At 36.0% G+C, this 54,040-nt stretch carries 52 protein-coding genes and 1 pseudogene; 24 read left to right on the top strand and 29 right to left on the bottom strand.

All coding sequences use genetic code 11. The annotated features are described in order from the left end of the window. Positions 1-275 precede the first annotated feature (275 nt). The 3 genes from FJR05_RS02430 to FJR05_RS02420 all read right to left on the bottom strand — a co-directional run bounded on the left by FJR05_RS02430 (position 276) and on the right by FJR05_RS02420 (position 4,018). Positions 276-851, bottom strand: coding sequence for a L,D-transpeptidase (locus FJR05_RS02430; RefSeq protein WP_168642643.1), 576 nt, complete (start codon positions 849-851; stop codon positions 276-278). Between the two features lie 57 nt (positions 852-908). Beyond that, positions 909-2,312: a serine/threonine-protein kinase gene (locus FJR05_RS02425; RefSeq protein ID WP_168642642.1), complete on the bottom strand. Its 1,404-nt coding sequence runs from the start codon at positions 2,310-2,312 to the stop codon at positions 909-911. A 650-nt stretch (positions 2,313-2,962) separates the two neighbouring features. Then, on the bottom strand, positions 2,963-4,018 hold the full coding sequence (locus FJR05_RS02420) for a J domain-containing protein (RefSeq protein ID WP_168642641.1): 1,056 nt from the start codon (positions 4,016-4,018) through the stop codon (positions 2,963-2,965). Positions 4,019-4,171: 153 nt separating this feature from the next. Here FJR05_RS02420 and FJR05_RS02415 point away from each other — a divergent pair, with 153 nt between their 5' ends. Then, complete coding sequence (locus FJR05_RS02415; protein WP_168642640.1) at positions 4,172-4,957, top strand: class I SAM-dependent methyltransferase; 786 nt, start codon at positions 4,172-4,174, stop codon at positions 4,955-4,957. A gap of 66 nt (positions 4,958-5,023) precedes the next feature. Here the strand turns inward: FJR05_RS02415 and hpnK are convergent, their stop codons facing one another. The 5 genes from hpnK to FJR05_RS02390 all read right to left on the bottom strand — a co-directional run bounded on the left by hpnK (position 5,024) and on the right by FJR05_RS02390 (position 9,307). Further along, entirely contained in the window at positions 5,024-5,875 is an 852-nt protein-coding gene (gene hpnK, locus FJR05_RS02410; protein ID WP_168642639.1) for a hopanoid biosynthesis-associated protein HpnK, read from the bottom strand. Positions 5,876-6,044: 169 nt separating this feature from the next. Continuing rightward, positions 6,045-7,478, bottom strand: a complete 1,434-nt coding sequence (hpnJ, locus tag FJR05_RS02405; RefSeq protein ID WP_168642638.1) for a hopanoid biosynthesis associated radical SAM protein HpnJ — start codon at positions 7,476-7,478, stop codon at positions 6,045-6,047. Positions 7,479-7,601: 123 nt separating this feature from the next. Further along, on the bottom strand, positions 7,602-8,432 hold the full coding sequence (locus tag FJR05_RS02400; protein WP_168642637.1) for a squalene/phytoene synthase family protein: 831 nt from the start codon (positions 8,430-8,432) through the stop codon (positions 7,602-7,604). A 366-nt stretch (positions 8,433-8,798) separates the two neighbouring features. Further along, the gene (locus FJR05_RS02395; RefSeq protein WP_168642636.1) at positions 8,799-9,113 is read right to left on the bottom strand and encodes a hypothetical protein; all 315 of its coding nucleotides are present in this window, start codon (positions 9,111-9,113) and stop codon (positions 8,799-8,801) included. A 5-nt stretch (positions 9,114-9,118) separates the two neighbouring features. Next, on the bottom strand, positions 9,119-9,307 hold the full coding sequence (locus FJR05_RS02390; RefSeq protein WP_168642635.1) for a 2-oxoisovalerate dehydrogenase E1 subunit beta: 189 nt from the start codon (positions 9,305-9,307) through the stop codon (positions 9,119-9,121). 650 nt (positions 9,308-9,957) lie between these two features. Here FJR05_RS02390 and FJR05_RS02385 point away from each other — a divergent pair. Together FJR05_RS02385 and FJR05_RS02380 are read left to right on the top strand one after the other, a co-directional pair. Beyond that, positions 9,958-11,163 (top strand): histidine kinase, encoded by a 1,206-nt coding sequence (locus FJR05_RS02385; protein WP_371416772.1) that lies wholly within the window; start codon positions 9,958-9,960, stop codon positions 11,161-11,163. Between the two features lie 163 nt (positions 11,164-11,326). Continuing rightward, entirely contained in the window at positions 11,327-11,587 is a 261-nt protein-coding gene (locus tag FJR05_RS02380; protein ID WP_168642645.1) for a chlororespiratory reduction protein 7, read from the top strand. A 17-nt stretch (positions 11,588-11,604) separates the two neighbouring features. Here FJR05_RS02380 and FJR05_RS02375 read toward each other — a convergent pair whose 3' ends face one another. After that, entirely contained in the window at positions 11,605-12,507 is a 903-nt protein-coding gene (locus FJR05_RS02375) for a cation diffusion facilitator family transporter (RefSeq protein WP_168642634.1), read from the bottom strand. Positions 12,508-12,897: 390 nt separating this feature from the next. Between FJR05_RS02375 and FJR05_RS02370 the strand changes: the two genes are divergently transcribed. The 5 genes from FJR05_RS02370 to FJR05_RS02350 all read left to right on the top strand — a co-directional run bounded on the left by FJR05_RS02370 (position 12,898) and on the right by FJR05_RS02350 (position 22,130). Then, positions 12,898-13,245 (top strand): hypothetical protein, encoded by a 348-nt coding sequence (locus FJR05_RS02370; protein WP_168642633.1) that lies wholly within the window; start codon positions 12,898-12,900, stop codon positions 13,243-13,245. 297 nt (positions 13,246-13,542) lie between these two features. Next, positions 13,543-16,815 (top strand): helicase-related protein, encoded by a 3,273-nt coding sequence (locus tag FJR05_RS02365; RefSeq protein WP_168642632.1) that lies wholly within the window; start codon positions 13,543-13,545, stop codon positions 16,813-16,815. A gap of 14 nt (positions 16,816-16,829) precedes the next feature. Then, positions 16,830-20,123: an Eco57I restriction-modification methylase domain-containing protein gene (locus FJR05_RS02360; RefSeq protein WP_168642631.1), complete on the top strand. Its 3,294-nt coding sequence runs from the start codon at positions 16,830-16,832 to the stop codon at positions 20,121-20,123. 96 nt (positions 20,124-20,219) lie between these two features. Then, positions 20,220-20,774 (top strand): Uma2 family endonuclease, encoded by a 555-nt coding sequence (locus FJR05_RS02355; protein ID WP_168642630.1) that lies wholly within the window; start codon positions 20,220-20,222, stop codon positions 20,772-20,774. 141 nt (positions 20,775-20,915) lie between these two features. After that, complete coding sequence (locus FJR05_RS02350; RefSeq protein WP_168642629.1) at positions 20,916-22,130, top strand: FIST N-terminal domain-containing protein; 1,215 nt, start codon at positions 20,916-20,918, stop codon at positions 22,128-22,130. Positions 22,131-22,210: 80 nt separating this feature from the next. Here the strand turns inward: FJR05_RS02350 and FJR05_RS02345 are convergent, their stop codons facing one another. Then, positions 22,211-23,314, bottom strand: a complete 1,104-nt coding sequence (locus FJR05_RS02345) for a metallophosphoesterase (RefSeq protein ID WP_168642628.1) — start codon at positions 23,312-23,314, stop codon at positions 22,211-22,213. A 149-nt stretch (positions 23,315-23,463) separates the two neighbouring features. Here FJR05_RS02345 and trmB point away from each other — a divergent pair, with 149 nt between their 5' ends. From trmB to FJR05_RS02330, 3 genes are all read left to right on the top strand, one after another. Continuing rightward, positions 23,464-24,126: a tRNA (guanosine(46)-N7)-methyltransferase TrmB gene (trmB, locus tag FJR05_RS02340; RefSeq protein ID WP_168642627.1), complete on the top strand. Its 663-nt coding sequence runs from the start codon at positions 23,464-23,466 to the stop codon at positions 24,124-24,126. Positions 24,127-24,290: 164 nt separating this feature from the next. Beyond that, the gene (locus tag FJR05_RS02335; protein ID WP_168642626.1) at positions 24,291-24,683 is read left to right on the top strand and encodes a hypothetical protein; all 393 of its coding nucleotides are present in this window, start codon (positions 24,291-24,293) and stop codon (positions 24,681-24,683) included. Further along, on the top strand, positions 24,680-25,141 hold the full coding sequence (locus FJR05_RS02330; protein WP_168642625.1) for a hypothetical protein: 462 nt from the start codon (positions 24,680-24,682) through the stop codon (positions 25,139-25,141). The genes FJR05_RS02335 and FJR05_RS02330 overlap by 4 nt, the downstream gene beginning before the upstream one ends. A gap of 103 nt (positions 25,142-25,244) precedes the next feature. On the opposite strand, the gene FJR05_RS02325 is transcribed toward FJR05_RS02330, so the two are convergent. From FJR05_RS02325 to cofH, 3 genes are all read right to left on the bottom strand, one after another. After that, positions 25,245-25,820, bottom strand: a complete 576-nt coding sequence (locus tag FJR05_RS02325) for a Uma2 family endonuclease (RefSeq protein WP_168642624.1) — start codon at positions 25,818-25,820, stop codon at positions 25,245-25,247. Between the two features lie 67 nt (positions 25,821-25,887). Beyond that, a complete protein-coding gene (psb27, locus tag FJR05_RS02320; protein ID WP_168642623.1) occupies positions 25,888-26,286 on the bottom strand; it encodes a photosystem II protein Psb27 in 399 nt (132 codons plus the stop codon). A 173-nt stretch (positions 26,287-26,459) separates the two neighbouring features. Beyond that, positions 26,460-27,605, bottom strand: coding sequence for a 7,8-didemethyl-8-hydroxy-5-deazariboflavin synthase subunit CofH (gene cofH / locus FJR05_RS02315; protein WP_168642622.1), 1,146 nt, complete (start codon positions 27,603-27,605; stop codon positions 26,460-26,462). A gap of 179 nt (positions 27,606-27,784) precedes the next feature. On the opposite strand from cofH, the gene FJR05_RS02310 reads away from it, so the two are divergent. After that, entirely contained in the window at positions 27,785-29,020 is a 1,236-nt protein-coding gene (locus tag FJR05_RS02310) for a glycosyltransferase family 2 protein (protein WP_168642621.1), read from the top strand. A gap of 325 nt (positions 29,021-29,345) precedes the next feature. Next, positions 29,346-29,771: a DUF4363 domain-containing protein gene (locus FJR05_RS02305; RefSeq protein ID WP_168642620.1), complete on the top strand. Its 426-nt coding sequence runs from the start codon at positions 29,346-29,348 to the stop codon at positions 29,769-29,771. A 219-nt stretch (positions 29,772-29,990) separates the two neighbouring features. Here FJR05_RS02305 and FJR05_RS02300 read toward each other — a convergent pair whose 3' ends face one another. Beyond that, a complete protein-coding gene (locus tag FJR05_RS02300) occupies positions 29,991-30,548 on the bottom strand; it encodes a 3'-5' exonuclease (RefSeq protein WP_168642619.1) in 558 nt (185 codons plus the stop codon). Positions 30,549-30,687: 139 nt separating this feature from the next. After that, the gene (locus FJR05_RS02295; RefSeq protein WP_168642618.1) at positions 30,688-31,128 is read right to left on the bottom strand and encodes a hypothetical protein; all 441 of its coding nucleotides are present in this window, start codon (positions 31,126-31,128) and stop codon (positions 30,688-30,690) included. Between the two features lie 101 nt (positions 31,129-31,229). Here FJR05_RS02295 and petN point away from each other — a divergent pair, with 101 nt between their 5' ends. The 3 genes from petN to FJR05_RS02280 all read left to right on the top strand — a co-directional run bounded on the left by petN (position 31,230) and on the right by FJR05_RS02280 (position 33,702). Then, positions 31,230-31,316, top strand: coding sequence for a cytochrome b6-f complex subunit PetN (gene petN / locus FJR05_RS02290; RefSeq protein ID WP_013189847.1), 87 nt, complete (start codon positions 31,230-31,232; stop codon positions 31,314-31,316). A 7-nt stretch (positions 31,317-31,323) separates the two neighbouring features. Further along, complete coding sequence (locus tag FJR05_RS02285) at positions 31,324-31,485, top strand: hypothetical protein (protein WP_168642617.1); 162 nt, start codon at positions 31,324-31,326, stop codon at positions 31,483-31,485. Positions 31,486-31,686: 201 nt separating this feature from the next. Further along, on the top strand, positions 31,687-33,702 hold the full coding sequence (locus FJR05_RS02280; RefSeq protein ID WP_168642644.1) for a GAF domain-containing protein: 2,016 nt from the start codon (positions 31,687-31,689) through the stop codon (positions 33,700-33,702). Between the two features lie 399 nt (positions 33,703-34,101). Here FJR05_RS02280 and FJR05_RS02275 read toward each other — a convergent pair whose 3' ends face one another. From FJR05_RS02275 to FJR05_RS02265, 3 genes are all read right to left on the bottom strand, one after another. Then, positions 34,102-34,344 (bottom strand): DUF4327 family protein, encoded by a 243-nt coding sequence (locus tag FJR05_RS02275; protein WP_015079328.1) that lies wholly within the window; start codon positions 34,342-34,344, stop codon positions 34,102-34,104. A gap of 505 nt (positions 34,345-34,849) precedes the next feature. Next, entirely contained in the window at positions 34,850-35,248 is a 399-nt protein-coding gene (gene rbfA, locus FJR05_RS02270) for a 30S ribosome-binding factor RbfA (RefSeq protein WP_039201470.1), read from the bottom strand. Positions 35,249-35,381: 133 nt separating this feature from the next. Next, positions 35,382-35,582: a DUF751 family protein gene (locus FJR05_RS02265; protein WP_168642616.1), complete on the bottom strand. Its 201-nt coding sequence runs from the start codon at positions 35,580-35,582 to the stop codon at positions 35,382-35,384. 65 nt (positions 35,583-35,647) lie between these two features. Here FJR05_RS02265 and FJR05_RS02260 point away from each other — a divergent pair, with 65 nt between their 5' ends. Continuing rightward, complete coding sequence (locus FJR05_RS02260; RefSeq protein ID WP_168642615.1) at positions 35,648-36,484, top strand: DNA adenine methylase; 837 nt, start codon at positions 35,648-35,650, stop codon at positions 36,482-36,484. Between the two features lie 268 nt (positions 36,485-36,752). Here FJR05_RS02260 and FJR05_RS02255 read toward each other — a convergent pair whose 3' ends face one another. The 3 genes from FJR05_RS02255 to FJR05_RS02245 form a co-directional block, all read right to left on the bottom strand. Next, on the bottom strand, positions 36,753-37,973 hold the full coding sequence (locus tag FJR05_RS02255) for a HetZ-related protein (RefSeq protein WP_168642614.1): 1,221 nt from the start codon (positions 37,971-37,973) through the stop codon (positions 36,753-36,755). A gap of 407 nt (positions 37,974-38,380) precedes the next feature. After that, positions 38,381-39,040 (bottom strand): L-threonylcarbamoyladenylate synthase, encoded by a 660-nt coding sequence (locus FJR05_RS02250; RefSeq protein ID WP_168642613.1) that lies wholly within the window; start codon positions 39,038-39,040, stop codon positions 38,381-38,383. Next, on the bottom strand, positions 38,989-39,243 hold the full coding sequence (locus tag FJR05_RS02245) for a hypothetical protein (RefSeq protein WP_168642612.1): 255 nt from the start codon (positions 39,241-39,243) through the stop codon (positions 38,989-38,991). The genes FJR05_RS02250 and FJR05_RS02245 overlap by 52 nt, the downstream gene beginning before the upstream one ends. 43 nt (positions 39,244-39,286) lie before the next feature. Here FJR05_RS02245 and larC point away from each other — a divergent pair, with 43 nt between their 5' ends. Then, positions 39,287-40,573, top strand: coding sequence for a nickel pincer cofactor biosynthesis protein LarC (larC, locus tag FJR05_RS02240; protein ID WP_168642611.1), 1,287 nt, complete (start codon positions 39,287-39,289; stop codon positions 40,571-40,573). A 137-nt stretch (positions 40,574-40,710) separates the two neighbouring features. Here larC and FJR05_RS02235 read toward each other — a convergent pair whose 3' ends face one another. Next, complete coding sequence (locus FJR05_RS02235) at positions 40,711-41,316, bottom strand: hypothetical protein (protein WP_168642610.1); 606 nt, start codon at positions 41,314-41,316, stop codon at positions 40,711-40,713. Between the two features lie 291 nt (positions 41,317-41,607). On the opposite strand from FJR05_RS02235, the gene FJR05_RS02230 reads away from it, so the two are divergent. Further along, positions 41,608-42,525 carry a lysylphosphatidylglycerol synthase domain-containing protein gene (locus FJR05_RS02230; protein WP_168642609.1) on the top strand — a complete coding sequence of 306 codons (918 nt, stop codon included), beginning with the start codon at positions 41,608-41,610 and terminating at the stop codon, positions 42,523-42,525. 3 nt (positions 42,526-42,528) lie between these two features. Here the strand turns inward: FJR05_RS02230 and FJR05_RS02225 are convergent, their stop codons facing one another. The 4 genes from FJR05_RS02225 to FJR05_RS02210 all read right to left on the bottom strand — a co-directional run bounded on the left by FJR05_RS02225 (position 42,529) and on the right by FJR05_RS02210 (position 46,220). Further along, entirely contained in the window at positions 42,529-42,750 is a 222-nt protein-coding gene (locus FJR05_RS02225; RefSeq protein WP_168466528.1) for a type II toxin-antitoxin system HicB family antitoxin, read from the bottom strand. A 2-nt stretch (positions 42,751-42,752) separates the two neighbouring features. Then, positions 42,753-43,004, bottom strand: coding sequence for a type II toxin-antitoxin system HicA family toxin (locus FJR05_RS02220; protein WP_168642608.1), 252 nt, complete (start codon positions 43,002-43,004; stop codon positions 42,753-42,755). Positions 43,005-43,242: 238 nt separating this feature from the next. Then, positions 43,243-44,583, bottom strand: coding sequence for a TldD/PmbA family protein (locus FJR05_RS02215; RefSeq protein WP_168642607.1), 1,341 nt, complete (start codon positions 44,581-44,583; stop codon positions 43,243-43,245). Between the two features lie 164 nt (positions 44,584-44,747). Then, entirely contained in the window at positions 44,748-46,220 is a 1,473-nt protein-coding gene (locus FJR05_RS02210; RefSeq protein WP_168642606.1) for a TldD/PmbA family protein, read from the bottom strand. 300 nt (positions 46,221-46,520) lie between these two features. On the opposite strand from FJR05_RS02210, the gene FJR05_RS02205 reads away from it, so the two are divergent. Then, a complete protein-coding gene (locus tag FJR05_RS02205) occupies positions 46,521-47,702 on the top strand; it encodes an AAA family ATPase (RefSeq protein WP_168642605.1) in 1,182 nt (393 codons plus the stop codon). Position 47,703: 1 nt separating this feature from the next. After that, complete coding sequence (locus tag FJR05_RS02200; protein WP_168642604.1) at positions 47,704-48,444, top strand: DUF4276 family protein; 741 nt, start codon at positions 47,704-47,706, stop codon at positions 48,442-48,444. A gap of 185 nt (positions 48,445-48,629) precedes the next feature. On the opposite strand, the gene FJR05_RS02195 is transcribed toward FJR05_RS02200, so the two are convergent. After that, a complete protein-coding gene (locus tag FJR05_RS02195) occupies positions 48,630-48,842 on the bottom strand; it encodes a hypothetical protein (RefSeq protein ID WP_168642603.1) in 213 nt (70 codons plus the stop codon). A 220-nt stretch (positions 48,843-49,062) separates the two neighbouring features. On the opposite strand from FJR05_RS02195, the gene FJR05_RS02190 reads away from it, so the two are divergent. Further along, positions 49,063-51,222 (top strand): Tex family protein, encoded by a 2,160-nt coding sequence (locus FJR05_RS02190; RefSeq protein WP_168642602.1) that lies wholly within the window; start codon positions 49,063-49,065, stop codon positions 51,220-51,222. Positions 51,223-51,447: 225 nt separating this feature from the next. Here the strand turns inward: FJR05_RS02190 and FJR05_RS02185 are convergent, their stop codons facing one another. After that, positions 51,448-52,254 (bottom strand): Rpn family recombination-promoting nuclease/putative transposase, encoded by an 807-nt coding sequence (locus FJR05_RS02185; RefSeq protein WP_168642601.1) that lies wholly within the window; start codon positions 52,252-52,254, stop codon positions 51,448-51,450. A 410-nt stretch (positions 52,255-52,664) separates the two neighbouring features. Here FJR05_RS02185 and FJR05_RS02180 point away from each other — a divergent pair, with 410 nt between their 5' ends. Together FJR05_RS02180 and FJR05_RS02175 are read left to right on the top strand one after the other, a co-directional pair. Then, positions 52,665-53,033, top strand: coding sequence for a phage holin family protein (locus tag FJR05_RS02180; protein WP_168642600.1), 369 nt, complete (start codon positions 52,665-52,667; stop codon positions 53,031-53,033). A gap of 31 nt (positions 53,034-53,064) precedes the next feature. Beyond that, entirely contained in the window at positions 53,065-53,256 is a 192-nt protein-coding gene (locus tag FJR05_RS02175; RefSeq protein WP_027402184.1) for a YqaE/Pmp3 family membrane protein, read from the top strand. A 66-nt stretch (positions 53,257-53,322) separates the two neighbouring features. Here the strand turns inward: FJR05_RS02175 and FJR05_RS02170 are convergent. Further along, positions 53,323-53,982, bottom strand: a pseudogene (locus FJR05_RS02170) (histidine kinase); the annotation flags it as partial. Between the last annotated feature and the right edge of the window lie 58 nt (positions 53,983-54,040).

Raw genomic sequence — 54,040 nt, 5'->3', positions numbered from 1 at the left:
TCCTATCCCTGTTACTTCCTAATTCCTTTTTAGTGGGGGAGTGTGAACAGTTACGTTACTCGTCTTATAAATCCTCCAACATCAAAAAAACCTATGGATTATGATTTACCTAATTGTGAGGATGTTTTTTGGGGTAGATGTTTAGAAATTGATGAAAAATCTTGAGGTTCTTTAAATTTATTTTGAATTGAAGCTACTTAAATAGTGTGCCAACTGTCATAAATTTATAATTACAAATTTATTAACTTCTGGCACATTTTACTAACTTTAGAAATCTAGGGAACTACTTTTACTTTCATACCTATGAAAACTAGATAATATAGTTTCATAACATCTTGATTTTTCATGCGTACACAACCATGAGAAACTGCTTTACCAATTAATTTTTCATCAGGTGTACCATGAAAACCTATTTGTCCTTTTCCATCATTCCAAAAACCTATCCATGCCAAACCCATTGGATTTTTAGGACCTGGGGGAGTTAGCTTTCTTGTGAATGGATTTATCCAAATAGGTTTATATTGTATATTAATAATTTCAAATTCGCCTGTAGGCGTTTCCCATCCTTTCTTACCAATAGCTACAGGATAACTACTTTTTATTTCTTTGTTTTGATAAACGTAAACACGACGGTCACTTAACTTTATTAAAAGGTATGCTTGATTAATAATATTAGATTCATTTTCTAAATTATTTGTTAATTCTTCTGTTTTAGGAATATCTTTTATTTCTTCCTCTTGTGTATTTTTTTGGGTAATCAGGAAAGAACCAATGGCTTTTTTGGGAAGAGATAATGATAAGCCTAAAATGACTAAACAGAATATTTGCAAGTAACTGTTTTTATTCTTCATACACTATTATTTAGTCTATATTCAATTAACTTAGTTTACCCTGTTTATTACTCAAGATTATTCTGAACATTCACCAAAAAATACATCTTTGCATGATGGTAGTTTCTTAGACTTAGTTTTATCTTTGGTGTCATTTATCGGTGATTTATTATTAGACTTTGAGTTGGAATTAGTATTAACTACTTGTTTATCTGTTTTTGTATTTTTTTTATTTCTTGGTTTATCGTCTTCTGAGCAATTTCCAAAATAAACATCATCGCAAGATGGTATTTTTTTTGTTGTATTTATTTTTATCTCTGGCATTTTTTTAACGTTTCTTTTAATGGGTTTTTGTTTATTATCAATACTTTCTTCTGGTATTGGTGTATCTAATGTTTTAGGATTAGGTTTTTCACATTGACTGGGATCTTCTTCACAAGACGATAAAGTTGTTGAATTTGGACTTGCAAATGGTTTTTCTGGAGATTGAGGACTTGGTGCTGGTTTTTGATCAGTTATTATTTCTATATCATTCTTCTTTTTATCAGAATGACAATTATTTAACCCATTACAAATGACAGGAATATAACCGGAAATCATAGTAGCAGCAACTAAAAATACACCTGTACCGATACCTGTTAAGAACTTATTCATAAATCCTGAATCATTATTTAATGAGTTTATAGCGTTTACAACTTCCATCGCAGAACTATAGCGGTTTCCTGGTCTAGTTTCCAGCATTTTATTCAAAATATTAGCTAATGTATTGCTTACAGTTGTATATTTCTGCCATTTCCATCTCAGATAATTACTATCAAATAATAAATCAGGGGTTTTTCCTGTTAATAATTCAATAACTGTCACGGCTAATGAATAAATATCACTACTAGGTAAACATTGACCACCTCCCATTTGTTCTGGTGGTGCATAGCCCATTTTGCCAACGGATGTACCACCTTCTAAATATCCAACGACACCAAAATCAATCAATACTGCTGGTTTTATTGGATCTTTTGGTTGAATTATATTATCAGGTGAAATATCGCGGTGAAATAAATTCTGATTATGAATATATTGCAAAACTGGTAGTAATTCTTTTAGTAACTTAATTACTTCTTGTTCTGAAAATTGTTGCTGTTCTTGCCGTTTTTGTTGTAATAAACTTTCATAAGTATGACCTTCTATATATTCCTGAATAACAAAATGCCGTCCGTTTTCGGCAAATTTTGTTAAAAATTTAGGAATTTGTGGGTGATCTAATTTATATAATGTTTCCGCTTCTCTTTGAAAAAGTTCCCAGCATTTTTGGAACTGGGCAATATTTTGGATACTAGGTGCAAATTCTTTGATTGTACAGAGTTCATTATATCGCTGGGTATCCTTGGCTAGATAGGTACGGCCAAAACCTCCTTCCCCAAGTTGACACTGAACCCGGTAGCGATTATTGACTAAAGTTCCAGAGGATAGCTCTTGTGTTATCATCGCCGATTATTTTTTTATTTATAAGTATATTCTCTAGATATTAACCTACTTGTATTCAAATGAGAAGCGGTATATTTCTTGAATTTATATAAATTTTTATTGATTTTGAAAGATGACCTGTTGAACTACGATTAATATTTATGTGCGTCAGTAACTACTTTGATATTTGCAAACATATAGTAATAAACCACATTCGGCATGAGTAAATATACTTAAAATATTTTTCCCAGCAGGTTATTTTGTCAAAAAAATAATTTCATAAAACAGCTAAAATCCAATCATAATAACCACTTCATGTTTTTATCATCTATGGGAGTATTCAATGAATTTAATCTCAAACCAACTAATTTATTGACATCATTCTCAGTAAGCTTGATTCGAGCTTTAGGTGGATCTGTGATCTGCTTGCAGCAGCGCTTCGCTATCGCCCTAATATAGAATTGCGTGTCATTGTCTGAAAGTTTTGGTATTATTGGGTTATGGATGATTCCCAAAATACCTGCGGAATGTGGAAAATAACAGAGTTTTCTCTGATTTTTTTTTCAAAATGAGAATTGCTGCTAGATTTACGCGTGACTGTGGATACTACCATTACATCCCTATTTATCTCAATTGCTACCAAGTAATTATTAGCATACTTAATTAATTAATTAATTAAAGTCCATAATATCTCCAAATTCTCCCATGATTTTTTCCATTAATTCTTCCATCATATCCTCCTGCATAGAACGGAGGCTTTCTGGTCCTGCGAGAAATTCTTTAATGGTTATTTTCTTATCTTTAAAATCTTTAACAAAATCACGAATCTCTGCAACTATCTTGGTTTGAGATTTCATAGTTTCCACCATCAATTCAATACAATCAACCCCTTGTTTAGCTGCTTTTTTATAATCAGCAACCATTGACCCTTCGGGAGTATTTTTTGCTAACCGGAGTTCTTGTTTCAATTTCTCATATTGATTTTTGAGAATTTGATTTTGTTGTTCTATATTTTTGCATTTGCGACTTAAATCATCTTCGCTGTTATTATCAATAGTTTCTCCAACTTCATATTTCCTTTCAATTTCTAAGAGTCGCGCTAAATCTCCTTCTTGATAAGCTTTATTAATTTCTTTCATGATTTCTGTGTGAGTCATTTGGGTTTCGTTGTCTTTAACCTTATCAGGGTGAAAGATTTCCGCTAACCGCAAAAATGTCTGTCGGACTTTTCTAGATTCATCTGTTCTAGGGACTGTGGCAGATTCAGAATCTCCTTCTGCTTCCCAAAATTGACGACGACGTTGATGATTTTCTTCAGAATCATCATTTTCAAATAGTTCATCTAATTCATTATCATCATCCTCTTCTTCTTCATCAATAGCTTTATAGCTAATAATTCCTCCCATTTGCAAACTTCTGTATAGTGATTGGATATTTCTCTGGGTTTGTTTTCCCATTTTTCTCGTAGTTAAAATTTCGGCAAACAAAGCATGAATTTCTGCATCTAATTCTGCCATTGTTTGCATATTTGGACTAACTCGATGAAATACTTCTGTCGCTAAAGAACGCATTTTTTCCACAAAGTTATTTAATTCTGTCCGCTTTCTCTTAATTTGTTTCAATAAAGATTCATGTTCCTTCTCTAAACCCTGTAACTGGAGATGTAAGTCAGAAAGCGCGAGAGGAGTTACTGTAGCTGAGGATGCTGTTTTTGTTTTGCGTGCCATAGCAGATGCAATTAAGCTCAGGGTTGATAAAAGGACACTAATACTAAATCTTTTAGGTATAACCGTAGATAGCGTTTAGTTCTAACAGACGGGAGTAATTAATATTATATTTTAAAAATACTAATATCAAAATTTGAGATTCAGCAGAACTGTATGATATGGAATCCAGAAGAATATGCCAAGAACTCAGATGCTCAATTGAGATGGGCAAAAGAATTACGAGCCAACTTGGAGTTGCAAGACTATGAATCTGTCTTAGATGTTGGTTGTGGAGATGGGAAAATCACGGCTGATTTTGCAAAGGCTTTACCCAATGGCAAGGTTATGGGAGTAGATAGTTCTCCTGAGATGATTGCTTATGCCCAGCACACCTATTCAGCAACGCAGTATTCTAATCTTTCTTTTGCCTGTGTTGATGCACGTTCCCTCGATTTTGACCATGAATTTGATCTCGTTTTTTCAAACGCGACGCTTCACTGGGTGGATAATCACCAAGCCTTTCTCAACGGTGTTAGTCGAGCTTTACGGAGTGGTGGACGGTTGATTATTTCTTGCGGTGGACAGGGAAATGCTGCGGATATTTTGCAAGTTTTCTCTGAGATTGTTGTTAGTGAACCCTGGAGGGGTTACTTTGATGATTTTCGTAATCCCTACTTTTTCTACGGAGATCAAAATTATGCGCTGTGGTTAGAGAAGGCTGGCTTCCGTGTTAAGCGTCTTGAGTTAGTTCCAAAAGATATGACGCATTTAGGCAAGGATGGGTTAGCAGGTTGGATACGCACAACCTGGATGCCGTTTACGCAGTGCGTATCTGAGTCTAAACGCGATAGTTTCATTGCTGATTTTGTAGAGACATATCTAGAACAAATCCCACTAGATAAAATGGGTTTAGCGCACGTTCGCATGGTTAGGCTAGAAGTTGACGCGCTCAAGCTATAAGTCTACGTCAACGAGTAGTGGAAACACATCTTATCAATAAGGAAAATAGCCTGCTACACATATACCTCATAACACCGAAAATTGCTGTAACTGGTTATAATTACCCAACTTAAACCCCCTCATAGTCAATAATTCCCGCACTCGCTGACTTAACAAAGCCGCTAATTCTACTTCACCACCGCTATTTATCTCAGTATTTACTAAAGCTGGATGAGAATAAATTTCTACCAATTCCGCTTCTATTTGTGGTATTAAATCTAGTAAATATTTTTCGCTCATGTCACCAGTTTGTAACAATCCATAAACTCTGTCGGCAAATTTAATATGATGCGCTTTTAATAAACCTTCTCCATAACGGCGTAATTGTCCAAAAACAATAGACCAAATGATTTTAGTGAATAAGTTACGTTGATCAATTTTGAGGTTTTTGCTTAATTCTTCTGAGGGTAGACGAATAAATTTGATCTTAAATTCTGGGGCTAATTCTGTTAAAATATTCAAAACTACAGGATGTACATGAAGGTGTAAATGTCCATCAACATGAGCCAAATTTAAACCAGAATCACGGAATTTTTCTAATTGAGCGCGGATTTCTAACCGCAATTCTGCACGAGTAGCTTGATTAAATTGATAACTTAATCCAGCTTGGGTGGGGTTATGAGAAAAGTTACCCTGAGAGTCTACTAAATGGGGAATGTGCGAAGGTGGTAAAACTGATTTACCACAAACTAAAACCAGGTGTAAACCAACTGCTAACTGAGGGTGATTTTTTGCGAGAGCGATCGCCTCTTGTGCCGCATCACCACTTACCATTAAACTAGTGCTAGTTAAAATCCCCTCCTCATGGGCTTGAATAATCGCTGCATTCACACCCTGGGAAAACCCGAAATCGTCAGCATTAATAATTAAATAAGACATTGGTATATAGATAATTAGGATTAAAAATTTCAGAATCAGGATAACCAGGATTAAAGGATTAACAGGATTAATTTAAAAATCCTCCGAAGGTAATTAAATTAAATCCTGAACATCCTTAAATCTTGTACTTCGACTGCGCTCAGTAACCGTAAATCCTGATTCAGACAACTTACCTAGCTAAAGCTTGAGTGCGACGTTCATTCAAATAACCAAAGAACTCCTTACCTTCTCGCAAGCGACGAACTAACATTTGTCTATCAGCCAACATTTCCCGCACAATGGGAATAATCGCTTTTGGACGGAAGTAAAATTTGCGATACATTTTTTCTACAGCATCTTCAATTTCCGCACTTGAAAGAGTTGGATATTGCAAAGTTGAAGTTTGAATACCGGAAGTTGCGACTAAAGACTCATTCGCAAACCAACCCTTTTCTCTGGCTTGGTCATATAATTCTGTACCAGGATAAGGTGCAGCAATAGAAACTTGAATTGTATGGGGACTCAATTCACAAGCAAAGCGAATTGTTTCTTCTACAGTTTCTGGAGTTTCTATTGGCAATCCGATAATAAAAGTTCCATGTACAGTAATACCAAGTTTGTGGCAATTCTTCATAAATTCTCGCGCCACTTCTAGCTTAATACCTTTTTTGATATTATTGAGAACTTCTTGATTGCCAGATTCAAAACCTACTAATAACAATCTTAAACCGTTATCTCGTAAAGTTTTGAGAGTATCATAATCCAAGTTTGCACGGGCATTGCAACTCCAAGTTAAATTGAGTCGCTTCATGTGTTTACTAATGGCGATCGCTCGATGCTTGTCAATGGTAAAAGTATCATCATCAAACATATACTCCCGCACCTTGTCCCCAAAGAGAACTTTAGCCTCTTCCATTTCTCTGCCTACAGCATCGGGGCTTTTATGACGGTATAAATGTCCACCAATAGTTTGTGGCCATAAACAAAAAGTACATTTGGCTGGACAACCCCGCCCAGTATAAAAAGAAATGTAAGGATGTTGCAAATAGCCAATAAAATATTTGCTAATATCCAAATCACGAGCATAAACTGGCAACACACTGGGCATAGCATCCCAATCATGAATCAAAGGACGTTCCTCGGTCTGGTGGATATTCCCCAACTTATCCCGGTAACTCAAACCCTTGATTTCATCCCAAGGTTTTCCTTCTGCTAATTCCTTGCAGGTATAATCAAACTCATTGCGGCAAACAAAATCAATTACCGGATTTTCTTGCAAAGTTGCCTCTGGTAAAACCGCAACGTGCGCCCCCACAAAGCCAACCTGTACATTGGGGTTTTGTTGTTTGATAGCTTCAGCACACTTCACATCATTAGCCAAAGATGGTGTACTGGTGTGCATAATTACCAATTCATAATCCTTGGCAATTTTCAATACATCATCTACCGTTTGCCCATGAGGAGGTGCATCAACTAACCTACTGCCAGGAACTAAAGCTGCTGGTTGTGCTAACCAAGTGGGATACCAAAAGGAAGTAATTTCTCGTTTTGCTTGGTATCGCGCCCCCGCACCACCATCAAAACCATCAAAAGAAGGTGGACTCAGAAATAAAGTAGTTTTCATGAATATTTCTCACACACAAATTTTTTATTTTGGTTAGTTGTCAGTTGTCAGTGGTCATTGGTCAGTTGTCAGTTGGGAAATTCTTTCTCCCTCTGCACCTCTGCACCTCTGCACCTCTGCCCCCTAACTAGCCTTAGCGTTTACACCCATCAAGTTTTCAATCAGGGAAACAACATCACTGCGACTGAGTTTTTCCTTGCCACTAGCCAAAGCATCTAAAGTACCATGAGCTAAAGCCAAAGGAATTTGGCAAAATTGCAAAGCCGGTCCATTGGGCAGAGAGTTCGTATAGGCATCTGCTAAGATGAGATTGCGACGGGCATATTCTTGGAGATTGTCATTATCCCAACCTGCTGGGTAAAAATTGACCCCACGAGTTAGATCCTCACCATTGTTACGCAGAATATTTACCGCTTGCAAACCCCTACCAAATCCTATGGCTTGAGTGCGGTTACTTTGAGTTCCATCATACCAGTTCCATAAATCTGAGAGCAACAAGCCCACAGCACCAGCTACCCCAAAGGTATAACGGTCTAGATCCGCTTCTGTTTCTATTTTCCAATTTTTATCTGCCCAATAAGCCATTCTATCAGCCATTGCCGCTGTTGCATCCCAAATTCGCGGAGCAATGCTTTCAGGTGCTAATATTGACCATTCTCTAATCCGTAAACTAACTTCTTGTAAAGAATTTTCGTAACCTTTAAACCCGACAGAGAAAGCATCCAGCGGAAAACCATCTACTCCAGCTTGCAATGTGAGACTAATATTCTGTAACAGGCGTTTTTTAGTCTGATTATCCAAGTTTGGATCGTCTTCTATTTGGTCAATGGCACGCATACACAGGTATGCTGATGCTACTGCTTCTTGTAATCCTGATGGTAAAATACTAATTGGGATATAAAAAGTTCTACTAGTGTCTTTAAGGATTTGCAACGCATCTCCACGTAAATCCATTGTGTTCACTCCTGTCTTGATTTTCACACCACACCTAATTTCGGACTTTTCGATAATACTAGATTTAGTCTTTATTAAATCTTAAAAACCATAAACACCCTAGTATTTAATCTAGAAATACATAGTTAATCGTGTTATATTTAACACAATTTTCAAGCTTATCAGAAAAATGCTCAAAGCCCCCTGGGGTGCGCCCAAATCAAGAGGACACACCTGTGCTACTTCTACGCCATGCAAGCCATTAAATAAGGGGCGCAGCCTAAAGCCAGGATGTATTTTGCACTGATATTCTGTGTATATTGTATAATAGACGGTTGTCGAACACAAACAAAGTTTAGTAACAAGATTAAATCAGTGCTAGTCCTTTCATCCTTGTTCTTGATCATTGTTAAATAATTCTAATAAACCAAATATACCTACAAAAAATGTATAAGCTGCATATTTGATTGATATCTGATTGCGTTCAGGTGCATAATAAGCAGCAATTAAGGCTTCGAGAAAATGAGCCGAGAGCGCAATATGAGCAATGATTAAAGGTGGAGTTAAGATACTTGGTAGTTGACTGTTAGTGATTGATGTTTGGATATTCCATAATTCTAAGCCTATTGCACTGGTGATGAGTGCGATGGATATAATTTTGAAGATGGGGAATAATTTTTCTTTGATATCTTTTAAGTTCATGTTGTTTAGAGAATGTTTTGTAACTGAATAATTTTAGGACGTTTTTCTTTATCAGGAAAATGACAGTGAACAGCGTCACGAATCATTACTCGCAGTGTTTCTATGTCATCAGCTTGAGTAAAAATTGATTGACCTAATGCTGTGGCTGTATAACCACCATCTGGATTATCTTCAACGAGAAATACAATTTCCATTCCATTATGGGGATATGTTCTTGAAGTTGAAATTATTGTATAGCAGGAATGGCGATCGCCTAATTTACTTTATTTTCAAGAATGTCTATAGTCTAAATTTATACATTCCTTGGTGAATGGAATATTGCTTGGTAACGCCAATAGTGGCGGTTATAGGTTTTGAGGAACTGATAGAAAGTTTTCGCTAAGGGTTTGAAGTGGTAAGCTGGGAGTAAAGCAACTCTTTGGCTGTTTGCAAGAATTGATGGACGGCTCAGAGATGATTTAATGCTTCTATTGGGGAAGCGATCGCTAGTTGCATTGGTGTTAGATAATGAGCTATAGGTTGGTATGCACTTGAATGAGTTACAGAATATATGGCAAAAGCCTACCTTAAGGGATTCTTAACTCCTGCTAGGGCTATTTTTTGCGTTATGTAAATAATTGCTAAAGGAGGTGACGATAGCTTCAACAATTCCTGACTAGAAGCCTATTAGCTGTAAAAGTAAGAGCAAATGGCAACAAAATTCCGAAAAAATCCGTTTCTACCCAAAAATCTAGATCGGATTGCAGTAGGAAGAATCTAAAATAGATATTAAATTAGAAAAAAACGGCCATTAAGCAACGTCAGTTCATTTCACCGTCTGTAAAGCGTCCCCAGGTTGTTACCAGTGCTGAAACAAGATGTCATGCAAGTTTCCCAGGATCAGCCTATTTCTTCTGAGGCTCCACTCCAACTGCTGCTGTTTATTGATGGGCGACCTCAGTCCCGTCAACAAGTGCAGCAAATTCGGGTGTATTTAAAAGAATTAGAGGCTGGGTATAGTTTTGAACTACAAATTATTGATGTTGGCGAACAACCCTATTTAGCCGAACACTTTAAGTTAGTAGCAACTCCTGCTTTAGTTAAAATTCATCCTGAACCCCAACAAACTATTGCTGGTACTAATATTATTCCGCAATTAAAAATTTGGTGGCCACGTTGGCAAAACGCTGTTACCACTTTTTTGAAGTTGCAGGAAGATTCGCCGGAATTTTTGGATGAAAAGAGTCAGGTGATTGCGCCTAAGTCTACTATTCATTCTGTTGCTAACTCGGCGGCGGCAATTCAACTAGGGGATGAAATTTTCCGTCTGAAGCAGGAAAAGGAGAGACTGCAAGAACAGTTACTGTTTAAAGACCGAGTGATTGCCATTTTAGCCCATGATCTTCGCAATCCTCTGACGGCTGCGGCGATCGCTATTGAAACTCTTCAATCTAATTACAATCCAGATACAGGGGAATTTCCACGCCTAAAACCAGGACTGGCCATACATTTATTAAAACAAGCCCGGACACAAACACGGATCATTGATCGGATGATTGCTGATTTGTTACAGGTTGGGCGAGGTGAGGATATAGAATTGCCGATCATACCACAAAAGTTACAATTGGGGGAATTGTGTTTACAAGTATTAGAGGAATTGAGCGATCGCTACACAGCCAAATCCCAAACGGTGGAAACAGATATTCCCCAAGATTTACCCAATGTATATGCTGATCCGGAACGCATTCGCCAAGTCCTAGTTAATCTTTTAGATAACGCCATCAAATATACACCTGTTGGTGGTATTATCACTGTAGCCGGACTACATCGAACTACCCAAAAAGTCCAATTTAGTGTCGGTGACTCAGGTCTAGGGATTCCTGAAGAAAACCGCGATCGCATTTTTGAGAATCTTTTCCGTCTCCAGCGCGATCGAGGCACGGATGGATATGGAATTGGTCTTTGTTTATGTCAACGCATTATCCGCGCCCATTACGGTCAAATTTGGGTAGATTCATCCCCTCACGGTGGTGCATGGTTTCATTTTACAATGCCAGTATATCCATCGTAGGAAGAAGGAGTCAGGAGTCAGGAGTTCAGGAGTATGGCTAACGCCACGCTTCGCTATCAGGAGTTCAGGAGGAAGAAGAAGGAGGAAGAAGAAGAAGAAGAAAGAAGAATAGTTTATGACCAATGACCAATGACCAATGACCAATGACCAACAATTATCAAAAATGCCAAATCAATTAATGTATCAACAGGATGATTTTGTTGTTTTAGAGACAAATCAACCAGAACAATTTCTGACAGTAGCGGAATTATTAGTCAAGTTGGAAAAAACTTTATCACAAATTCCATTCGCGGATTTACCCCTGGATGTGCAAAAATTTGAGTCTGTTACCGAACAAGCACAATATTTGCTGGATACAAGTTGCGATTTAGATGTGGGGCCTGGAGAATATTTGCAGTGGTACGCGGTGCGGTTGGAAAAATAAAATTATTGGCTACGAAATCATCTGTGTTCTGATTCAAAAGTTATGCTCTGAGACTGATATGCAGGTGGCTCAACATGAATTAAAATCCTCACAGGATGAAAACGTTGTTCTAGTTGTCTTTCAACTTCTTCCGTGATGTTGTGGGCGGTTTCTACATCGGGTGCATCTACAATGAGGTGCATTTCTATAAACACTTGACGACCAATGACACCACGAGAAGCGATATCATGACAGTTGAGGACACCGGGAACGGAAACTGCGATCGCATGAATTGTTTCGGGGGCGATCGCCATTTGGTCCACCAACCAAGGTAAATTTTCTTTTAAAACTGACCAACCACTCCAAAATACCAGTAAAGCCACCGGGAAAGCTAGTAATACATCTAACCATTGATAACCCAGCCACACACCAATCAAACCACCAATAACCGAAATCGTCACCCAGATATCACTCATCGTATGGGTAGCATCAGCAATTAAAATCGAACTACCTACCCTTTTTCCCACATTTCGTTCATAAAAGGCGACAAAAATATTTACTCCCAACACAATCAGTAATAACCACAACTCTGGAGGTGATACTCTCACAGGTTCACCACCTTTAAGAATCCTTTCTACTGCGCCCTGGACAATTTCAAAACAGGCTATTCCTAAAAACGCAGCTATCCCCAAAGCCCCCACAGCTTCAAACTTATTATGTCCGTAGGGATGCTCTCGATCTGGTAACGGTGAAGAAAACTTAATCGCCACTAATCCTAAAACATTATTGGCACTATCCGTCACACTATGTAAGGCATCAGCCAGTAAGCTTAAAGAACCTGTCCAATGACCCACAAGGGCTTTTAACCCCATCACAAATACATTCAGCAGTAAAGTGATAATTAAAACTTTTCTTACTTCAGTGCGGTTATCGTAAGTCATATATTTATAATTGTGATTTGTGAAAAAACGAATAGAGAATTTATTTTCTTTAACTCCTACTGTACACCAATAAGTATTTATTTCTAGGAAGAACTATATAGGAAATAAGTCAAAACTTGCTAATTAAGAATTTATCTCTTTATGACTGAATCCGCTTGGTATGAAGAAAATTGTAGGTTGGGTAGAACGAAGTGAAACCCAACATTTCCGCAAATTTGTTGGGTTGCGTTCCTTAACCCAACCTACGAAAAATAATTGAGATTTTATTGAGATTAATTATAATTAAAATCCAAAAATGCAGATTTAGGAATCTTTGCAAAAGTTAGAAATATTCTAGAGAGCATCTTCCGGTAATATGGATAATTACAAATAATTGTTAATAAGTAGCTTATGTCTTCTGTACCTCTCACACTGAATCTAGTAGAAGGTTCTGTTTCCGTCAGTTTTTCACCCCAAGCAGCGCAAGAATTAAAAGCAGCAATAGATGAATTAATGAAAAGCCTCAAAGTTGTTGCTAACAAAACTCCAGGAACAGGTAAAGTCAGTCCCCAACCGTCTTTAGAGTATCGTTACACTGGGGATGTATTCATAGAAATATTCTGCAATCCTAATATCTGGCCTACTCCCTTTGCGGCTAAAGTTTTGTTAACAATTCGCAATATCGGGATTCGTTTAACTACAGAAGCGGAACTTACCCGTGTTATCGAGGATCTTAATCAGTATTTAGAGCAATTTTAAATTAACGTCTAAACTATGATTTTTGTGATTTTGATGATTTTTATGATGAATCCCTCATCTTCATCAAAATAATTCTAAAAATCAAGCAAATCAAAGGAATCCTATAAATCATAGTTCAGACGTTGTGTTATTTCATATTCTATGTATACTATGTAACGTCTAAACTGTGATTTTGATGATTTTTATGATGAATCCCTCATCTTCATCAAAATAATCCTAAAAATCATAGTTTGGACTTTTTTCTCATCTTCATCAAAATAATCCTAAAAATCATAGTTTGGACATTTACACATAAATATGTCAACAAAATTTTTCACAAATAGCGAAGAAAATACCCTAATTAAGAAGTTTGAAGGGGTATTTACATATAATCCTAATATTCAATATTTTGATGCTTTAGTAGGCTATTTTAGAGCATCAGGTTATTTTAGAATTAGACCGTTTTTAGACAAAGTTCCCCAGATTAGAATATTAGTAGGAATCAATGTTGATAAAATGCTGGCAGATGCTCAAAAATCTGGACTGGAATTTTTTAAACACGACGAAAAAACAAGGGAAGATTTTATCAAGGAAATTCAAAAAGATATTGAAAATGCTAATTATGATCAAGAGACTGAAAAAGGGATTTTGCAATTTATTGATGACATAATTCAAGGCAAAATTCAAGTCAAAGCACATCCAGAAAAAAAGATTCACGCGAAAGTTTATATTTTACGTCCTGAACCATTTAATCAACATACACCAGCTACAGCAATAACTGGTTCTTCTAATCTAACAGATCCCGGTTTGGGTGGGGGCAATTTTTATAATTATGAGTTTAATGTCCAATTAACGGAATATGATGATGTCCAATTTGCTACAGCAGAATTTGAGAAACTTTGGGCTGAATCTGTTGATATATTACCAGTTGATATCAAAAACATTCCTAAAAACACTTATTTGAATACAGAAACAACTCCCTTTGAATTATATATAAAATTGCTAAGTGAATATTTTAGTGATAATATTAATTATGATGCTGATTCTATTGGTGATTTACCCGAAAACTTTAAAAAACTTTCTTATCAAGTAGATGCTGTAAATGAAGGTTTTAATATGCTGATAAAACACAATGGCTTTATCTTAGCTGATGTGGTGGGATTAGGTAAAACCGTCATTGCAGCAATGGTAGCGAAAAGGTTTTTAATGGAAAATGGCAGAAACAATACTAAAATCTTAGTTGTTTATCCTCCAGCAGTAGAAAAGAACTGGAAAAACACTTTCAAATATTTTAATCTTGACAAATACACCAAATTTATTACCAATGGTAGTCTTGATAAAATATTAACAGAACATCAAGATTATTGGAACAAAGAAGAATATGATTTAGTCATAGTTGACGAAGCTCATAAATTTCGTAATCATAAAACTGGTGCTTTTCAAAACTTGCAATTAATTTGTAAAAGTCCTAGAGTCAATCAGGGTTTAATTGCAGGTAATCAAAAAAAGGTAATTTTAGTATCTGCAACACCTTTAAATAATCGTCCAGATGATATTTTTTATCAAATCCAAATGTTTCAAGATGCGAGACAGTCAACTTTACCAATTACAAATTTAACTGCTTTTTTTAATCCTTTAATGGAACAGTATAAAAGTTTGAAACGATTTGAAGAATTAGATGTTAATAAACTAAGAAGGATTTATGGAGAAATTAGAAGTAAGGTAATTGAACCTATTACCATTAGAAGAACTAGAACAGACTTAGAAAATATTATTGAATATAAATTAGATTTAGCAGCGCAAGGAATTATATTTCCTCAAGTAGAACCACCTCAAAAAGTGGAATATCTCATGGATGAAAAATTAAATGAGTTATTTCATAAAACTGTGATTTGTTTAACTGGTAAAGAACAACTTACATATAGTCGTTATCAAGCTATTGCAGGTTTAAATCCAGAAATTCAAAGTAAGTATTATGAAAATGCGGAAACAGTTTCTAAATCATTAGCATTTATCATGAAAACCCAATTAGTGAAAAGATTAGAAAGTAGTTTTTATGCTTTTAAAAAATCATTAACTAATTTTCAACAAGCCACAGATAGAATGATTACTATGTTTGCAAATGATAAAATATTTATAGCCCCTGATACCAATATTAACAAGTTATTAGACAAAGGTTGGAGTGAGGAAGAAATTGAGAAAGAAATTGAGAGATTAAGCGAAGAAAATCCTAAAAATCAAACTTTCAAAAGTACAGATTTTAAACCTGATTTTATTGAGAGTTTAGAGAAAGATTCTCAAATTTTACAAGAATTGGTAAAAGATTGGAACGCAATCGAAAATGATCCAAAATTAGATGTATTTATTGCTAAATTGAATAACCTATTTTTTGATAAGAAAACCAATTTAGAAGGTAAGTTAGTTATATTTTCGGAATCTAAAGATACTGTTGATTATTTAGCCCAATCTTTAAAAGATAAATTTACAAAGGATGTTTTAGCAGTTTCTAGTAAAAACAGAAAACAGCTTTATGATACTATTGTTAATAATTTTGATGCTAATTGTGCGGTAGATAAACAAGTCAATGATTATAGTATTATCATTACCACAGAAGTTTTAGCCGAAGGTGTAAATTTACATCGTTCTAATGTGATTATTCACTATGATACACCTTGGAACTCAACTAAATTAATGCAGAGAATTGGACGGATTAATCGGATTGGTACAAAAGCAAATGCGATTTATAATTATGTTTTTTATCCTTCAGCACAAGGAGATTCACAAATTCAGTTAAACAAAACTGCTTTCATGAAAATTCAGGCTTTTCATACTGCATTTGGGGAAGATAATCAAGTATTTTCCACTGATGAAATTTTAGATGAGGTGAAACTTTTTAGCGGAAATTATCAGGAAGAACAAGACGAAAGATTAAAATTTCTCTACTTTTTACGCAACTTTAGAAAAAAACATAAAACTTGGTTTGATAAAATCAAAAAAATTCCGTTAAAATCCAGAGTTGGAAGAAGTTCCACCACAATTAAAAAACCTGATTTGCAAAATGGTACAGTTGCATTTTTAAAGACGGATAAAAAGTTTGAATTTTATTGGATAGATAGTAATAACCAACCCAAAGAAATTACACCTTTAGCAGCATTTAAAATCTTTGAAGCTGAGGAAAATGAAAAAAATTGTGAATTGATTGCTAATCATCATGATCATGTGAATAAAGCTATTGAACATTTTGAAAATCTTGAACATAAGTTGGTACAATCACAAATAGATCCAGAAGCATTAGGTAGTGTAGCCCAAAATGCTAAAAAATTCCTATCTCAAATTATTAATCATCCTAAAATCACGGAAAGACAAAGGGAAAATATTCAGAAAATCATCACGTTAATTGATATAGGAAAATACACTAATTTACCTGCTGATGTTGACAAGTTGCAAAAGAAAAAGTTAAAATTAGATACTGCTATTTTAGAACTTGATAAAATTGCTCAAAAATATAGTGTAGATTCATCCAATGTCCAAAAAGGAGAAAAAAGAAAGGTTGAAAAGCCAGTATTAATTATTTCTGAATCTTTTGAATAATTTTAGGAAAATTTATGAAAAAACAACAAATTGAAAACCTATTTACTCAACGTTACAACCAAGCAAAATGGAAGCAATTTTTAGGACAAGCATTTGCGAATGTTCAGTTATTATCAACTCCTGAAAATTTGACAGGTATTGATGATCATGTTGCTACTAATGCTCAAAAATTAGGCTATATATTACTTGATGAAAATGGTATTGATAGACAAATTGCCGTTTATGAAGTTACACTTGCACAGGGGATTATTTTAGAACGGAATCGCGTAGGATTAAGAAATTTATTGCGTAAATATTGGAAAAGTATTGATGCTGCTTTGATTGTTTATCATCATCCTCAAGATACAAATTGGCGGTTTACTTATGTTTCTGAATTAACAGGTTATGATGCAGATGGGGAATTTATAGAAATTAAAACCGAACCTAAACGCTATACTTATATATTAGGTGAGGGTGAAAGTGTTAAAACTGCTATAGAACGGTTTGAACGCATTATTAATAAGGGTAATAAAGTTAGTTTAGATGATGTCAAAGAAGCGTTTTCTGTTGAGAAACTTTCTAAAACATTTTTTGAGGAATATAAAAAGCATTATGATATTTTCTGTAAATATATGGTTTCCCAACCTGGGATTTATCAAACTATTTTTAATGGTGATGAAAAAGCTATTCGTGATTTTAATAAAAAGTTATTAGGAAGGATTGTATTTTTATATTTTATCCAGAAAAAAGGCTGGTTGGGTGTACCAGAAAATGAAGATTGGGGAACAGGAAATCATAAGTTTTTAACTGAGCAATTTAACAAATTTACCCATAAAGACAATTTTTATCCAGAATTTTTATCTGTGCTGTTTTTTGATACTTTAAACACAAAACGCGCTAATGATTTAATTGAACTTGTTAAAAATCAACCTTGTAGAATACCCTATTTAAATGGGGGTTTATTTGAAGAGGATCATAAAAATCATCGGAATTTAATTTTTCCTGATCATTTATTTGCAAATCTTTTTAACTTTTTTGATCAGTATAATTTTACTATTTATGAAGATGATCCTAATGATCATACTATAGCTGTTGACCCGGAAATGTTGGGTCATATTTTTGAGAATTTACTAGAAGATAATAAAGATAAGGGTGCATATTACACCCCGAAAGAAATTGTCCATTATATGTGTCAGGAAAGTTTAATTGAATATCTGAATACCTATTGTCTAAACTATGATTTTTCTGATTTAGGGATTACCTTGATAGAAGAAACTCAAAAGGAGTTGATTACACAATTCATCAAAAAGAAAGAAATCAATATAAATATTCTTGAAAAATCAAGCAAATCAAAGGAATCCTATAAATCATGGTTCAGACATTTGAATATTGCATTGGATAATGTCAAGATTTGTGATCCTGCTATTGGTTCGGGTGCTTTTCCTATGGGTTTATTACACGAAATATTTACCGCAAAACAAACTTTACATACTTTTGAATTTGGGAATACGACTAATTTTAATGCTTCGGATGTCAAGTTAAATATTATCCAAAATAGTATTTATGGGGTGGATATTGAACGCGGTGCGGTGGATATTGCTAGATTACGTTTTTGGTTGAGTTTAATAGTAGATGAACCTGAACCCCAAGCGTTACCTAATCTTGATTATAAAATTGTAGTGGGTAATAGTCTGGTGAGTAAGTTTGGTGATGATATTATTAATATTGATTGGGAAATAAAAGATGTTACACAAGGAAGTATTTTGGTTGATGTTTACCAACCTCAAGAAATTTTAAGGAAAATTAGTGATAAACAAATGCAGTTTTTTAGTCCAGATAGCGATAAGAAAAAATTAGCTGCTGATATCCGTGATTTGAAAATTGATTTGCTGATAAGTCAATTACAATTGATGATTAAAACTAAAGGTATGGAAAATAAACCCACTGGTACGGGTAAAACTTTAACCAAGAACACGGAAATTTATTTACAAACTGTTGGTTGGAAGCAAAATATTAAGGAACTTAAACAGTTAAAAAATAATCCTGATAAGTCTCTTAATTTTTTTGATTGGAAGTTAGATTTTCCTGAAGTTATGAATCCGCCAGGTGGGGAAAATGTGGGTTTTGATATTGTTATTGGTAATCCTCCTTATGTTGATTCAGAGAATATGATTAACCAGAATCCGAATTTGCGCGATTCTATAAAAAATAAGTATAAGACAGCACAAGGTAATTGGGATTTATTTGTAGTATTTATAGAATTGGGATTATTATTAAATTCTAATAATGGCGTTTTTTCTTTTATTATACCTAACAAAGTATTAAGCGCTAATTATACTTTAGAATTAAGGAGGTTATTAACAACAAAAAATATTTTAGAAATAAGAGATTATTCAAGATTAAATATTTTTAAAGATGCAAATGTATATCCTGTCACTATGTTAATTAAATCAACAAAAATAAAATCCAATGTTAAAATGACGATAATGGGGACAAATGAATGGATAAAATCAATAAACTTAATCAATGAGCAAATATTTTATAGAGATTTGCTTTGGGATAAATATTTTTTTGAAAATGAAGTTGTATCAATTTTGTTGAAATTATCACAAAATCCCATCATTAATGAAAGAAAATCATTCCAAATTTTAGGTGCAGCTACTGTTAATGAAGCGTATTTAATTAAAGAAAAACTAAGAGATATAATACAGAAAGATAAATGTAGTAAAAAATTAATTAATACAGGAACAATTGACAAATGGACTTCACTTTGGGGTAAGAAAAAAACTCAGTATATTAAAGGAAATTATGAATTTCCAACAATTTTAGATTCAGAAATAAGTGAAATAAATACTACTCGTTTATTGCAAGCGAAAAGTCAAAAGCTTATAATAGCGGGAATGTCTTGTGAAATTGAAGCATTTTTAGATATAAATGGAGAATATTTAGCTGGAAAGTCAACAACAATTATTATTGATGATCTTGATAATTTAAAAATTTATTGTGCGTTCTTAAATTCAAAGTCAGTATCTTTTTATGTGAAATTTAATTATCATTCTTTAAAAATGTCAGGTGGCTATTTGAATATTAATAAAGAAATTATAGGAAACATACCTTTACCAACAATAAATCATAATATAAAAGATAATATTATTAATGTAGTAGATAATTTAATATTCTACAAATCTCAAGGTAAAGATACAACAGCATTAGAACAACAAATAGACAACATGGTTTATAAACTTTATGAATTAACCTATGAAGAAGTAAAAATAATAGATCCTGAAAATACATTAACAGAAAAAGAATATGCAGACATAAAAATATAAAGTATTTAGATCCCCAACTTCTTAAAGAAATGTGGGATCTGAATAAATATGCTATAATATCAAATCATCACAAATATCACTGGAGATGAAAATTATATGACTCTCACAATTAACAACTTAGAAAAAATAGAACAAATATTAAAAGATGATGATAACGACTATCAAATAGAACTACAGGAAGGAAATATTTTAATTATGGGTCCATCGGATATAGAATCTAGTGAAATTGGCGCTGAATTGATTAGATTATTAGGTAATTGGATCAAACCTCGTAAATTAGGGCGAATATTTGACTCCAGTGGTGGGTTTATTATGCCAAACACTGATTTACGCGCTCCTGATGTGTCTTTTGTGTCCGCCCAAAGATTAAAACGGACAGTGAGAGATTTTGGTAATTTAGTTCCTGATTTAGTAGTAGAAATTAAATCAAAAACTTATAGAGTTTCTAAACTAGAAGATAAACTAAAATTGTTTTTAGAATTAGGTGCAAAGGTAGGAATTTTAATCAATCCTGATGAATTAACTGTTACTGTTTATCGTCCTCATGGTAAAATTACATTATTAAAAGAAGATGATAAATTAACTGTAGATGAATTATTTCCTGGTTGGGAAATTGCTATTTCTGAATTATGGCCTCCTGTGTTTGAATAGGTGTTTATATCCTCAATTTTTGATATTGAACAACGAGATCCCCGACTTCTTAGAGAAGTCGGGGATCTGAATCTACTCAGCAAGCGACAAAGTTAGTTAAAATAATCAACTAACCTCAAAACAGAAACAAGCCGAAAACTCATGGCAGATCAAATGCAGTGGACAAATGCCCTATCAACCCGTCCTTCCTTAGAAGCGGCTATTAACGATGTCGTAGAACAAGCAATGACATCTTTAACAGCATCAGCGGATTTAGGACTGGTATTCATTTCTTCTGCGTTCATGAGTGAGTATTCCCGACTTTTGCCTTTGTTGGCTGAGAAGCTTTCTGTACCTGTGTTGATTGGTTGTAGCGCTGGGGGTGTCATTGGCAGGAAAGAGACTGGAGAAACGGAAGAAATAGAAGCAGAACCCGCATTGAGTCTAACTTTAGCCCATCTTCCCGGTGTCGAAATCCGACCATTTCATGTTGTGGCGGAAGAATTGCCAGATTCTGATAGTTCCCCTACTGCTTGGATTGATTTAGTAGGTGTATCACCTTCAGTAGTTCCCCAATTTATTCTCTTGTCTAGTCCCTTTGCTTCAGGAACGAATGATTTGTTGCAGGGGTTAGATTTTGCTTATCCGGGTTCGGTGGTGGTAGGAGGACAGGCCAGCAGCGGCTTTATGAATGGTCGCGTGGGCTTGTTTTGTAATGATAAGTTATATCGGGAAGGGACGGTAGGTATAGCTTTAAGTGGCAATATCGTCTTAGATACTATTGTTGCCCAAGGGTGTCGTCCTATTGGTGAACCGTTGCAAGTGACAAAAGCGGAACGGAATATTATTTTAGAGTTGGATGAAAAAGTTCCTTTGATGGTGTTGCGAAATTTAATTAGTAGTTTGAGTGAGGAAGAACGAACATTAGCACAACATTCTTTGTTTGTGGGTTTAGCAATGGATGAATTTCGGCTAAATTTACATTCGGGGGATTTTTTAATTCGTAATATTTTGGGAGTAGATCCTAATGGTGGGGCGATCGCAATTGGCGATCGCATTCGTGCCGGACAAAGGTTACAATTTCATCTGAGAGATGCAGAAGCATCAGCCCAAGATTTAGAAATTTTACTCCAAGAATATCAAAGTGAAAATGCCGGACAACCTTCTCCCGTCGGCGCTTTAATGTTTACCTGTTTGGGACGAGGAACAGGACTTTATGGCCAACCTAATTTCGATTCTCAACTATTTAGCCGTTACGTCCACGACATCCCAATGGGTGGCTTTTTCTGCGGTGGTGAAATTGGTCCCGTCAGCGGCAGAACTTTCCTACATGGTTATACTTCTGTATTTGCTATTTGTCGTTCTCTTGGGGAATAGGAGTCAGGAGTTCGGAGTTCGGAGTTCGGAGTTCGGAGTTCGGAGTCAGGAAGAAGAAAAAAGTGAATATTACCAATTACCTACTTCCCAATCAATAACGTACTGTGATTATCAATTAAAGCCGTATTTCCATCATTAACCGCGCTATATTCTTCGATGTAACGACGAACATTAATGGGAAAGTGGGGATATTCTAACATGGCATCACCATCGGCAATAGTCGCCCAAAAGTCCCGTAAACTGGGAGCTAGTGTTTCTGCTTGTGTTAGTGGTAAACTCAATGGAGGCAAGGTTAATAACTTGACAACAAAGGGATAAGAGCGATCGCCCATCCATTGCCGTGATAATGTTTGTAAGTTGGGAAAATCTGGAACTGATTCCACACGATGAGAAACAACTTGTAAGGATTCATTACCCAATTCATCGCGGTTAAATTCTAATACCCGATAAGGATGAGGATAGCTAACTAAAGAACCAGTCGTAATATCATATATCCCTTCTGCATAAGCCACGTCTTGAACGTGCAAATGTCCTGTAAATACTAACTTAACTCCATAGCGTTGTAATAATTGCCGAAGTTCCGAAGCATTTTCCAGCATATAACGATTTGCCATCGGATGACGTGATTGATTCGGTAAATGTTCAACCACATTGTGGTGGATCATGACTAAAACTAATTCATCCTTAATAGCTGCTAACTGCTGTTCTAACCATTGGAATTGCTGACTATCTAACCGTCCTCTTTGCTGACCTTGATCATCAAATGAGTTAGAATTAAGACCAATTAACCTCACCCCTGGGAATATCTGCCGATTGTAATAATGTTGTCCGGGATTTTCATAACCAAACTTTTGGTAATAGCTGGGAAAATCTGCAAATGCGATTGATTGTTCATTGGACATTAAAACAGGGACATCATGATTACCAGGAATCACATAAGATGGAAAAGGTAACTGAGATAATCTGTTTGCTAACCAACTGTGATTTGCTGCTTCACCATGTTGGGTTAAATCTCCAGGGATCAAGATAAAATCTAAATCTAATTGTGTTAAATGTTCTAATACACTATCAAAAGCCGGAATACTCACTTCCACCAAATGAAAGCGACTGGGATGATCCCAAATTGTTTCAGGAAGCGCAATGTGTAAGTCGCTGACTATAGCAAAACGAAAATTGAGTTTCATTGATTTTAAGAAAATGTTAAAAATAAAGCTGCAAAAATTCTTATTCTTAAAGTATAACTCTCACTGTGTACACCTGTGTAGGAATATTTAGACTTAATAATATTTATATACATTTGTTTAGAATTGTTGTTTTTCAAGGAGCGTAAATTTTGTCACCTGTTCGAGTTCGTCAGCACGTAAACCCCCTTGCAAGTAAGTTCCAAACCCCAACCGCTTCTCCAGAATGGGAAAAGATTTATATCCAACAAAACCTACCTCTACATTTAGATATTGGTTGTGCGCGAGGTAGATTTGTCCTGAAAATGGCACAAGTAGAACCAAATTGGAATTTTTTAGGTTTAGAAATTCGAGAACCGCTAGTAGTCGAAGCTAATAGAATCCGCGATGAAATGGGTTTAACCAATTTGCATTATTTATTTGCAAATGTGAATAATTCCCTGATTTCGTTATTATCAACTTTACCGTTAGGAAGCTTACAAAAAGTTACAATTCAATTTCCTGATCCTTGGTTTAAAAATCGCCATGCGAAACGTCGGGTAGTTCAACCGGAATTAGTCACAGAATTAGCGAAATATTTAGCAGTGGGTGGTGTTGTTTTTTTGCAATCTGATATAGAATTTGTAGCAGTAGAAATGTGCGATCGCTTTCATGAACATCCTGCATTTGAAAAGCTAGGAACAACGACATGGTTAGCCCAAAATCCTCTCCCTGTACCCACAGAAAGGGAAATAGCCACTCAGAACAAAGGTGAACCAGTATATCGGGCTTTATTTACCAAGAAGACTGAAATTTTAGATCCTGGGGGTAAATGAGCTTAAACCGTGTTGAAAAGATTAATAACTTTTGTTTTAATGGGTGATATAGTTGATTAACTGGTTAAACACTAAACCGACTTAATCCCACTCAAAAGCCACTAAGTAGATAAAATTAACTTATCTATGGAGCTTTATGGCTTCTCAAATCTCAGGAGGCGAAAATGGTTCGTTTACACCTAGAAAAATTAAAAAGCAATACTCCCTTCACCGTACCCAATGCTTTGAAAAATTTCTTTGGGTTTATTGTTGAAAAAATACGCCCAGAATTAGCAGAAGTTAGAAAATTAATTGAAAAACTAGAAGCTTTACCCAATGTTCAAGCGGCTAGGGGAATACGCAACAAAAATGGTGATTCACGTAAGATAATATTTGAAATACTAGCTACCGTGAATCCGAGTGAAAGAATAGACCTTCTAACACAAGCTACTGATTTTGCAGTTGAAACAGAATGGAAAATGGATGCTCTTACTAAGAGTAGAAATTGGCATCTTGAGGTTCAAGTAGTGAGAAAGTTTAGGGAGGATAAAAAATCAAATAATTATTTTCAACAATGACAGAACCAAGTATTTATCTCCTGCAAGCTCAAGCTAACGAAGAAAGCGCAAAGATAGCCCAAAAGGATTTTCCAGAATGGGCTATTATTATGTATTTTTATGCAGCTTTGCATCTAATAAATGATTATGCTCTTGAAGTAAATCAGATAGATATACTAAAAGTAGATGAAGATTCAAAAATATCACAGCATTCTCTTAGAAGAGAATATGTGAAAACTATTAGTGATTATATTAATTGTAAGGATTTACAAGCAAATTATAATTTTCTTTTTAATGAAAGTTTACTAGCTAGATATTTAGTAAATAAAAACGATATTTTAGAATGTAGTGCTAGAGAGTATTATAGCCAATACACTGATAAAGATTTTTTAAAAATTCGTGATAAATTAGAACAAATTAAAATACGATTAGAACAAGCGCGAAAAAAATACAAAGCGGGTAAAAGCAGTAAAAAATAATTTAGTTATTTGGCGTTAGCCATACGGTACAGGATGTAAATTCAAAGCCAGATAGCAAGGATAGCAAGACAGTTTTACTCCTAACTCCTGCTATATTTTTCAACTAACGAATTAAACCAGCCCGTTGAAAAATAGTATGAGGAGTAATTTCTAAATCTGGTAATATTTCATGACTAATAATTTGATTTCCTCGAAAAGTCACAGGTAGAGAAGATGCTGTAAAGACAGTAATAGTTTGAGAGATTGTATCTACTATCCAAACTAATAAAATCCCCGCTTTTAGATAATAAGTGGCTTTATCAATCATGTCTCCGAAAGTCTGACCAGGAGAAATAATTTCAATAACTAATTCTGGGATAACAGGACAAGCCTCATCTTCAAGCCAGTCAGCAGGAAGACGGTGATAGGACACATAAGTTAAATCAGGAACGGGTATCCAACTTTCTTGATTCTTGGTTAATTTGATAGCCCATTCCACAACAACACGACCTTGATCTTGCGCCCATGTAGATAATAGTATAAATAATGCTCCTGTGGTTGAGCCATGAAAGAATTTAGGAGACATTTGCTCATTTTTATATTTGGGTACAGCTTCACCGTCAACAAACTCATAAGTAGTATCACTTTCGGGAAGTGCGAGAAATTCTTCCACAGTAAGCCGATTTTTTAGTTGAGTCATAGGGGGGAAAATTGGGCGGGGAAACCTGGGCGGGGAAACCCCGCCTCTACTATTCTTGAGACATAAATTAAGCACCACGTCTTAAGGATGCTTCTACTTTCTTGAATTCAGCATCTAGACGTTGTTTCAGCTTTTCAGGAACGGGACGATTAGGATAAGAACTGTAGTGTCCTGCAAGGGAATTTAAGGCTGTTCGCATGGTGGTAAAAGAGTTAAGAGCCAAAACAGAAGTATTCCGTTGATAGCGAGCCGAAAAATCGTTGATTTTTTGACGGGCTTCTGCTTGAAGTGCGGCTTTATTTGGAGAATCTTGAGGTAATTCTAAGGTTTGTCTCAACGTATTGACTACAGTTAAGGTATCTTGACGATAATCTCCAGTTAAACTATCGGGACTACCACCACAGCCAACTAAACCGATAACTAAAACTAAAACTAGAGAAAGCAGACGCGACCAATAGCTTTTCATAAGCATTAAGTAAAAAAAACAAGTAAATCAAAATCCATCCTATCTTGAATCGGTATATGGGGAATAGGAGATCAATCAATTCAAAATTCAAACTTAAAACTTAAAAATTTAGGAAAACTCTTACCCAGTCCCCAGTCCCCAGTCCCTAGTCCCTAGTCCCCAGTCCCCAGTCCCTAGTCCCCAGTCCCCATGACCCGATATAAAGTATCCCGTTGTTGATAGGGTCTTTTCAAAGAAGTTATTGCATTTTGTAAAGTCTCTACTTCCATGCAAGTACCACCGACAGCCCCGGCCATGGTGGTAATGTGTTCTTCCATTAATGTGCCACCGATGTCGTTACAGCCCCAATTTAGGGCTTCTGTCGCACCGTCTAGTCCTAGCTTGACCCAGCTTGGTTGGTGATTGGGGATGTAATTTCCCAGATAAATTCTAGCTACAGCGGTTAGTAATAGGGAATCAGCGAGAACTGGTTGGTCTCTTCCTACCTTTTTGCGGAGGGATTTGGGGGCTTCTTGACCAACGAAGGGTAAGACAATAAATTCGGTAATTCTCGCAGGATAACCTTTTTCGATGGCTGTTTGTTGGAGCGATCGCAATTTTTCTAAATGGCTAATTTGCTGTTCTGGGGTTTCAATATGCCCAGATAACATGGTACTCGTAGTGGGTACTCCTAATTGATGGGCTGTACTGACAATTTCTAGCCAAGTTGCTGTATTAATCTTTTCTGGACACAATACCCGTCTGACTTCATCATCTAGCACTTCGGCGGCTGTTCCGGGCATAGAACCGACACCAGCATCTCGCAAAGCCTTAATCACATCAGCATAAGAAATTCCATCTAATCTGGCAATAAATTGGACTTCTTGGGGCGAAAAAGCGTGTAAATGGAGGTGAGGAAATTCGTCCTTAATGGTTTTTACCAGTTTGAGATAATAGGGTAAAGACTTACCGTTAATTTGCGCTTGTGGGTGTAATCCCCCTTGCATACATATTTCCGTTGCTCCTCGACGGACTGCATCTGTAGCTTTTTCCAAAATCTGCGCTGAATTTAACCAGTAAGCATCTGGATCACCATCATCCCGGCGGAATGCACAAAAACTGCAATGTTGCTCACAAATGTTGGTAAAATTAATATTACGATTAATTATGTAAGTAACAGTATTGCCAACTTGTTTCTGACGGAGTTGATTTGCTGTAAACTGAATTTGAGCAAGTGCTTCTGGGTCAGTCTGTTTTAGTAAAAATACTCCATCATCAGGGGATATATTATCCTCTGCCAAAGCCGATTGCAGAATAGATTCAAAAGTTATAGTAGTCACAGGTGATTAAATATAAACAACTTATTTAAGTTTCATAATAAATGGAAATTTGTAACTTTTAAATATTATTTTTCTTGATCAAAACTCAGCAATTGTTTGTATTATACCAAAAATATTGTAATCTATGGAGAGTTAACCTTTATAGGCGATTTAGCAATTTAAAATTTACTATTGATTTTATGACCATCAACTCATCTAATTCTTTATTAGCAGTTCCTATTGGTACATTGAGGATTGCTGAATTTACCCCCAAAGAAATAGCCCAAAACAATCCCATTCTCCTATCTTTAGTAATTCCCACTTATCAAGAATGTAACAATATTGAAAATGTGGTTAATATATTAAGTGGATTATTGGATAAAACTATTCCTGGTAATTATGAACTAATTATAGTAGATGATGATAGCCCTGACCGAACTTGGGAAGTAGCACAATCTCTAACTTCAGAATATCCCCAATTACGGGTCATGCGTCGTCAAGAAGAACGGGGACTATCTTCAGCAGTAATTCGTGGCTGGCAAGCGGCTACAGGGCGTGTATTAGGAGTGATTGATGGCGATTTGCAGCATCCTCCAGAAGTATTAACACAACTGTTACAGAAAATAGAAGCGGGGGCTGATTTAGCTTTAGCTAGTCGTCATATAGACGGTGGTGGTGTGAGTAGCTGGAGTGCAGTTAGACGCTTTTTATCACGGGGGGCGCAGGTACTAGGATTAGTGATTTTACCAGGAGTTTTAGGTAGAGTTAGTGATCCAATGAGTGGTTATTTTATGGTACGACGAAGTGCGATCGCAAATACCACACTTAATCCCATCGGGTATAAAATTCTTTTAGAAGTCATTGGTCGGGGACAGGTAGGAGAAATTGCTGAAGCTGGTTATGTATTCCGCGAACGCACAGAAGGAGAAAGCAAAGTGACCTGGAAACAATATGTAGACTATATTCAACATTTAATCAGGTTACGGTTATCTACTGGGAGAATAGGAAAAATAAGTCAAAAAGTTAACTTTCCTATGGGACGATTTCTCAGATTTGGTGCGGTAGGATTCAGTGGCGTATTTGTGGATTTAACCATATTTCATATCATGCGGACCGTCATTAATTTGGGTTTAACTCGGAGTACAATCTTATCTGCCGAAGTAGCAATTCTCAATAACTTCCTTTGGAATGATTTGTGGACATTTGGGGATATTTCCCGAAAACAGACAGGAAAACGCCAGCGTTTCAAAAGATTCCTGAAATTTAATATGGTCTGTTTAGCAGGTATAATCATCCAAACATTAGTAGTGAATTTGCTTTTCAATAGCTTGGGTATGAATCAGTATTTAGCTAAATTAATAGCGATCGCAGTTGCCACAATTTGGAACTTTTGGGTTAATCTAAAATTAAGCTGGCGAGTCACAGAAGTGAAATAAATCCATTAATTCATCTGCGTTTATCCGCGTTCATCTGCGTTTAATTATTAACACCATAGCTTAATAACAGAAGAAAAATCGGCTTTTTGAAGATTTCTAGGGCAATTTCCCAGATTTGGCGATACCGATACCAGTATCCGCTACCTACATGACAACAAAATCATCCTATTTAACGATTTTTATCCTGACCAGACCGCCATTAGACGGATATTGCAAAGTATTTCCCAGTAAATTGTCCAGTTGTACTTTCCGAGTTCTTTACATTTGCTGTTTTATCATAGGAAATATTAGCGGTACAAATAAAAATATCCATTAGGAGTTGATAATGAAGAATTTCAAACCAATGTTAATTATTGCAAGTATCAGCTTACTGACTTTAGTAGGTTGTAACAATCCCGAACAAGCTGCCACAGAAACTACTCCAGTAGCAACTTCCAATTCCACAGAAAAAGTCCCAGGACAAAAATCCACAACAAGTAATGCAGGTTTACTCGCTGTAGTCTCCAAAACAAAAACCGCAGTTACATCTGGCAATTTTGTTCAAGCTAAAAAAGAATTTGATAAATTTGAAGATGTTTGGAAAGACGTAGAAGACGGAATCAAAGCTAAATCTCGTGATAATTATGATGCTGTCGAAAAAAGCATGGATGAAATTTCAGACGAACTCAAAGCTACTAAACCCCAAAAAGACAAATTATTAGCATCCTTAAAGTCATTAGAAAAAACTATCAATGCTATTCCCAAGTCTTAATTAGGGCTTGCTGAAACAGTCTTTTCATGAAGGCTAGGAATCAGAATTAAACGCAGATGGACGCAGATGAACACAGATAATTTTGTACATAATTAGACTAGGAAATGCTATGTAGCAACTTTATTTAAGCTTGCACAGAATAATAATCACCCTCATTTATCTGCGTTTATCGGCGTTCATCTGCGTTTAATTATTCTCGAAATCCTATTTTAGTCAGCTTCATATTAACTTAGTATGAGTAGTTTGCATATAACGGTAAATCGCTGCTATATTTCGAGCATCATCAATACCTCGATGATGTGTACCTTGTAATTCCATTCCTAAATGTTGCAGTGCTTGTGCCATACCAAACTTATGAGACACACCTAAATATTCTGAAAATTCTGTTTTAATATTTCTGTGTTCTGCACCGAAAGGATAAGGAACATGATGAAATTTGCAATCTTGTAAAAATTGTGATTTATCATAATTCCCCCAAGAACAAAATATATTATTAGGAAATAAATTCATCCACTCAGTTAATTTTGACATCGCTTCCGGAAAATTCGCTGCCGTGTCAACTTGTGATTGAGAAATACTGGTTAATTCTGTACAAAAAGCTGTAAGTTGGGGATTTCGTACAGGTTTAATAAATTGCTGAAACTCAGAATCAATTTCCCAACTTTGGCGATTTAGCATTACCGCACCAATTTCAATAATTTCCATTTGATGACGGGGAATACTCTTTTGATTACAACAAGTAGCTTCAAGATCAATGATCAAAAAGTAGTTATTCATTAGCAATTGGTAATAGGTAATTGGTAATTGGTAATTGGTAATTGGTAATTGGTAATAAAATACTTGTTTTTATCCTGTACATCCTTTCATCTTGGATATTATCTCGACTATCGCTCGATAACCACCTGATTCAGACAATTCATGAAAAAGGTTTCAACCATTTTCTTAAAATAGCAGTATCGAGAGCAAAAGCAGCTAGAGCAAACCACAATATACTTTCTCCTGCTAAGATTAAAAAAGGCAAAACCGCATTATTTATATGCCAGCCAACTTCTATTTGAGTTAATCCTCGCACCAAACCAAAAGCCCAAACTCCCCCAGTTTTCAGGTGAGGATTAGCATCTGCACGGATAATATAGCGATAGGTGACACCAAATAGAAACCCAGAAAACCCGGCTATGACACCATTTAATAACATCTGTAAATTTACTATATCAATTTTATCATAACTAACCAAGGGGAAATACTTATCCAGCCATAAAACATTAATAAAGCTAGTGCTAAGAAAAGCCAAACCTAAAGACACACTACCAATTACTCCCGCTTTGAGGGATTCTAACCGTTCTGCCATTAATTCCATAATTTTGCCCAACCTCCTATCAATATAGTTAATGAATCAACCGCATTTTCCCAGTATGATAAATATTAGAGACCTTTTGTAATTATTTGAAAAGTAGAACTATGATTTTGACACTGGGTTGGGTATCGCTGTTAGTTGTGTTTACTTGGTCTATTTCTATGGTAGTTTGGGGACGCAACGGACTATAGAGGCATCGTGGAAAGTCCATTTTTGGGTATTTTAGCCTTATTTGGCGTAGTGCTGCTAGTAGGAGTTACTGGTGGTGTTGTTTATCTAACATTATCAGATTGGCGCGATCGCCGTCGTCTCGAAGACGAAACCCGCGAAGCCAGACGCAGCACTAGCAAGCGAAAATGATGCTATTACAGCTTATGTATAGCTGTGTTCTGCGTTAAAAACTGTTTATGTAGGGATAATAACTATTCCTATCCCTACATAACCTATATTTATTGTTACATTAATATAAGACCAACCATATTGAAAATCCGAGTGGGAACGGAAAATACTTTTAACATGGCAATCCAACAACCAACATCCCAACAAATATATCAAACTAATATGCCATTTTCTGTGAGTCAGGGTGAACAACAAAAAGCCTTATCTAGAGTCATTGCCAGAATTCGAGAATCGTGTGATATAGATATCATTTTTACAGTCACAGTTAATGAAGTTCGTCAATTATTAAATGCCGACAGAGTGGGAGTATTCCGCTTTAATCCTGAATTGGGTGGGGACGGTGAATTTATCTATGAAGATGTAGATAGACAATGGGTTTCGGCATTATCTACTCAGGTAAAAAATTATTGTTTTACCCAACTTTATGAAAACGGAAAAATTCAAGTCATCTCCGATATATATCAAGATATTAGTAATGATCGCTATGTCAAAATTTTAGAAAAATTTCAAGTTCGTGCCAATATAGCTGTCCCCTTAATCAAAGGCAAAGATTTATGGGGATTATTGTGTATTCATCAATGTAGCGAACCCAGACAATGGCAACAGGCAGAAGTTGAATTTGTGCAACTAATTACTGAACATTTGGGAGTTGCCCTCCAACAAGCTGATTATATAGAACAAGTTAAATTTCAATCTGCCCAACTAGCACAAGCTAAAGCCAGAGAAAAATCCGCAGAATGTCAAAAAACTATTGCTAAAACTGTTGAAAAGATTCGTCAATCTTTAGATTTAGAAATTATTTTTCGTACCACTACTGAAGAACTCAGGCAGTTACTAGATGTTGACCGTGCAGCTATTTATCGTTTTAATCCTGATTGGAGTGGAGAATTTGTCTTTGAATCTGTAGCTGAAGGTTGGGTAAATCTTATGCAAGAACAGTTACAAAGACCAGAATTAGGCGATAAGATTAGCGAATGTAAATTAAAAGATTTAGTTGAACCACCCACAGATACCTACCTTCAAGATACATCTGGTGGACGCTTTGCCAAAGGTGAAGTATACCGTGTTTGTAATGATATTTATGATTGTGGATTCACTGACTGTTATATCAAAGTTTTAGAAAGCTATGAAGCCAAAGCTTATGTCATTGTGGCTATTCTTTATAATCACAAACTTTGGGGATTATTAGCAATTTATCAAAATACTACTATCCGTGATTGGCAAGAAGATGAAGTTTACTTACTCACCCAAATTGGTAGTCAATTGGGTGTAGCTTTACAGCAAGCTGAATCTTTAAAAAAGATGCAAATGCAAAAGGAAGAAATTGCTCAAACTTTGAAAGAATTACAGGTCACTCAAAGCCAGTTAATTCAAAGTGAAAAAATGGCAGGTTTAGGTCAATTAATTGCTGGTTTAGCACACGAAATTAATAACCCGATTAGTTTTATTTATGGGAATATCCCCTATGTTACCGACCATATCAAAGACTTATTAAATTTAGTCCGTCTTTACCAAAATAACTATCCTCAAGCACCAACAGAAATTAAAAATCAATCCGCAGAAATAGATTTAGATTTTATTAATGATGATTTACCAAAAATGCTCAATTCTATGATGAGTGGTGCAGATCGGATTCGTCAATTAGTAATTTCGTTAAGGACATTTTCTCGGCTTGATGAAGCAGAAATGAAACCTGTTGATTTACATGAAGGGATTGATAGCACACTTTTAATTTTACAACATCGGTTTCAACGACAGGATAACACCCCAGCCATTGAAGTAATCAAAGAATATGGTGAATTACCTCCGGTAGTTTGTTATGCTGCCCAAATGAATCAGGTATTTATGAATATTCTCACTAATTCTCTTGATGCTATAAAAGAATCATCAGCAGAAAGTCCGAAAATTTGGATTCGCACCAAAGTTATAGATAATAATTACCTACAAATTAGTATTGCTGATAATGGTTGTGGGATTTCTGAAAATGTATGCGATCGCATTTTTGAACCTTTCTTCACTACTAAAGAAATTGGACAAGGTAGCGGTTTAGGCTTATCAGTGAGTTATCAAATCATAGTCGAAAAACACGGTGGACAGATTAAATGTATTTCCCAACCTAGTCAAGGTTGTGAATTTTTAATTGAAATACCCATACAGCAGATATCTAGGGTTTGCTGAAAAAGTTATCTGTGAGGGCTAGGAGTCAGGAGTCAGGAGTCAGGAGTCAGGAGTCAGGAGGAAGAATTAGAAGAAGAAAAGAATAGTCTTGAATATGGCCAAGTGATAGGTCTTTGCTAATTTCCACCCTTATTCCTTGCACCTGATTCACCTTTTTCACCTTCAAACTCTTGATATATCTAAGTTTTAGCTTTATTCAGCAAACCCTATCCAGGGTATAAATTCCCTGTCTCATAGCCAAAGTTGGTTAAAACCAACTAATAATCATTATCTCTTCTCTCTGTGCGCCTCTGCATGAAATAAAATTTAGTAAAATAGAAAAAAATATACCTGTCTATAGCCAGAAACTACAAACAAGTACAATTAAAAATAACAGTAGTTTATTAAAAAAACAATAAATTAGTCGTTATCCCACTCTTCGCGTCCGATTAAATCACCGATGCGATCGCGCAGTAAAAAATCACACTTCTCTAATTCACATTCTACACAAACCCACTCTCTAGCCGGGATAAACTGGCAAAGTGTATATATTGGTTGTTGACGACCAACCATTCCCCTCTCCACCAGTCGGCGTGCTTCGTCCTGAATAACATTCAGAGAGTAGTAATTGTAATTGATAGAAGGCACCGTATTTACACTCATGGTTTTTTTTCTCACAAAATTACATCAAAAATACATTTAGATAGCGTTCCCGTTATGCACGAGGAACAAACATGGCAATAATTAAACCTGTCTCCAGGGTTTTGTAGTTTGCTATACGGAACTATTATCATTTTGACGCTATACACCTCCAAATTATCTAAAGAAATGTTAAGTTTGTCAATAAAGCATGACATTTATGGTATTTGAACTTCATATTCCTAAGATAACAGCAGTTAAGTTGACTAATCAAACCTAGATATTTACATTTTTAACATTAATTTGTATAAAAACTATTAAAATCATACTAGATTTGCTTTAACGTTAACTGTACCAGTGTATATAGGTTTATGATTTTTGACCTCTATCCTAAGACACAAGATTTGCAATACCCAAAATTTTCTAAAAATAGGGAATCAAGGTATTACCTATTATCCCCACTTAGAGTGCTTGAACCAGCAACAAGTTCCAGATTTATTTATATTTTGGTTAACTTTGTATTAATAAATCATTCAGCCATCTCTTCTACTACCTCATCCACACTTGCTGATGCTCGTTGTTGCTCAAGTTGATTTAATAAACTCAGCACCTTAGTACCTCGTTCTATAGAACGATCTTCCACAAAGATCACTTCTGGAGTCCGTCTTAGTCTAACTCTAGCCCCCAATTCACTGCGAACGTAACCCGTAGCTGACTTTAAACCAGCCATTGTTTCCGTTTTCGCTTCCTCCGTTCCATAAATACTTACAAAGATAGTAGCGTGTTGTAGATCCCCAGAAACATCCACATCGGTAACACTGACCATTCCCGTACCCACACGGTCATCCTTAATACCGTTGAGTAGCATTTGGCTAACTTCCCGTTTAATTAATTCAGCAACGCGGGAAACGCGGCGATTTGTAGCCATATAAATTCCGCCTTCTCACAGAGGTTTAATAACATGATTCTAAACGCAAATGAAAGTGGACGGCGCTTGATCTGATCAAATCAACAGCAACAGTCCAATAAACTCAACTTTGTTTTGTGACTCTATTCTAGATTTAATTCAATCCCAGCATAGCCCGCACCGTAAGCGTTACGAAAAAAAGACCACCAGTAAACAAACCTAAAATGGCAATTAGCGTCACAGGACGTTTTAATAATGGAAACAGCGGTTCGAGGGTGTTTAGAAAAATGCCCAAGACGATACTAACCAAGTATCGAGGGTAGCGAAAGACGTTATCCCAAAATCCATCAAACATTTGAATTTAGACTGCCTTATTATAGACTTTATTGATTAGTTAGTTTTTAGTTTAATCGTAAGTAGATGGTAAGTCAAATCCCTAAACCAACTTACCCACGACCATTTTTAAAGTGGGCTGGGGGTAAAACCAGATTAATTTCTCAATATAAAGACTATTTTCCCCAACATTACCAGACTTACTATGAACCCTTTTTAGGAGGTGGGGCAGTTTTTTTCCATTTGCAACCATCTCATGCAGTTTTAACTGATATTAATGCAGATTTAGTTCTTACTTATCGGTGCGTTAGAGACAATCTTGAGGACTTAATAACTTTACTGCAAGCACATCAGCAAAGACATAATTCAGAGTATTACTATGATGTCAGAAATTATCATGGTGGAACTAATTTAGAAAAAGCAGCTCGGTTTATTTATCTGAATAAAACTTGTTTTAATGGGCTGTACCGGGTTAATTCTCAAGGAAAATTTAATGTCCCTGTGGGCAAATATAAAAATCCAGGTATTTGTCAAGAAGAAGTTTTAAAGCTTGCATCGCAAACACTAAAAAAAATAGAAATTAAACAAGCAAGTTTTGACGAAGTGTTAAAATATGCAACAGATATTAATGACTTTGTTTATTTTGATCCTCCCTATTATCCTCTAAATAAAACTAGCAATTTTACAGCTTATAGTAATTTTTGTTTCGACGAAAATCAACAAATCAAACTCAGGGATATTTTTATTAAATTAGCTGATAAAGGGGTAAAAGTTATGTTATCTAATTCTGATTGTCCATTAATTCGTGATCTTTATAGTGATTTTAATATTCACACCATATCAGCAGCAAGGTCAATTAATTCTAATGCTCAAAAGCGAGGAAAAATCACTGAAGTATTGGTAACTTCTTATAGAAAATTATAGAAAACTGTAGGTTGGGTAGAACGAAGTGAAACCCAACATTATCGGAGTTCGGAGTTTCTCCTTCAAAGACGCTACGCGAAAGAAGTTATGATTTTTAAGAGCGAGAGAATAATGGTTTGAGACTCCTAATTGGGGCAAGTTTTCCACAAATTATCTTATGTCGAAATCAGGTAACATTATAGAAACGGTGAAAACCAACATTGTAAAAACTAATATTTTCATAAAAATGTTGGGTTTCCTTGCGTCAACCCAACCTACTGGATGGGATTTAATTATTTTTAGATTCAGCATGACCGTTACGAATAGACCATGCTAATTCCAACATTTGTGTCCAGCGTTTTTGTAGTTGTTTCGGAGTACATTGAACGGCTTTAGAAATAAGTTGATCACTTTGACAAGCGGTTTTTAGTTCAAAAATTTGCTGTTGCTGTGGTGTGAGTTGATTCCAAAAAATATCCCATTGCAGGGAAGATAAACCTAACTTATGTTCTAAACCAGCACCTAACCATTGATGAACTAATTGCCATTGATGCTGTTTGGCAAACTTCTCAACGTGATATTTAAATCTTTGTTGTAAATAATCCCGTTGACGACTGGTTAAACCCAGAATTTGGTCAATTTCCGGTGCAGAAAGATCCTGGAGTTTGAGAGTCAAGTAATTCATACAATCAGATTGTCCTTGAGATTCCAGATATTTCATCAATTCGGTAATCACTCGATTGCGTTCCGATTCTTCCGAAGGGTCAAAACCGGGTTTAGCAATCATTTGTGAGCGAATTTGCTGCACTGCCACATTGCGTTGATAAGATTCCGCTTCTTCTGTTTTTGCAGAATCCACAGCCATTTCGATATCTACAGTAGTTTCTTGGGGTTGACGACGGGCAAAACCTTGAGCGCGTAAAACAATTAATTGTTGATTAGCGCCACCGGGTAAATTAATCCGGCGTTTGGCATATTGTTCTGTAAACGCCATATACTCAGCTACTTGTAACTGAGTACGGGGGGTGTAATCTTCGGGTAATTCGGTTTCTCGACGGAACGCTTTAATAGCTTCGATATAAAAAGCTTGTAAAAAATCTTCAATTAAATTGTAACGAGCCTCAAATCCTAAATCTGAACCGGCAACAGTTACGTGACGATAAACAATTGCACCCAAACTGCTGTGTAATTCTACTCGTCCTTGTTTAGAGCCAAGTTGATAGTAACGGAGGCACTTTTGTAACCGATGTCTTCCTAATGTAATTTGCCAAGACTGAATTTGTCCAGAGTTTTGAATGCGGGAGCTTTTATCACATATCCGTTCTACTTCTTTGGCTATGCGTCCAACAACATCTTGTACACCTGAAGTGGCAGATTTAACTTGAGATTGCATCTCATGGGATAAAAGTTGTACTAATGTGTCGCTGGTGGGAACAGACAATTCTTCAAGAGAAATATAGCTATCAAAAGCAGATGTAGAATTAGGCAGATTGGTGATGTTAGCTTTCATGACTTTTCTATAAAATTGGTATTGCACCTTAACTCAAATGCAGATACGGTATTTAATGTCAGTCTCAGGAGTGAAAATCTTTGGAGATTTATTCCTCAAAATTCACTAACTAGATTACTGATATGTAAATACTGTAGGAAATTTCCAAAGTTAAGGGCTTGTTAATTGTGTCGCTTTGTTTTTAGCAACTAGATCAAAGATGGCATAATAGATATTCACTCTGAGGGCAAATTGCCAAAAGCCTAGTCATGCTAAGATTGGCTGTTAGCCTGTGTGGCGTAGCCATAATTTCATGACTGAGGATGACGGGATTTAGGAGGATGACAATTTCCAAATTGGAGTCAGGTGATCATATAATTAGCGCAACGGAGTCCAAAACAAGGGGTTGCACTTGTAAAGCTTTATTCTTAAACCCAAGTAGCTACGGCTTCCCAACCTAAACCTCTCCGAATAATAACTGGTTCTTCATCGGTCAAATCTAAAATGGTAGACACTTGATATGTAGGTTCTTCGGCAGTGTCAATAATGATATCTACCAATTTATCCAAATGGTCGTATAAATCTACCCGTGACAAAATTGGTTGTTTTCCGTTCTCAACTATTTCCTGGTCTTCATCATTGGTTTGAACATGAGCAGAAGTGGAAATAATTGGGTTTCCTAACGCTTCCATTAGTGCCAAGCAAACGTTATGATTTGGCACTCGGATTCCTGTGGTTTTGCGTTTGGGATTTTGCACCAGTCGCGGTACTAGTTTGGTCGCAGGGAGCAAAAATGTGTAGGGTCCTGGTATTAACCTTTTCATAATCCGGTAGGCTGTATCACTTACGAAGGCATAAGTCGCCACATTGGAGAGTGAGGGACATAAAAATGTCAGTGGTTTATCATTTGCTAATTGTTTGATTTGCCTCACTCTTTCCACCGCCGACTTGGCATTCAAGTCACAACCAATTGCATAAACTGTATCTGTAGGGTAGAGCATGATAGCGCCACCTAATAGCGCTAACTTTATTTCCTCTATTCGGCGGCTTTGAGGATTATCAGGATGAATGGTGAATATTTTGGCCATAATGGATTGGGGACTGGGGACTGGGCAAGTAGGGGGAGTAGGGGAAGTTGGGGAAGTTGGGGAAGTTGGGGAAGTTGGGGAAGTTGGGGAAGTTGGGGAATATTTCTTCCCAATGACAACTGACAACTGACAACTGACAACTGACGACTGACGACTGACAACTGACGACTGACAACTGACAACTGACAACTGACAACTGACAACTGACAACTGACAATTAACAACTGACAATTAACAAATAAATTTATGAATAAAATCGCTTATCTTCAATGTCCAACAGGGGTTTCTGGTGATATGTGTTTGGGGGCGTTGGTTAGTTTGGGTGTGCCTGTGGAGTATTTAAGAGAACAACTTAATGGCTTGGGAATTGAGGCAGAATACCGATTGGGGGCGGAATTAGTTCACCGTCAAGGTCAACAAGCGACTAAGGTTAATGTGGATTTGGTTTCTCATCACCACCATCATCATGATCACAATGAACATGATCACCACCACACCCGTCATTTGCCAGAAATAGAGGAGATGATTGTTAAGGGGAATTTACCAAAACAGGCGGAAGCTTGGAGTTTAGCTGTTTTTCGCCGGTTGGCAGTGGCAGAGGGGGCTGTTCATGGCATCGCACCGGAAAAGGTTCATTTTCATGAAGTGGGGGCTGTGGATGCGATTGTGGATATTGTGGGTACTTGTTTAGGGTTGGATTGGTTGGGTATTGATTGCGATCGCTCAGGGTTGCCTTTGCTATACTGTTCGGCATTTCCAACTGGCGGTGGTACTGTTCATGCTGCACACGGAAGAATGGCTGTACCAGTACCGGCGGTTTTAAAGTTGTGGGAAATGCGGGGTTGTCCAGTTTATAGCAATGGTATTGACAGAGAATTGGTAACACCAACGGGGGCGGCGATCGCTACTACCTTAGTTCAAGACTTTGGTTCACCGCCACCAATGACTATCAAACAGGTAGGATTAGGGGCGGGTTCTCTAGATTTACCCATTCCTAATATACTACGGCTCTGGTACGGTGAAAATGAATCTTTACAGACTGATAACTCTGATTTAGGGGAATATTCCCCAAATTTAGAAACGATTAATGTCCTAGAAACTCAAATAGATGATTTAAATCCTCAAGTATTCGGTTATGTATTTGAGGCTTTATTTGCTGCTGGTGCTGTAGATGTTTTTACCCAACCGATAGGAATGAAAAAGTCACGTACCGGAATTTTATTAACTGTGATTTGTCATCCTGAAAAGTTAGCTAGTTGTGAAGCGGTGTTATTTAGAGAAACTAGCACTTTAGGGATTCGTCGCACTACTCAAAAACGATCAATTTTACAACGGGAAATGCAAAAGGTGGAGACTATTTATGGAACAATAGCGGTAAAGGTCGCATGGAAAGGAACAGACACAGAAAAGGTAATTACTAATATTCAGCCTGAATATGAAGATTGTGCAGAATTAGCACGGCAAAATAATATTCCTTGGCGAGAAATTTATCGTTTGGCGTTAGAAAGTTGGTATTTACAACATCCAAAATAAATCTTTAGACCCAATCTAATATAATGCTACAACGTAGATAAATTATCAATGGATATTGCATTATTACCGCAGAATATAAAAATATAGGGTGAGCAATGCCCACCCTACAAATGATATCTCTCGTCAGGAGATAAAGTTTAATTAGCTTCTCTCACATTCTTTCTAAATGCGTCTGTTGCATTTTCAGATGTTCGCTGAATATTTTTGCCTAAATCCTCAGTACCGCGCTGCACATTCTTTGTTAGATATTCAGCAGCATTTTGGATATTTTCTTGAAGATTTTCGATGCCTCTTTGAGTTCCCTTCGTTACACCTTCTCGCAATTCTTCTGCTGAACTACCTACATCCTGACCTAAGCGTTTGACTCTTTCATCTAAGGGCGCTCCTTCTTGATAATTGCGAACATATTGATCAACACTATCAATCCTTTTACTTTCCACATTTTTCTGAGCATTTTCTATTAAATCTTTGGCTCTAGCATTAGCAGCTTTTTCTGCGTTCTTAGCTCTAGGATCTACATCACTAAATTCATTCATTCCTCCTTGACGAGGAGAAATGTTATATTCTTGTGCGCTGGGATCATATCTTTGCACATTTGGTGGTTGACCAGGTGTTTGAGATGGCTGTGCAGCTATTCCAGGACGATTACAAGCTTGTACTAAAACCAGGAAAGTTACTGCCAAAAAAACTTTCAAAACTTTGAGAGGGCGTAGATTTTGCAACCAATTAATTACTGTTTTCATATTCATCTCCTTTTATGGTTTTGACCAAATTCACAATTAATCAATATAAATTTGAACAGCATATTTTTACTAGTTTTCATTGACTCTAATAACAATCTTCATCAGAGACAAGAAAGATAAAAGATGTCTATCTTTGCATGGTAAACATTTTATAGCAGCTATATTCACAGTTTTATCTAACTATAGAGAGATATTTTTGTTGACTTTGATTAGCTTGAGATATGTAACTGGTTTAATATAAGATTTGATAGATGCAGATGGGAATAATCTAACAGTTAAATTAGGAAAATAATGAAGAAAATTATCCGAGGGTTAATTTTAGGTGGAACGCTGTTTTTTTTGTTGAAAGCGTTAAAAGATAATTGGTTGGGAGTTAGTGCTATTCGGATTAATGCAAATGGATGGTTAATATTAGCGACTGCTACATTTGTAACTTTATTTGCACATATTTGGGCGGGTTGGATTTGGACTTGGGTATTAAAGGAGTTAAATCAATCTGTATCTGCTATTGAGTTTATTCAAGTTTATTTAAAAACGAATATTGCCAAATATTTACCTGGGAATGTTTGGCATTATTATGGGCGGATTATGGCGGCTAAAAATGCTAACATTCCTACGAATCTTGCAACTTTAAGTGTTTTATTAGAACCACTATTAATGTTAGCAGCAGCTTTAATTATTATTGTTTTATTTGGCAGTCAACTTATTGTTAATAATCTGAATTATAATTTAATTATTCTGCAACTTCTGAGTTTAATAATTGTATTAAGTATACTTCATCCCCAATTTTTAAACCCAGTTATGCAACTTTTAGATCGGTGGAAAAATAAAAAATCTGATGGAGAAAATCAGTTAATTGATATTTTTATAATTAAACGATATCCGGTGAAACCATTATTAGGAGAATTAGTTTTTTTAGGGTTACGTGCTGCTGGATTTATTTTAACCATGTTGGCGTTAACTTCTTTAACATGGGCGCAAATTCCCTTATTAGTGGGGGCTTTTAGTTGTGCGTGGGTATTAGGGTTAGTTATTCCTGGTGCGCCTGGTGGTTTAGGCATATTTGAAACCACAGCCATGTTACTGTTACAATATCATTTTCCGGCGGCTTTGGTGATTAGTGCGATCGCTCTTTATCGTCTCATTAGCATCTTAGCAGAAACTATCGGCGCGTCCTTAGCTTGGTTGTATGAACGAATTAGTAAATAATCTTCATGAAGCTATTTGATAAATTGCAGGACGGTATTTAGGTTCAGGAATAGATTTACCCTGTAATTTTGCAGTTTCTAACCATGCTGCTTTTGCTTGCAAAACTTCAGATAATGCTTCTTCTTCAGTGTCACCAAATGCAGAACAGTATTTTAAATCTGGAATATCTGCTATATAACCACCGTCTTCTTCACTATAGAAAATATTAATATGGTAGTTTTTCATTTTTAATCCTCTAAAGTTAATCCATATTCTTCAATGATAGCTAAAAATTGTTTGATTTGATATGGAACAGCTTGACCATTTCGATTTTGTAAGTTAATAATTTTCTCTATATTTTGATGAATAAAAATATGATGACTACCATTAACTCTTGATAAACAAAATCCAAAGGCTTCAACTAAATTCACAAATTCATTAAATTGAATATTTTTAGAACCAGCAAGAACTTTATCTAGTAACTTCCGTTTTTTTGACATTTATCAACTTATAGCATTTCTTTGTAAAACTGTACTCAATTTTTTTATCATTTTTTCTATCTCTGTGTCCTCTGTGCCTCTGTGGTTCGATAAATTACTATTAAACCGCCGACGCACAAAGTAAAAAAGATATTAATCCCCAGAGTTTATCAATGCCAGCGATCGCAGTATAGTAAATAGTAAATGGGTAATACCCACCATTATTTGGATTTTATAGGTACTACCCAAAGACTAACTTTTAATCCCCAGTAATAGAAAGTTCGCTTACCCAAACTCTAGGAGCAACTCCTGCTGGTGTTAATTCCACTTCTTTCTCCACATAAACAATTGATTTCAACAACTCCAGAAAATCACCAGCTACCGTTGCAGACTCAATACTGGTTTTCTCACCTTTGTTAATTAACCAACCATCAAAAGGCAAAGAAAAAGAACCTTGTAAAGCCTTAACACCGGCATGAAGAGCTTGTAAATCATCAATTAAAATCACATTTTCCGCAGTTTCTAAACTCAATTCTTGCTCTGGTGTTCCTGCTGCAAAAACGTGATAGAAATTGGGACTGACGCTCACTTTTGCGCCAATACTAGCATTACCCGTAGGTTGAGCATTTAACCGTTTAGCAGTTCCCGCACTATGTAAAAAGCTAGTTAAAATGCCCTTTTCTATTAACTTAATTTGCCGAGTTGGAGTCCCTTCACCATCAAAACTTTCTGCACCAATATTAGCGGGGTGTAAAGCATCATCATAAACTGAAAGTAAAGGTGAAGCCAGTTCTTTCCCAATATCATCAGTTTTTGATAAACTCTGATTATCCAGAATACTTTGGGCGTTAAATAAATTAGAAAAAGCCCCCAATAAACTTAAAAAAGCTTCAGGAGAGAAAACTACTTGATATTTACCAGTTTTGATTTTTTCATAATGCAAATGACTGATAGTTTTCTCAGCAGTCTCTTTAATACAACCGGCAATATCTAAATCAGCGACACATTCTTTAACTCGATATGCACCACCGCTGCGGGGTTTCTTACCCTCTTCTTCAGTTTTGCTGTACAAATAAATAGAAGCTAAAGAATGAGATTCAGTTCTGACAGCACCATCACTATTGAGATAAAATCTGTCAATATCCCTTTGTGCTAACCCATTATAAGGGACACTTGTAATAGCAGGATGGGTTGCTAATAATTCTTTTTCTGCTACTAATAATTTTTCTATTAGTTCAGAAACAGGTGCTTGCAGGGCTTTTTCTTGATGTTTATTAGGGATAGGAACAGTGGCTTCTGGACTAAAATCAGGAACGTTTTCTTTCACACCAAAAAAGCTGGCTTCATAAGCTGTTTTTAAGGCTAATTCTAATCCTTTAGAATCTACATCTGTGGTGCTGGTAACACCCATTGTATTTTCTTCGTTCCAAACCCGAACTGTTACTCCAGAACGATTGGAAGCTTTGACTTGTTTGGGTTCTCCTTGGTCAACTTGAACGCTAGTATCATCTACAGTTGAGCCGTAAATGTCGAACTTTTTAATGCCAAGTTTGGCGGCATTTTCTTGAGCGTAGGTGGCGATTTCTTGAATGTTAGACATGATGAATTAATTTTTGAATTTTGAACGCGGATGAACGCAGATAAACGCGGATAATATGGATGGTTTATCTGTTTTCGTAAGTTCCAGATCCCCGACTTCTTGGATCAATTCATAATTTATTTAAAGAAGTAAAAAAGAAGTCGGGGATCTTATGCTATGTTCATCTATCTTCCGCCAACTGTGATGGAATCAACTTTGATATGAGGTTGTCCAACTGTGGTGTAAATGCTGCCACTAACAGAACCACAAAAGCCGGGAGCTAGTTCTAAATCTTGAGAACATAGGGAAATTTTATTCATGATTTCCTTAGCTTCACCGATGAGGGTAGCACCTTTTAATGGTTTGGTAATTTTGCCATTTTCTATTAAATAAGCTTCGTCAACGCTAAAGTTAAATTGACCTGTTGTACCTACACTTCCGCCACCCATTTTCTTACAGTAAATACCTTTATCAACGGAGGCAAATAGGTCTTCTGTGGTGTGTTCACCGCAATCAATATATGTATTTCGCATCCGACTAGCGGCAGCATAGGTGTAATTTTGACGGCGGCCACTGCCTGTTCTGGGGTGTCCTGTCCGCACAGAACCGGTTCTATCAGCGAGGAAGTTTTTGAGGATGCCTTTTTCAATTAATAATGTTCTTTGGGCGGGCATTCCTTCATCGTCCATATCAATTGTGCCAAAGGCATTATCAGCCCTGCCTTCGTCCCAAGCGGTGAGGCTTTCGTGGGCGATTTTTTCACCTTTTTTATCCGCAAATGGTGTAGTTTGGCGTTCAATTTGGGTGGTTTCTAAAAGGTGTCCGCAAGCTTCATGGAAAATTACGCCGCCAAAATGATTGGCCATGATAATGGGGTAAGTTCCTGATTCTACGTAATCTGCGTAAAGCATTTTACCGGCTGATTCAGCGATTTGTTCGGAGGCTTGTTGATAATCCCAGGTTCTCAAGAAGTTTGCGTCACTGGTGTTACCTGCCCGTTCACCAATGGAGGAACGGTTCGCACCGTCTGCACAAAGGAGGTTAAAACCGACAGACTGGGTGAGGCGGATATCACGGGCAAATGTGCCGTCACTGGCAGCAACTAATACTTCTTGCCAGTCACGGAAGTAGGAAGCGCGGCGAGATTGGACGTGGGTAGCTTTTTTGTTAAGTTGGGCTGTACCATCAAGGAGGACTTCTCCCATTTCGCGGATAGAACTACACAAAGGCAGCCAACCGTCTTTACCGCGTTTGGTGGCGTAGTCTCTGAGTAATTCTAGGTTGATTTCGGGGATGAAACCATTGGGTCCAGGTAGTTGTAAGCCTAAAATGGAAAGAGCTTTTTCTAAAGCGGCTTTTAAACCGGCAAATGTAAGGTTGTTGGTGCTAACGTAGCAGTCAGCTTTGCCACGAAATACTCGCACTCCTGCACCGGTTGATAAACTGGGGGAAATGCTGGTGATAGTGTCTTCTTCGGCTAAACAACTGATGTAGTTGCGGCGTTCTAAGAAGTATTCTACAAAATCTGCCCCAGCGGCGCGTCCTAGTCCCAAAAGGGTTGCCAGAGGGGCTTCCCAAGTGTCATCGAAGCGTTCTGTGGTGGATGAGTATTGTAAACTGGGAAGTTGATTTGAGAGAAGTAGGGTATTTGTAAGCATGAAGTGCCTCGTCTGCTGGCGTTATCTACAGATGTGACTGAAAAAATTCTGGTGTGTTCAGTCTAACAAATCTGTGAAAGCCGTTGTTGGCAGTTAGGCTGTAGGGTTTTCCGCCATATTGTCTTTCAAAATGAGATAAGTTGAGATTCTAATCAAGATAATTATGTTATCTAATTTCGGTTTTATGTTAACGTTGGGTTGGAGTATTGCTATAAAACCATAGTTAATTCTCACTTTTTGTGACTTTATATTTAAAATAATGGTGTAGTTACCGGACTAACTAATATACTGGAGATATTTATGACTCTTAAACTCATATCCGCAAAAATTAAAAATTTTAAAAGCTTAGGAGATGTGGATTTAAATTTTAGAGATCTAACAATTTTGGTAGGAGCTAATGCTAGTGGTAAATCAAATTCTTTAGCAGCATTAGGCTTTCTTAATGAGCTTTTGATGAATCAAACATTACCCCCAGTTGAAAGAATGGATAGAATCCTAAGAGTGGGGCAAAAAGAGTTATTTTATCAAATTAATATAGAAGATGATGACAATAATAAAGCAGAATATATTATTGCAGTTAGTATCAGTGAAAATAATACTTTTCTTGATAAAGAGTATCTCTTAGTTAATGAAGTTGAAGTAATTAATATTATTAATGGTCAAGGAATAGTTAAGGATGAAAATGACGAAAATCCTCAAACATACCAATCTTCTGAGGGTGATGGACTCACATTAGCAGATGTAGGTAAATATGGTCATAAACCGATTACAAAGAAATTGGCAAGCTATATAAAAAATTGGAAATTTTATGATATAGATCCTGATAGCATCAGATTTAATTCTGGAGTACATATAATCTATAACTATAATTATAAATATTTACAAAATGATGAAAAAATACCTAGTCTTGATACTAATGCTAGTCAAGCTGAAGAAGTTTTAAAATATTGGGCTAGACGTGATGAAAATAAGTTTCGTGAAGTAAGTCAAGAACTGTATGACTGTCTGAAGATTAAGTTAGATTTAGTTCAAGATGTAGAACCACTTATTCAAGTTATTGAAGAAGATGGTAAAAAAATAGCCTTATCTAATATGTCAGATGGTACGCTGAGATTAATGGCTTATTTTATCATGCTTTATCAATCTGAGGTTCCAACTCTCATTGGTATTGAAGAACCTGAGAGAAATTTTCATCCTGGTATTTTACAAGATATTGCTGATATGATCAAAAGGCTATCCAACAGAACACAGGTGATTTTTACAACCCATAGTTCTCAATTATTAGATTGTTTTTCTACTGAAGAAATATCATCTGACATTTCGGTAGTTCTTTTGAATCAGAAAGGAGAAATAGGAACTAAAGCTTGTCTACTTGATAAATTAGCAGAAAACCGAGATGATTTTTCCGATTGGATTAATGATTTTGGATTAGGTAGCGCAATTTATCATAGTCACTTACTTGAAGGAATTGTTGCTGGTTAATATGCTTAGTGTTCGTCTTTGGGTGCCGGAATCTGATCATGATAGTAAAGCAGTAGCCTGTATTGCTAACAAAATAGTCTCGCTTTATGGTAGTAGTATAACCATCCAACTTGCTGATAAACAAGGTTTTAATAGAGCCATACATTCAAAAAATCAAGATGGTTTAAAGAAAGCAGTTAATATTTACTTAAAAAATGATGATTTAGTCATCTTTCTGCTAGATTCTGATGGGATAGAATCGCAAAACCAAAGACGCAAGGAAAAAAATTCTCTGGTTAATCGAATTGAAGAAGTTGTTAAATTGTCTGAAGGAAGAGTGAAATATTTTCCGATGATTCAAGAATTGGAGGCTTGGTTATTAGTTGATTATTTGGGTATATGCTGCTTTTTTACAAAAAATGCTGATCATCGAAATCATCCAGAATGGATAAAATTTGCTAAAAGTAAACAACGTGGGCAAACAGATTTAATAGCAGAAGCTGAGTCAGGTGGAAGGGGTGTCAAGGAATGTTTAGTAAAGTTATCACGCGAAATCCTAATTAAGCATAATCCGAATCTCCAAGATAAACCCAAAAATTTGAAAGAACGGGAATATGAAGAAAGTCAATCATCTAAAATAGCAGAATATATTAAAATTGATTATCAAACTCTGAGAAGAAATAAATCATTATCAGAATTTGCGAAATGTTTACAACAATTAGTAGATGATACTAAACAGGTATTGCTAGATGATATTAATTAGTGGTGATTTATGTAAAAAATAAAAGTTTTTAGCTCTAACTGAATTATCTAGTTTCAGCTATTCCAGCTTTTATCCAACTATCAACACCCTCATTCCCCTCACTAATTATTTTTGACAGAGGGTGGATAATCGCCGACTTATATTAGATTATGGCTCAAAATTGCGAAAATCCTTAAAGAATTGGCTTAAAACCAATTTTTCTTCAGTAATTTGTTACTGACAATGACCACAAACATTAACAAACCAAACTGAATTGGCCAAGGTGCTAATATTAAACTTACAATAAAAATGACGGCTGTGAAAACACCTGCAATATTAGTGATTTCATCATCATTTCTTTTGAAGAGATAGCCAGTCATTACACCTGTAATTAATGTCATTAAGAAAAACAAAGGCATTTTTACTAATCTCCAAACTACGAACTACTGTTTAATACCAGTAGGTTGAAACCAGATTCGGGAACGTTATTAATAATATACTTAAGCAAAGGACAATAGCAACAACTTTATAGAAAAGCTATGGTGTGGCTATTTTCAAATGGTGCCATTATTTGGTACATTGAACTAACACTATCTATTCGTGCTGGAATTCATTTAACACTTTTAATTTAAATACCCGATGTTGAACATTTCCCAACTCCTCGCAACTGAACTACAACTTAAACCCCAGCAGGTACAAAATGCGCTGGAACTTTTAGCAGAAGGGGCGACAATCCCTTTTATTGCGCGTTATCGTAAAGAACGAACAGATGAAATGGATGAGGTGCAATTACGGGATTTACAAGATAGACATAATTACTTAACGGAATTAGAAGACAGAAAAAAAGTGATTGTGAGTGCGATCGCTCAACAAGATAAACTTACCCCAGAACTACAAGCAAAAATAGCATCCTGTCTCCAAAAAACCGAACTTGAGGATTTATATTTACCCTATCGTCCCAAACGTCGGACTCGTGCTACCATTGCCAGAGAAAAGGGGTTAGAAGCATTGGCTATATTTATTAAATCCCTAAATGTCAAAAATGGTATTTCTGCATCTTTAGAGGAAGAATCAGCAAAATATATTTCAGAAACCTTGGGAGTAAAAAGCGCAGATGAAGCTTTAAAAGGTGCATCTGATATTTTAGCTGAAGAAGTGGCAGATAAAGCAGAATTACGCGCATATATCCGAGAATATCTTTTAGAAAATGGGATGTTTATTTCTCGGATTAAAGATGAACATCCCGAAGGGACAACAAAATTTGAAATGTACCGCAATTATCAAATCAAAGTCAGAAATATTGCCCCTCATAATCTGTTAGCTTTATGTCGAGGAGAAGATGAAAAAATATTAAGTTTTGAAGTAGCTTTTGACGAAGATTTTGTCTTGGGTTATTTGGAATCACAAGAAATAAAAACTAAAGTTCGTAACGTGCGCGACTTTTATCAAGTCATGTTAAAAGACAGTTTTAACCGCTTGATGAAAACTTCCTTAATTAGCGAAGTAACTAACGAGAAAAAAACCTTTGCTGACATAGAATCAATCAAAACCTTTGAAACAAATTTGCGAGAATTACTGCTATCAGCACCCGCAGGAATGAAGCCCACAATGGCCATAGATCCAGGTTTTAGAACCGGATGCAAAGTCGCTATACTAGATGAAACTGGGCAATTTTTAGAATATCAAGCGGTGTTTCCTCACCAAGCAGCCGAACAACGTCAAAAAGCCGCCCAAACTATTAAGAAATTACTGGAAAAATACCAAATTCAATTAATCGCTATTGGTAACGGTACAGCGTCACGAGAAACAGAAGAATTTGTTGCCGAAATATTACCAAATATAGCCCACAAACCAGTTAAAGTTATGGTAAATGAATCTGGTGCATCTATATATTCTGCCAGCGAAGTAGCCAGAGAAGAATTTCCCGATTTAGATATCACCGTGCGGGGTGCAATTAGTATTGGGAGGAGATTACAAGATCCTTTAGCGGAATTAGTTAAAATAGATCCTAAATCAATTGGTGTTGGACAATATCAACATGACGTTGATCAAAAATTGCTGAAAAAGAAATTAGATGAAACCGTCGAAAGTTGCGTTAACTATGTGGGTGTAGACTTAAATACTGCTTCCAAAGAACTTCTCACCTTTGTTTCGGGAATTACCCCCACCATAGCCAATAATATTATTGCCTATCGCAACCAAAATGGCGCATTTAAAAATCGTCGTCAACTCTTAAAAGTAGCCAAACTTGGTCCCAAAGCCTTTGAACAAGCAGCAGGTTTTTTAAGAATTCGTGGTGGTGAAAACCCCTTAGATAATACCGCAGTTCATCCAGAAAGTTACGCCCTGGTACAATCTATTGCGGCTGATTTAGGAGTATCCTTAAATCAAGTTACACAAGTTGCAGAAAAACTCAAAAAAGCCAACATCAAAAAATACGTTACCGACACCATTGGAGAACCAACTCTGCGCGACATTCTCAGCGAATTAGAAAAACCAGGCAGAGATCCTCGCGCTGAATTTAAATATGCTACCTTTAAAGAAGGAATCAAAGAAATTAAAGATTTAACCGTAGGAATGCAACTGGAAGGAATTATTACTAATGTTGCTAACTTCGGTGCTTTCGTTGATATTGGAGTTCACCAAGATGGTTTAGTGCATATTTCCCAACTTGCTGATAGATTTGTAGATGATCCAAAAAAAATCGTCAAAGTTGGACAAGTTGTCAAAATACAGGTTTTAGAAATCAACGAAAAACTAAAACGCATAAGTTTATCAATGAAAGGAATCAAACAATAATTACCTCTTCCTAACTTGTTATGTTAAATCATAGCCCCCTCTTCGCTTGCGGGGAGGGGGTTGGGGGTGGGGTTCTTGTATATCACTCAACCAACAATTACTATATTTAACCCAAGTTGCTAGTTAGATAAATTGTCAGAAGTGGCTAACACCTCCCGTAAGAGATACAGGATATGCAGGATTAAAGGATGAAAACCAGAGATTTGATCACAAATCACCAAATGTTTACCTATCTTTTGTATTCTGTTGTTGAATAATCTCGCTAATTTCTGCCAAACTTAAATTTAAAACTTGTGCAATTTGTTCTCTGGTTAAACCCAATGCTATCAAACCAGGAACTGCGTCTAACTTGGCTTTGCGTTCACCTTCTTCCTTTCCCTCTTCTTTTGCTTCTTGATAAAATCGGGTTTGTTTTAACTCACTTAATCCAAACATAGCTTCTATTTCCTCCCTATTCATTCTTGGAAACTTGTAAATTAAAATTGTCTCGATGATTTGTAATACTTGTTGCTGTTGAAATTGAGAATCTATCTCTTGTTTAGTTCTAGTGATTAATTCTCTGGCTTGGGTAATGGAATTATCTGCGTTAGCGATGATTAGTTTTATTGTAGCAATACCAATGGGTAAAGATGTTGTTTCTTCTAATTCATCGAGATAAATAACTCTGACTCGTTGACTGGTGAAAAACTCCTGATAATGCTGAATATCTTGTGTATCTATGCTGCGGGTTGGATAGATAACTACAGCATTCCAATGATTTTTGGGTTTGTTTTGGCGGATGTAAAGAAATATTTCGCTAAAAAGTCTATGGTAGAGATCCGTATCTAATTGAAATTGTACCTCTAAAAAGTAGATGGGGTTATCTGTATTTTGGTTAGGTAAGAAAACTCCATCTATTCTCAAGGCTGTTTGTTTGACTTCAACTGATGAAAATTGATAAAGTTCTGCTAGTTGGGGAGAGTTACCAATCAGTTCAAAAAATATGCTAGGTATTTCTTGAAATAATCGGTAAAATATGCTGTCTGTTTTCATTTTAAAAAGTTGTTTTCAGCGATATTCTATTTAAGCTGTAAATTAACCCATGAAGCTAGGCAATAGGAGACTTTTTAGAGTTACTTTTTTAACATCAACTACACATCAGTGAAGAATTAATTCAAGAAGCCTTGTCTTTACCCAGTTCTACAAGAGTATTTTTAGTAGAAAAACATTAAGCTGTTATGTTTTTAATTTGGATAAGAAATGCGAGGAAAATGCTGGCAATACTTAATATTAGGTTTTTTGGTTATACTCTAATTTCTTAGAGAAGTCGGGTATCTTACTGAAAATTTGTTATTTAATCTAACCTAAGATAGATCAAGATTATATCTAAGAAAAGATGTGAAATATTAATCTATCTTTGACAATGGTAATTAGCACTGATATTGCTGTTACTGAGGTAAAAAATGTTGTCATATTTTTTCATTGCACTCGCCACAGCTTTGAGTTTGCTGATTGTTGATTTAGTTGTTCCCGGTGTGGATATTGCTAATTTTCCCGCAGCTTTAATTGCTGCCGTTGTGATTGGTTTAATTAATAGTGGAGTTAAACCAACCATTAATATTTTGTCTTTACCTTTAACATATCTCACATTAGGTGGCTTTTCCCTAATTGTTAACGGAATCTGCTTTTGGTTAGCATCAGTTTTAGTTCCAGGTTTTCAAGTTCAAGGATTTATCGCCTTTATTATCGGTCCTGTAGTTCTCTCTTTAGCTAATACCTTTCTCAGTAAATACTTCGCAGAAAAAGGCTTTGAATTACAAGATAGTCAATAAGTCAACCCAACTTTAAAACTAGGAAATATCCATGAACTTACTGCGTATACTTATCGGTTTATTTCTACCTCCCTTGGGGGTTTTTCTCACCGTTGGCTTTGGTCCAACCTTGCTAATTAACATTTTACTGACTCTGCTTGGTTGGCTTCCTGGTAGCATTCATGCCGTTTGGGTAATTGTCAAGCATGAAGAAAATATTAATAGAGAGGAAGGTACTTATTAAGCATTTAACAAGATCCCCGACTTCTCAAAGAAGTCGGGGATCTAAAGGATAGTTACTTATTAATCACTAAGCACGAATATCTTTATCTTTGAATAAATCAGCCGTTGCTAATAGTAACTCACGTAAAGTTTGTTTTAATTGGCGTTCTTTTTTCGCTATAACTGCACCTGCGTCTGTCAATTTTTTTTCTAGAAGTGAGTAACTTTCTTTTACTTGTGCTGTGATAGATTCGGCCTTGGGATGGGATTTATCACACCATTGTTTTGCTTCATTTAGATAATCTTGTACTTCTTGATCACTTCCGCTATAACGTGCCGATAAATTTGCTCTGATAATTGCTGACTGTGCTTGTAATTGTGCATAGCGTTTCTTTAATAATCCCACTTCTTCACTATCTTTGATAGAATCAATTGCTGAATCAATGGCAATTTTTGTGTCTGCTGATTTATCTTGACTTGTTTCGACTATCTTTGTTAAAATTCCTTCAATTTCTGCTTGTAATTCTTCTTCTTCCCTATCCAATTGAGATTGTAATTGCTTAATTTCAGCTTGAGTTTTGACAATATCTGAATGTTTTTTCAGATTTATTGCTTCTATCGCTCCTTCAATTGAAGCTACTACACCTTCTTTCACTTCAATACCTTTTTCTTGTAAATTGTCAATGACCGTAGACACAGCATCATTAACTAAATTACCTAGTTCATGAGAACCTTCTTGAAATTCAGAACGCAGGGCTATTTCATTCTAAAAGAGAGGATAAAATGGTAGAGATATCTAGGCATCT

Source organism: Dolichospermum sp. UHCC 0259 (assembly GCF_009711935.1).
Classification (GTDB): domain Bacteria; phylum Cyanobacteriota; class Cyanobacteriia; order Cyanobacteriales; family Nostocaceae; genus Dolichospermum.
Note: the sequence above shows the minus strand (reverse complement) of the source record. Positions and strands in the feature narration are given on the sequence as shown.

Bases quoted from the DNA above. Each gene is read 5' to 3' on its own strand.
- FJR05_RS02235 (WP_168642610.1), bottom strand. From the start codon at position 41,316: ATGAAAACAGTAATTAATTGGTTGCAAAATCTACGCCCTCTCAAAGTT.
- psb27 (WP_168642623.1), bottom strand. From the start codon at position 26,286: ATGAAAAGCTATTGGTCGCGTCTGCTTTCTCTAGTTTTAGTTTTAGTT.
- FJR05_RS02395 (WP_168642636.1), bottom strand. From the start codon at position 9,113: ATGAACTTAAAAGATATCAAAGAAAAATTATTCCCCATCTTCAAAATT.
- FJR05_RS02185 (WP_168642601.1), bottom strand. From the start codon at position 52,254: ATGAAAACAGACAGCATATTTTACCGATTATTTCAAGAAATACCTAGC.
- FJR05_RS02375 (WP_168642634.1), bottom strand. From the start codon at position 12,507: ATGACTTACGATAACCGCACTGAAGTAAGAAAAGTTTTAATTATCACT.
- FJR05_RS02230 (WP_168642609.1), top strand. From the start codon at position 41,608: ATGAAGAAAATTATCCGAGGGTTAATTTTAGGTGGAACGCTGTTTTTT.
- FJR05_RS02225 (WP_168466528.1), bottom strand. From the start codon at position 42,750: ATGAAAAACTACCATATTAATATTTTCTATAGTGAAGAAGACGGTGGT.
- rbfA (WP_039201470.1), bottom strand. From the start codon at position 35,248: ATGGCTACAAATCGCCGCGTTTCCCGCGTTGCTGAATTAATTAAACGG.
- FJR05_RS02265 (WP_168642616.1), bottom strand. From the start codon at position 35,582: ATGTTTGATGGATTTTGGGATAACGTCTTTCGCTACCCTCGATACTTG.
- FJR05_RS02295 (WP_168642618.1), bottom strand. From the start codon at position 31,128: ATGGAATTAATGGCAGAACGGTTAGAATCCCTCAAAGCGGGAGTAATT.
- FJR05_RS02335 (WP_168642626.1), top strand. From the start codon at position 24,291: ATGGTTCGTTTACACCTAGAAAAATTAAAAAGCAATACTCCCTTCACC.
- FJR05_RS02345 (WP_168642628.1), bottom strand. From the start codon at position 23,314: ATGAAACTCAATTTTCGTTTTGCTATAGTCAGCGACTTACACATTGCG.
- FJR05_RS02260 (WP_168642615.1), top strand. From the start codon at position 35,648: ATGGTAAGTCAAATCCCTAAACCAACTTACCCACGACCATTTTTAAAG.
- FJR05_RS02195 (WP_168642603.1), bottom strand. From the start codon at position 48,842: ATGCCTTTGTTTTTCTTAATGACATTAATTACAGGTGTAATGACTGGC.
- FJR05_RS02355 (WP_168642630.1), top strand. From the start codon at position 20,220: ATGACTCTCACAATTAACAACTTAGAAAAAATAGAACAAATATTAAAA.
- FJR05_RS02275 (WP_015079328.1), bottom strand. From the start codon at position 34,344: ATGAGTGTAAATACGGTGCCTTCTATCAATTACAATTACTACTCTCTG.
- hpnJ (WP_168642638.1), bottom strand. From the start codon at position 7,478: ATGAAAACTACTTTATTTCTGAGTCCACCTTCTTTTGATGGTTTTGAT.
- FJR05_RS02425 (WP_168642642.1), bottom strand. From the start codon at position 2,312: ATGATAACACAAGAGCTATCCTCTGGAACTTTAGTCAATAATCGCTAC.
- FJR05_RS02220 (WP_168642608.1), bottom strand. From the start codon at position 43,004: ATGTCAAAAAAACGGAAGTTACTAGATAAAGTTCTTGCTGGTTCTAAA.
- FJR05_RS02300 (WP_168642619.1), bottom strand. From the start codon at position 30,548: ATGAATAACTACTTTTTGATCATTGATCTTGAAGCTACTTGTTGTAAT.
- FJR05_RS02420 (WP_168642641.1), bottom strand. From the start codon at position 4,018: ATGGCACGCAAAACAAAAACAGCATCCTCAGCTACAGTAACTCCTCTC.
- FJR05_RS02200 (WP_168642604.1), top strand. From the start codon at position 47,704: ATGCTTAGTGTTCGTCTTTGGGTGCCGGAATCTGATCATGATAGTAAA.
- hpnK (WP_168642639.1), bottom strand. From the start codon at position 5,875: ATGTCTTATTTAATTATTAATGCTGACGATTTCGGGTTTTCCCAGGGT.
- FJR05_RS02210 (WP_168642606.1), bottom strand. From the start codon at position 46,220: ATGCTTACAAATACCCTACTTCTCTCAAATCAACTTCCCAGTTTACAA.
- FJR05_RS02325 (WP_168642624.1), bottom strand. From the start codon at position 25,820: ATGACTCAACTAAAAAATCGGCTTACTGTGGAAGAATTTCTCGCACTT.
- FJR05_RS02255 (WP_168642614.1), bottom strand. From the start codon at position 37,973: ATGAAAGCTAACATCACCAATCTGCCTAATTCTACATCTGCTTTTGAT.
- FJR05_RS02400 (WP_168642637.1), bottom strand. From the start codon at position 8,432: ATGGATTTACGTGGAGATGCGTTGCAAATCCTTAAAGACACTAGTAGA.
- FJR05_RS02175 (WP_027402184.1), top strand. From the start codon at position 53,065: ATGAACTTACTGCGTATACTTATCGGTTTATTTCTACCTCCCTTGGGG.
- FJR05_RS02360 (WP_168642631.1), top strand. From the start codon at position 16,830: ATGAAAAAACAACAAATTGAAAACCTATTTACTCAACGTTACAACCAA.
- petN (WP_013189847.1), top strand. From the start codon at position 31,230: ATGATTTTGACACTGGGTTGGGTATCGCTGTTAGTTGTGTTTACTTGG.
- FJR05_RS02415 (WP_168642640.1), top strand. From the start codon at position 4,172: ATGATATGGAATCCAGAAGAATATGCCAAGAACTCAGATGCTCAATTG.
- FJR05_RS02380 (WP_168642645.1), top strand. From the start codon at position 11,327: ATGCCAAATCAATTAATGTATCAACAGGATGATTTTGTTGTTTTAGAG.
- FJR05_RS02350 (WP_168642629.1), top strand. From the start codon at position 20,916: ATGGCAGATCAAATGCAGTGGACAAATGCCCTATCAACCCGTCCTTCC.
- FJR05_RS02390 (WP_168642635.1), bottom strand. From the start codon at position 9,307: ATGGAAATTGTATTTCTCGTTGAAGATAATCCAGATGGTGGTTATACA.
- FJR05_RS02215 (WP_168642607.1), bottom strand. From the start codon at position 44,583: ATGTCTAACATTCAAGAAATCGCCACCTACGCTCAAGAAAATGCCGCC.
- larC (WP_168642611.1), top strand. From the start codon at position 39,287: ATGAATAAAATCGCTTATCTTCAATGTCCAACAGGGGTTTCTGGTGAT.
- FJR05_RS02250 (WP_168642613.1), bottom strand. From the start codon at position 39,040: ATGGCCAAAATATTCACCATTCATCCTGATAATCCTCAAAGCCGCCGA.
- FJR05_RS02205 (WP_168642605.1), top strand. From the start codon at position 46,521: ATGACTCTTAAACTCATATCCGCAAAAATTAAAAATTTTAAAAGCTTA.
- FJR05_RS02280 (WP_168642644.1), top strand. From the start codon at position 31,687: ATGCCATTTTCTGTGAGTCAGGGTGAACAACAAAAAGCCTTATCTAGA.
- FJR05_RS02370 (WP_168642633.1), top strand. From the start codon at position 12,898: ATGTCTTCTGTACCTCTCACACTGAATCTAGTAGAAGGTTCTGTTTCC.
- FJR05_RS02330 (WP_168642625.1), top strand. From the start codon at position 24,680: ATGACAGAACCAAGTATTTATCTCCTGCAAGCTCAAGCTAACGAAGAA.
- FJR05_RS02180 (WP_168642600.1), top strand. From the start codon at position 52,665: ATGTTGTCATATTTTTTCATTGCACTCGCCACAGCTTTGAGTTTGCTG.
- FJR05_RS02310 (WP_168642621.1), top strand. From the start codon at position 27,785: ATGACCATCAACTCATCTAATTCTTTATTAGCAGTTCCTATTGGTACA.
- FJR05_RS02365 (WP_168642632.1), top strand. From the start codon at position 13,543: ATGTCAACAAAATTTTTCACAAATAGCGAAGAAAATACCCTAATTAAG.
- FJR05_RS02305 (WP_168642620.1), top strand. From the start codon at position 29,346: ATGAAGAATTTCAAACCAATGTTAATTATTGCAAGTATCAGCTTACTG.
- FJR05_RS02430 (WP_168642643.1), bottom strand. From the start codon at position 851: ATGAAGAATAAAAACAGTTACTTGCAAATATTCTGTTTAGTCATTTTA.
- FJR05_RS02190 (WP_168642602.1), top strand. From the start codon at position 49,063: ATGTTGAACATTTCCCAACTCCTCGCAACTGAACTACAACTTAAACCC.